Here is a 42026-nt window from a genome sequence, read left to right as displayed (position 1 = left end):
GATGAATTGACGGGGATTACCAACCGCCGTGGATTCATGCTCCTTGCCGACAAAAGTTTGAAATATGCATTTCGCGTAAAAAATCCAGTCACGCTGTTATTTTTAGATCTTAATCACTTCAAAGTGATCAATGATACATATGGGCATAATGTCGGTGATGATGCTTTATGCCAGATGGCTGAATTACTGTGTCGCGTATTTAGAGATGCCGATATTTCGGCTCGTTTAGGTGGCGATGAGTTTGTTGTTCTTTTACCTGGCACGGGTCATGAACATAGCTCACGGATAAAAGAGAGATTTTATAATGCACTAGAGAATTTTAACCACACCAGCGGCAAGCCTTATCAACTCTCTTGCTCACTAGGTATCGTTGTATACGATGCTCTCACCCCTCCTAATTTAGACAGTCTACTGTGCTTGGCCGATGAAGAAATGTATTCATGCAAGCTAAAAAAATAAACCGCTTAATTTTCAGGTGATAAGTACAAGGTGTAAATACTTCTTTATTTTTGTTCTGTATACAGTTCGACTGTGTGAGGAAAAATACCATCCTCCCTATTGTGAGTATGATGGACAGTAACCCAACCAGCAAATTCCTCTGCGGGCATTGGCTTGGCGACAACATAGCCCTGCACGGTATCGCAATGATTGGCCCTCAACCATGCAAGTTCTTCCTGGGTTTCGGCCCCCTCCGCGACAACTGACAATCCCAGTTCCTGACACAACAAAATGGTGGAGCGGACAATAGCTGCATTTCTAAAATGCTGGTCAACACCGCTCACGAAAATGCGGTCAATCTTCAATTCATGCACAGGTAAATTCTTCACATAAGCGAGAGAGGCTTGCCCTGAACCATAATCGTCAATGGATAGCTTCACCCCCAGGCTGGCAAGCTCTTTCAAATGCTGTAACGCAATATCAGGATCATCCATGAGTGCGCTCTCAGTGACTTCCAGACAAAGCAGCTGAGCAGGTAAGGTATTCTCTTGCAGTGACTTTATGACCTTTGGTACTAGGTCTGGGGATGTCAAGTCGAGCGTAGACAAGTTGACTGACGTGACGATATCGTGTCCCTCTCGGTGCCAGGAAGCCGCTTGACATATCACATGCGCTAATAACCATGGCGTGATCTCACGGATAAATCCCGTTTGCTCGGCAAACGGAATAAAGCGTCCAGGTGGCACCAACCCTTTGGTTGGGTGTTGCCATCTCAATAATGCTTCTGCTCCCTTGACGAGGCCACTCGCAAGCTCCAACTTGGGTTGAAAGAAGGCGACAAACTCCTCGTTGATCAAGGCATCTCGCATTTCACCAATCAAGGCTAATTGCTCATGGGGGGATTCATCTGCAATCTTGCACGCAAAGGCGAAACCGTCACGGCGGCGTTTGGCATGACGCATTGCCATACCTGCTCGCCTCATTAGCAAGCTGCTGTTATTACCATCTTCTGGAAATATCGCGATCCCCAGACTGCCCTCAACGTCAAGGCGTTGACCATCCAGTTCAATAGGCTTACGGAGTTGCCCCAGTAACTCTTGGGCATTATCAAGGATATTGAAGTAATCGACCTCTTTGATAAGTAGCGCAAACTCATCGCCTCCCAAACGCGCCACCAAGTGCTTGCCAGCAACCATGGCGAGTAAACGTTGAGCCATCTCCTGTAGGAGCCTGTCGCCCACCAGATGGCCCAGAGCATTATTAATTTGGGCAAATCTATCAATATCGATGAGCACTAAAGCGCCACTACCTTGTAAAGCCGCCTCTGTCAGCGCCTCCATAAAACAGGTGCGGTTTGGGAGCTCAGTAAGTGGATCCGCATACGCTAGCCGCAAAATATGCTGCTCGCGGGTCGAGATACTACGGCGCATGGTATCAAGAGCCCGCATAAGTGCTTTCGTTTCAACGCCTAGGCCTAAAGGCACCTTGCACTGGTAATCCCCTCCAGCTATAGCCTCAGCGACCATCACAGCTTTGTGTACAGGTTTGGCAATGCTTCTGGCAATCAACAGCGCCAAGACACTTCCAGTGACGAGCGCACTGAATGCAAGGATAATAACGGTCAAACGCGCTCGGTTTGCATCGTCTTTGAGTGCGATAACCCCACTTTGCATCAGTTCTTGCTGATGCTCTGCAATACGTAGTGTCTGAACAAGCAATGCTTTAAGAAGTACATCAGTTTGCTCTTCATAGTGTTGGCGAGCGGAAGACAAGCCATCAATTTCGATTCGTTCCACCGTTTGCTGAAAAGAGTCACCATAATGCTTTCGCAGGTTTATGAGTTGGTCAATATCACCCACATCTCCCCCCATTGATGCAGCCCGTTCTAATCCTTCAATAGCGGCATCGGATGCAGCCAGTGCAGAGTCCATCGCTGTATAGAGGGGTACACGCTTGTAACGTTCGTCTGTTTGCAGAAGAAGCAGCAAATGCAGTGCTGCGTTCTGAGAGTATTGATTAGCTCGTTGGGCAAGAAATTCAATCCGTGCTTGCTGCTCGACAAACTGATTGATTCCATCTGTTAACGTATTAAAACGATGCAGGGCAACGGACGAGACGGCAAGCAGAAGTAACAAAAGCAGGGAAAAGGCGATAAGGAGCAGTGTTCGTATCGAACTGTTGTCAACCAGCACCAAAAAAGGATTATTCATCATCTTTGTAGCCACCCAACTTTGTCATGTGTGGAATCTTGAGGCGGAATTCTGCAAGCCTTTGGAAGGCTCACCCAGTGTCAGTGTTATTTCAGCAACATCCGCTGCGGCGATCTGATTGGTGTTATCAACATCACTGGCATGACAGTGTTTGCGTGCGTAGCGCCGTGCATCTGCATGGCATACTGCCAGCAAGCGGGAGATAGCCGCATGATCTTCTGTCTGAGCAGACAGAATGAGGTTCTCTTTTTCCATCATGCAATGTGTCATGACTCAGTTCCTTTTGTCGAGTTTACGGCCAACCATGGCGCACATCGGGCAGAACCCCATCAGGCCCGTCATGGAAAGGATGGCACTCATTACTCCTGCTGCAACAGCAAGGTCAGATTTCCCCCAGCTCATCACTGGAAACACAAGCGCCATGATGCCCAGGATGATGCGTAACACTCGCTCCCAGTTTGGGACATTCTTTACATAGAACATGTCAGTCTCCTCCGATGGCAAGAGTGTTGAATCACTCTCTTGCTTGATAAGAGGGGCTAGGTGAGCAAAGCTGTTCGCAGAAAATGAAAAAATCTCAATTGAGCCCATTCAAGTATATCAGTCGATTATTGTCAATGATGTCACTAGAGATGCTCTTATAGCTGGTCAGCAAACTTTACCGAGTTGGTACTCTATGCTTGGGGTCAGAGAACATTTGGTTTGCTGTAAGTTGATGACGGGATCTAGCGCGTAGCAGTAGTTTTGAAAAGACCAAAATAAGTTATGGGATCTTGATATATGAACTATATTTTCGCCTTAAATCATCAATATCTTTTTTTGCTTTCCTTTCTTTTTCCTCAAGAGCTTTTATCTCATTTGCTTTTTCTTTCAGTAACTGCTCAAACATTACTTTAGCCTGCTCTCTTGATTTAATATCTACGATGTTTGCCAAGTCTTTGGATCTTTCTGTTAGAGCATATTCTCGTTCTTGTAATGAGATGAGGCTATCATTTAGATTTTTTTGTATAAGGTTTAACGAGGCTGACCGCCTGCGTATTTCGACTTCACTAGCTTCAAGCTGAGCCTCTTTGGCTTTAATGGTTCTATTTATATCATCAACCTGTGAATAAAACTCAGCCTTAAGTTCATCTAAATTAAGAAGGTCACGTAGTAAATCTTGCTTTTGATCAACTTCATCTTGTCTATGATATAGACGGTCTTTCAATTCCATTTCAAAGCTTCTGTATTGATCTTCCAATAGGATTATTTTTTCCTGTGCCTCTAAAATGGACGACTCTTTTTCTTTTAACACTCTCTCCCATCTTTTTAAAATGGCGTTAGCCTTGCCTTCTGCATGCCGAGACTGTTGAATCACTCTTTGCATATCGCTTAGTTCTGATTCGCGCGTATTTTTTATCGCTTCGAATTCTGCATTAAGTTTTTTAACCTCTGTCTGGTGCTTTGAACTCAAAGATGAATACTGATGCTGTAAAGACAATAATTGTTGTCTATTATGGGAGTAAATCATTTCGGAGAAGTTGCCTACAGGGGCTACAGACACCCATTTTTTGGGGCATTTTTTTAGATAATCTCTTATCTCTTCTTTTGATATTATCTCTCCTTTCACACGAAATCCACTCAGGTCAAGTTCAATGCAGGTTGCATTCACCCTCTTTAATTCTTTAACTTTCTCTCGATCACAAAAGTGCGTAACTGCAACTTCGATGAGAACCTTCTCTCCATCGATGAACCCAATTACATCCGGGATAACTCGGCCCTCATAAACCTCACATACCATCTCATCAAAAACTATGTTTTTATGGATTGGGTTTATAGTTCCAATCGGCAGTATCAACTGCCTATCCGTTGCTAAAACCTCTTTAGCCAAGATATGTATTTCGGTTTCTGGCCTCCAGGTACAGGAATTCTGCTCGATTGAATTAGGCTCATGAGCAAAATAATGGGCTTTAACTTGCCCTTTCATAGCCCAGACAGCGCCCTGACAACCGATGCATATGCAATTGCATGCTTTTCCACTCACAACGTCTTTGACATCAACTATATGGCCGTTGTCGTCAAGAGCACGAGTCATCAGGATTCTTGCCATATCTATTCAACCTATAAATGAATTATGTAATAGAACGCATCATTTTTTTTAGTTCATTTAGATGCTTTCACCACATGAGTAACTACAACATTTTTATGAAAAATCATATAGTTACAGTTAATTACTTTGAACTTCATCAAGTTCCAATTGGATTTTAGAGATATGACCACTCCCCAGGTGAGCTCATTGGGCTTTAGAGGATGCGTAGGAGCGGGCTGGTAATCAGGGAGGGGGGATGGATGCAGTACGGTGGAAGGCTCTGAAATTGATACCAAAGGAAAGGCGCACGAAAGTAGCGTAAACAAGACACCGGTCGAGGCCGGTGTCAGGTGATAACTAGATCTGTACACGCCTTTCTAGTCTCCTTATCTCTTGACTAAAAATGAACCCTGCAAGGCTATCACTAGGAGAGCCAGGTACTACGATAAATAAACCACAGTTTGGAGGGTATAACAGGCCATGTTTTTTACCTCGTTTGTATCTCCATTTTCGTTTGATATACTTCCGCACAATAACATCTATTTCTTTAGAAGTTGAATATCTCATGACTCCTCCGGCGAGGATGCATTAGTTAAATCTATAACTGTTTCTTCAAGTTTTGTTATATCACTGAAAGTGAAGAATTATCCGCTCATCATCAGAAGCAGAATCTTCTGATGCCCATACCCACTGTAATTGTCTTGCTATATTATTAGCTGCATCCTCTATGCCTTTTTTAGACCACGGTGCAGCTCGATAGCTACCATCAGGCATTAGTTCAACTAACGAAATAGTGTAACTTAGATTGTAAAAGCCAAGTTTTCTACGTTTTTCCGGAGATAATCTCCACGTGTCGTAGGTTAAATTAATTGTTCCATTATTCGGACTGACCTTCCATGAGACCCCAGGTAGTTGATGAAGATGAGTACGCAATCCCTCTGCTAGACCACTAGTAAGCTTATTAACTATCCAGGCGTGAGATCTACCACTAACTATAAACCTGTTAAATACCGAATCTTCTTGGTCAGTAAACCAACCTCCGGAATATGCAGTTCTGCTCTTAGCATTGTCCGTTATTTCAATTATTTTCAGTCTCAGATTTTTTATGTCTGATGGATACAGAACTTCATCATTTAAGGTGACGAAATTAGCCTCATCAAAAGCTATTCGGTCTAACTCAGACAACATCCATTTATCTGCTTCACTGGGTGATACCCATTTTAATCCATCAGGCTTAGGTAACGTTCTTGAAAAAATGAAAGTGGTTTTATGGAAGCCACTAATTCTGGGGTGGATAAGATCTACATGTATCCAAGGATATGTATGCTTAATGCTGATATGCATATCTTCAGTATAGTAATGACCCACCTTCTTGATGACATCCCGTACCTCCCACATAATCTCACTAAGGCCATACTCAAAACTTGTACTTATTGAATCCATTACAGTCTTACGGATAAACCAGTGACCATGTACATTTGCAGGATTTAGAATTTGCTCGCTACTCCAACCTGTAATATCTCGAAGTTTTATTAACTCGTCAGGTTGTCCAATCAATTGAGCCAGTTCTATTTGGATGCCAAGATCTCTTGCAAAGTCATAGATATCTTTGTTCATATCAGGACATTGACCATTATATTTGCTTTGCCACTCAGAAAACTCATTATTAAGTGCTTGGTTATTGCCAAGTTCCAGCTGTGATTTTAGTTGCTTGACTAATTTATCTATATAATGGTAAGACTCAGGGGTGTCTTTTCCTTGTAATACCTCTACAGTTGTTTCAAGTGCTTGAGCTAGAGCATCAGCCAAAGCCTTGCTGGTATGTCCGTTCTTTTCTACTCGTTGGTAATGACCAATGAGGGTTTTTGGTGCGGCCTCTGGAGAGCGTCCCAAAATCTTGTAAGCCTTACTCATCAACATTTCTTGGGTCAGGCCTGATTCAACGCGCAGACCCTTCAGCCTTTCAGGATTGATGACAAACGATGTTCTTCCCATATGAATGAGCTCCTAAGTGACGATGCACATATCATGGCGGAAAGAATAAATGTTGTATATACATCATAAATACCACATTTATTATTTAGCGTAAGCCGAATAACAGGGTTCGCTGAGTCATACGCTTGGTCTTGAGCTTCGAGTTGCGTAGGGGACGGGAGAAAGGAAGGTTCCAGCGATAGTGACATCAGTTGCTGGGTGATGGGCGGCAAGAGTTTTAAGGTCAAGCAACGCTTGGCGGTGTTGGTTGTTGGTTGTTGGTTGTTGGTTGTTGGTTGAAAAATGTGACCTGAGTTAACAAATATCCTTGCTGATTATTTTATCTTATCCTTTTGATAAAACTCATCATTGAAGGATTCTATGAGCTATAGTGCCGAAATCAGCCGTACCAGTCCTACAGCATTCTTGTTTTTGGTAGACCAATCTGGGTCGATGCAAGATTCCATGACTAATGGCAAGTCCAAAGCCCAATTTGTAGCCGATGTTCTTAATCGAACTTTAGCCACTCTTATTACTCGCTGCACTAAGTCAGAAGGGACTCGTGATTACTTCGAGGTTGGTGTTTTAGGCTATAGCGGTTCTACCGCAGAAAACGGGCTTGGTGGTGCCTTATCAGGGACAATTCTTCATCCAATCTCTCAAATTGAAGCTAATCCATTGCGTGTAGAAGATCGGATTAAGCGAGTAGATGATGGTGCGGGTGGTCTAGTCGACCAAGCTATCAAATTCCCTGTATGGTTTGAGCCCAAGGCTGCGGGCGGAACGCCTATGTGTAACGCCATCACCAGTGCTGCTGAACAGTTAGTGGCTTGGTGTGATGCACACCCAGACAGCTACCCACCGACTGTTCTGCATATCACTGATGGTGAGTCTACAGATGGCGAACCTGGGAGCCTAGCACAACAACTCCAACAGATTAGTACCAACGATGGCAACGTTCTGCTATTCAATCTTCATGTGAGTTCTAGTGGTGGTGACCCCGTAAAATTCCCTATATCTGACGCTGGTCTAAGTGACAGCTATGCAAGACTCCTTTTCAGTATGTCCAGCCCTTTACCTGTACACCTTCAAAAAGTTGCAGAAGAAAAAGGGATCAAAGCAACGATGGAATCTCGTGGCTTTGTTTTCAATGGCGAGATTACTGAGGTTGTGGACTTCTTTGATATTGGCACCCGCGCCGCCCAGCTACGTTAACTATGGAATTCCACATCCTGTTTGATGGAACCGTAGCCAAGCATATTGAGCAACCAAACGATAACGAAGATGCTTACCGCATAGACCAAGAACGAGGCCGCGTGGTGCTGTCAGATGGGGCTTCTGAGTCGTTTGATGCTAAAAGCTGGGCTAATTTGCTTGTGGATGAATGTATAGATACAGCGCCTTTGGATGAGGCGCTCTCTTCATGCATCACAAAATATAACCTTCTACATGATCCGAGCACTCTGTCTTGGTCAAAGGCAGCTGCTTACGAAAGAGGCAGCTTTGCTACGATGTTGATTGTCCAAGATGACCCCATTCACGAGAACATCAACGTGTGTGCCCTGGGAGATAGTCTTGCTGTTTGGAGCGATGGTCATACCCTGTTGGATACAATACCGTATTATTGTGCAGACCAATTCACTCAAAAACCGACTCTTCTATCAACGCGCAATGAGTTAAACCCATTATTAAGCGACACTAATAGTATTTTGTTGACTCAAAAGGACTGGAGTTACAAGGACGATCAGACGAAATTGCTTCTCTGTATGACTGATGCTCTCGGGGCATGGCTACTGCATCATCAGGAGCATGGTGATAGCTCGGCTTTTGAGAGGCTTATTAGTATCAGAAGCCAACAGGAACTTCAGAAGCTTGTTGAAACAGAACGCGCAATTGGAAAACTCCGTCGAGATGATACCACTTTAATTCTCATTAGCCTGACCAGTGAAGTTTAAGCCATGGCATATCCAACCCTTGAGCAATACAACGAGGCTCTACAATCCCCACAACTCGTATTACAAGACGCAGAGTTAAAGCATGGTACATTAAAGACTACTGGCTTAGGGCTTCCTCTGGCTTTATGTGGTGGATTTGCACTCACGTATACTGTACAGGCTGGAGGTAAGAAATTTGCACTGCGTTGTTTTCACAAGGAATCACGAGAGTTAGAGAGAAGATATCAAGCGATATCCTCTCGAATTAAGCAATTGGCGAGTCCTTATTTTCTACCATTTGAATTCATCCCAGCGGGTATTCGTATTCAGGGGGTTATGTATCCCATCGTAAAGATGGCTTGGGCACAAGGACAAACATTAGCTGAATTCCTGGAGAATGAATATCGTAACCCTCAGTCTCTTCAAAGACTACGGCAAGCATTGGCTAATTTAGCAGACTTTCTAGAGAAAAATCAGATTTCTCATGGTGATATTCAGCCAGAAAATATAATGGTGAGTGCAGGTGGTAGCACGATTCAACTCATTGATTATGATGGAATGTATGTTGAAGCACTGCAATCATCTAAAGCAACTGAATTGGGACAGGTTAACTTTCAACATCCCAAGCGTACTGCTAATGATTTCAATGAAAAGCTTGACCGTTTTTCATTTTTAACGCTGGATGTCGCACTCCAAGCATTGATTGCGTCTTCTTCGATTTGGACTATTTCTCGGTCTGAACCGAGTGCAGTTGTATTTAGGCGGAATGACTTTTTAGATCCTAGCTCTTCAGTGATATTTAAAGAGGTTTTAAAAATCACTGGCGTGGGGTTACATGTCAAAAACTTAGCTAGAGTGGCACTTGGGGACTTTAATAGAGTTCCTACCCTTGTAGATTTTCTTCAGAATAAGGGGATCTACCACGAGGAAATTATATTTGGCCAAGGGGCTACCTTGGCTAAGGCAGGCTATCAAGGTGCATATGTAGTTTGTGATGCGTTGAAATATGAAAAAGTATTTGAACAGGTTGGGAGCAGAATAGAGCTCATTGGTAAAATCCATTCTGTTCGCCGTGGGTGGGGAGCGAATAGAAAACCTTATGTATTCGTGAATTTCTCTGATTGGCGTGGCAAGGCTGTCAAGTTAGCTATCTGGTCTGATGGCATGAATGCGATTGGTGCTAATGTACCTGACCAGACTTGGGTTGGTCGTTGGCTGTCCGTTACAGGCCTCGTTGATGCGCCTTATCATGGACATGCAAAATCGACTACCTACACACATATCTCAATCACTATAACTGCACCAGGTCAGATACAGCAGATACCAGAACAGGAAGCCAGATACCGTCTTCTTGGGGGGATCGCAGCTCCGGCTAGGACTGTGCCGAGTCAAAATGCAGGCATTCTCTCAACAATGACAAAAGGTACTAGAGCTTCAAATTCGCCAATTCAAATAAGGCCAACCCCCACAGCTCCCCAGAAGAGCTCAAATCAGCAGCTTCTTGAGAAGATGCGGGCTCAGCAAGTACCTCAGGTAACATACACGAGTGCGTCCCCCGTACATCTATCTTCAAACATGGGCAATTCTGCAAGGAACAACCCAATCGGTACTAATAGGAAATCATCTGGCTTAGGTTGGGGAGGATGGCTTTTTATTATAGTTGTTGGCCTTGTTATGCTAAAAGGCTGCATTAATTAAAGACACAATCACTTGTGTGGTCATCTCACTTTTATATGGTTACAATAACCTAAGGATGTAATTTGGAAAAGATATTCATCCAAAATTATAATTGGGGGCCGGAGCTGGAAGTCATTAGAACACATGAGCTATTAATAGCCATCAATAATTATGTCAATGAAAATTGTGCAGAAAATGTTGACCCACGGTTCAATATATTAACGGATAAAAATAATAATTCGTTAGATGATTTACAGAAATTTTATGCAATATTAGCTTTTTCAAGGGGCGAATTGTTCGAAAATTGTAAAAGTCGAAACTATATCAGCTATAAAGCATCTACTATTTTTAATAATGACCGATTAACGATTCAATCTCTCAAACACGAATATCGCTCATATCTATCCGAGTGTGTTGTTTTGTACGATAGATTAGCTTACTTTATCTCCTTTCTAGAGTTGTGTTACAAGTCAAATGGGATCTCTTTTGAGAGCGAGAAGGTAATGCTCCACACATTTTTTAACCCTTTATTATTTGATATTAGGAATGAGAACGCACATCATCGTTATGTTGTTAGAACCGAATATTTAGAGGTGGAGTATCTTGAGAATTTAATTCATGACATGAACTATAATGGTGACACATCACAGAATACAATAGAACAATACGTGGAAAAGCTTGGGCGCTTGATAGAAAAAGATCTGGATTGGTTTGAGTACACGTCTAAAGAGTTTGCTGGTTTTTTTATAAGGTTTTTAAACTGTATATCTACAAAGATTCTGAATAATGGTTTATTACATGAGCCGAAGGAACTACCTAGTGACCTAGTGCTTAATAAAAAAATCACACCAAATTTCAGACGAAAAATACATCATAAAAAACTATTCAATGAGAGCAATGACACAGATTATTGATCGTTTAATAGGCTGTTGATAGCTATAAGTCTCCGAGCTTTTGATAGTTTAATGTTCCTAGATGGGCAAATAATGAAAAATTATTCAGATGTCATAAGTGAATTTAATAGCACGTTTTCTACTAATGCTAGCCTGTGTGAGGATTTAAAAGTAGGGGCGGATCTGGGAAATTGCAGGTCTTTTGCTTTATATCAGTTAGTGGAAGACCAACGCAGTGCCCCCTTTGGTACGGTTCTATACCACCATATCGGCAGCTACAACACTGGTGAGGTATACGAAGCAGAGGGGACAGCTGGCTTCAGGCTCAGCTCACGGCTCGATAGTATTGAAAAATTTTTCCCTTTGTCTTCAAACGAGGCGACTCGTAGATTAGATATTGGGTATCGGTCACCCTGGCTTGGCGGTAGTTGTGCATTTTCCTCTATTCCATTTAATCGGTGGTGGTGCATATTCCGGCCGATCATGAACACCGATTCCGGTTCAACGTGAACACCATTTCCGGACCAATGTGAACGCTCATTCCGGCTCAACCTGAACACTTTGCTCCTCCTTTCCGGAAACAGTGTTCAACATCCCGGAATCACTGTTCACATTCACCGGAATCATCCTTAACGCATTGATTTAACAACCTTTGATACGCTCTCCCTTTTGCCAGGGAAGAGCCTATGTCTGCCAAGAGGATTGCAATGCGTAAAATTCGTGAAGTGCTGCGACTGCGGCTGGAAGCTGACCTCTCTGTTCGCCAGATAAGTTGCTGCACCAAGGTCAGCGTTGGCTCCATCCAGAAACTCCTCAAAAGTGCCCAGACGCTCGGCCTGACCTGGCCCTTACCTAGCGAGCTTGATGATGGCCAACTGGCGGCCCTGTTCTATCCGCAGGCCGATACCACCATCTCGGCCCGCCATGTTGTACCGGATTGGCCCTCTGTCCATCAGGAGCTCAAGCGTAAGGGGGTCTCCAAACAACTGCTCTGGGAGGAGTACACCCAGCGCTATCCCAACAGCTGTTACAGCTACTCCCAGTTCTGCGACCGTTACAAATCCTGGTGTCAGTTGCAAAAGCGCTCCATGCGCCAGATCCACAAGGCGGGGGAAAAGCTCTTTATCGACTACTGCGGGCCCACGGTGCCCATCGCCTCGCCCTCCACGGGGGAGGTCCGTCAGGCCCAGATCTTTGTCGCCGTGCTTGGTGCGTCCAACTACACCTTTGCCGAGGCTACCTGGTCACAGTCACTGCCGGACTGGTTGCAAAGCCATGTCCGTGCCTTTGAGTTTTTCGGCGGTACACCGGCACTGCTGATCCCCGACAACCTCAAAAGCGGTGTCAGCAAGGCTTGCCGATACGATCCCGAGCTCAACCCCAGCTACCAGCAGTTGGCCGAGCACTATCAGGTGGCAGTGATGCCAGCTCGCCCTTACAAGCCCAAGGATAAAGCCAAGGCTGAGGTGGGTGTGCAGATCGTCGAGCGCTGGATCCTCGCCCGCTTGCGCCACCAGACCTTTTTCTCGCTGGCCGAGCTCAACCAGTGCATCCGGGCCTTGCTGGACGAACTCAACGAGCGCCCGTTCAAGCAACTGCCCGGTAACCGGCGCGAGGCGTTTGAGCAGTTGGACCGCCCGGCGCTGGGACCACTGCCGGTGCATCCCTATCGCTATGTCGCCATCAAAACGGTCAAGGTCAACATCGACTATCACGTCAGCTATGAGCAGCACCACTACTCGGTGCCACACCAGTATGTGGGCCAGCAACTGGAGCTCCATGCTGGCGACACTTTGCTTCAGGTCTATCACCAGCAACATCTGGTCGCGAGCCATCCGCGTAAAACCATCCCGGGGATGAGCACGCTCCCGGAACATATGCCGGAACGCCACAGCAAACAGCAACGCTGGACGCCAGGCCGTCTCAAGCAATGGGCTGCTGACATCGGACCGGGCACCTTGTGCTGGGTTAGCGAACGGCTGGAAGAGAAAGCCCATGCCGAGCAGGCATACCGACTCTGCCTGGGGCTACTGAGTCTTAGCCGGGAGTATCCGCCATCACGGGTCGAGGCCTGCTGCCAGTTGGCTAATCGGGAAGGACTGGTGCGACTCAAACAGCTCAAGTCGGTGCTGAGCAGTGGCCGCGACAAACTGCCCGCAAGCCCGCTGAGCTACCCAGAGTTATCGCAAGAGCACGAGAACATCCGTGGCCCCCAGAGCTTCCACTAAAGAGGATACGCCCCATGACCCAACAAACCCTGACCCGCCTGAGAAACCTGAAACTGACCGGCATGGCGGATGCAGTGCAACAACAACTGGAACAGGCCAGTACCTACGAAGGGCTGCCCTTCATCGAGCGTCTAAGCCTGCTGGTCGAACACGAACAACTGAGCCGGGAGCAACGTAAACAAGCTCGGCTAGTCAAGCAGGCGCGGCTCAAACTCCAAGCCACGGTGCAAGAGGTGGACTACCAGTCTGCACGCAACCTGGAGCGGTCACAGGTTGCAAACCTGGCCCAAGGAGAGTGGCTGCGCCGAGGCCAGAACCTGCTCATTACCGGCCCCTGTGGCTGTGGAAAAACCTACCTGGCTTGTGCGCTGGGCTACCAAGCCTGTCAGCAAGGACGGAGCACTCGCTACTACCGGTTGTCGCGTCTACTGCTTGAACTGAGCCAGGCCAAGGTAGATGGCAGTTACGCCAGACTGCTGGGTCAACTGGCCAGGATAGAGCTGCTGATCCTCGATGACTGGGGACTGGAAGCGGTGAATGCCGAGCAGCGCAACGCCCTGCTGGAGATAATGGATGATCGGTACGGGAAATACTCGACGGTGGTGGTGAGTCAGCTGCCAACGGAAGAGTGGTACGCGAGCCTGGGAGACAACACCCTGGCAGATGCGATCCTGGACCGGCTGATGCACAACGCTCACCGGCTGTCACTGAAGGGAGAATCGATGAGAAAGAGGAGAAGTGAGTTGACCCAATCTGAACAGTCGAGTTAGAAACGGGATGACGTGAGCGCGTTAAGGATCAGGGTGTTCACGTTGGCCGGAATGGCTGTTCAACTTCGCCGGAATACGCAGGTGGGTTGATTCATTTAAAACATTGTGTGCAAATGTTCCTACCCAGGCTGAGCTGGTTAACTCATTCTTGACGCGAGAGATAGAGGTTCTTGCAGAGGCAGCTAAGAATAAAGGCCATAGAAGTGGCTGGGTTTATAATAGGTTCATTGATAAACTTGAGTATCTCTCGATGCGAGTGAATCATGAGTTTCTTGATTCAACACAATATTTATTTAAGCCTGTGCTGTTTTTTAATGAGTTTTCTCATAACTTGGTTAGTTTGAACGAGCAGGAGAAGACAGAAATGAGAAGTGAAATTGCAAGAGCCATCTGCTTTGATGAACCCTTTAGAAAAAGGTTTTGATGATAGCCGCCATATCTCACATTAATTGGAATTTTTCACATCAAAAAGTTTTATAATCTGGTGCAGGATTTATTACTTCTACACCAGATTATAAGTAGTTTTAACACCCCAAAACTTAACTAATTAAATCTAGATACTCATCCTCTGTGATAACTTTAACGCCTTTCTCTTTTGCACTATTTATCTTTGTTTCACCGACCTTTGTTCCCGTAACAAGGTACGTAGTCTGACCTGTTACTGATTTTGCAACTTTAGCACCTAAAGCCTTTGCCTGTTTTTCCATGTCGGAGCGAGTGCCTTTAATCATAGTGCCAGTGAAAACGATAGTGGCCCCAGCAATAGGAGTGGAAATCTGGCTATCATCGGATGCTTTGGGAGTAATACTCAAGTTGAAACCGAGTGAGTAGACCTTAAAGAACTCATCTTTAATGCTAGCCAACCCTTCCAAAATCGCTTCTGAACTCTGTTGTGCAAAACCATCAAGCTTACCGATATCCTCGGCAGACAGATCAAATATTTCTGTCAGAGAATAATGACGAAGAAGTTTCTCACAATTACCACCACCCAGGCGACTTACACCAAAAGCCGATAGAAAGCGCCAATCCTCAATTTCTACATTACGACTGAGCTGGAGCTGTTCAAATAAATTTTTTGCTGTTTTTTCTGCAAAGCCATAGCCAGAAAAATGATGTGCTTTAAGCTCATATATTTCATGTATGTGCTTAATTCCTTTATTGGTAAACTTCTCTATAACCTTCGGCCCAAACCCATCATTGTTACCTAATGTTTTAAAGAAATGAATCAATGTATTCTCAGTCTGAGCAGGACAGTCACTTTTGTTTTGACAAATTAAGTGATCTGCTTCCCAAACTAGATGAGACTGGCAACTTGGACAGTTTGTTGGGATTTGTGGTTCAACCTGCTTAATTACTTTTTCAATTTTAGGGATAACCAAGCCACTCCGCACGACCTGAACAATAGCTCCTTTGCCAATACCATTCGTTTTGACCATATTGTAATGATGAACTGTCACTCTACTAATCGTGGCACCACTAATCTTAGTTGGCACCAACTCTGCAACTGGTGAAACTCTTCCAGTTCTTGACGTTTGAGGCGTAACCTCAAGAACCTCCACATCTGCGGACTCAGCATTTACTTTGAATGCAATCTGCCACCGATGAAATTTCCGCGTAGCGCCCATGTTTTCTTTAATTCTGGGATCTACTGCTTCCAGGATCACTCCGTCTACATCATAATCAACAGCATTCCAAATGCTATCAATAATCTCCTCGAAGTCAGTCATCAACTGCTCATAATGCCCAGTCCAATTTTTAAGTAGGACAAATGGGTAAAAAACACATGCCCCATCATTGATTGCCTGCTGAACCAATGGATCTACATTCTTTTCAGCAATTATTGCGGCTTGAATATTGCGTGAGTTTTCGAAGTGCTGGCTTAGATTCTCTTCAAAATATTTTTTATCGATAACGATTTCTCCAGCACCAAGCCCTCGTGCACCGCTCTGTGCAACTTGAAGCCCTCGCTCAAATGCTCTTGAGATATCCTGACCTTTAACGCCATCACCGCGAGTATACAAACGCTCACCATCATCGTAGGCTGCATAGCCATCTAACTTTGGTGTAACGCGTACACTTATACTTTTTGCATCTATATTTAATTCATTTGCAGAATTAATAATTCTCTCAAGCCATTTTTGAATCTCTTCTTTGGAATATGCTTTATCTGTTGATAACATTTTCTGAGGTAATGGTACAGTTTTCCCCAGATGAAGCACTTCTGGCTCTACAGAATTAACAAATGAACTAGCTGGTTCTTTTTTAGAAAACTGGTTATAGAAGACATCATATTCTGAGTCATCAATAACAGGGAAGCCTACTCGGTAGCAAGCATTAGCAACTTCTAGAAATATCTCTTGCTCATCATTATCAAGTTCATTGAAAGAGTTATTAAGAATTGCCTGTTCAATTTTTTTTCTCTTTATTTTTTTGCCTAATTTATTAATTGCAGAAAGCTGTTTTTCGTTAAATTTAAATTCATTCATATTTTGATACCAAAAATTTATTATGTGCCTCTAAATGCAACTCTTGCTCTCAAGAGTGGAGACTATGAAGACTAGACCAGTATAGCGTGGTGCTGTCTATGTGAAACATCAGCTACTAAGGTGACACCCACATCCCCTGCCCGGCGCACGATCACGGTATCGCCAATCATCACGCCGAGGCGCTCAATCTCGTCAGCATTGTGCAAGGTGGCGTTGGAGACAGTCACGCCGCCGACAAACACCGGTTTAAGCTTGGCCACCGGCGTCACGGCGCCGGTACGGCCAACCTGAAACTCGACGTTCTCGAGCTCTGTCATCTCCTCCTGCGCCGGGAACTTGTGGGCGGTCGCCCAGCGCGGGGCGCGGGCCACAAAGCCGAGCTCCTCTTGCAGAGCGATAGCATCCACCTTGTAGACCACGCCGTCGATCTCATAAGGGAGCTCGCCACGGCGGGCCAGAATGTCGTCGTGGAACGCCTGACAACCGGCAGCCCCCTCTTTGAGTTTCACCTCTGGACTGAGCGGCAGCCCCCACTCTTTGAGCTGATTGAGACGACCGAAGTGAGAGCCACCGAGTTGCTCGCCGCCGACACCGACGCCGTAGGCGTAAAAGCTCAGGGGACGGCTGGCAGTGATACGTGAATCGAGCTGACGCAGGCTGCCGGCGGCGGCGTTACGAGGGTTGACGAACACCTTCTCGCCTGCTGCCAGTGCCTTGGCATTCATGGCCTCGAAACCGGCCTTGGGCATAAAGACTTCGCCACGCACCTCAAGCCGCTCGGGCCAACCAGAGCCCCGCAATGCGAGCGGAATGGCCTTGATGGTACGCACGTTCTCGGTGATCTCCTCACCGGTAGCGCCATCGCCCCGGGTCGCAGCCTGCACCAGCTGACCATTTACATAGAGCAGGCTCACCGCCAGGCCATCAAGCTTGGGCTCGCAGCAGAACTCGAAACGCACTTCACGCTTGAGGCGATCGCTCATGCGCTGTTCAAAGGCCAGCAGCTCTTCGCTGCTAAAGACGTTATCCAGACTCAGCATGGGGATCTCGTGGCGCACCTGACTGAACGCCGTCAGCGGCTGGCCTCCGACCCGCACGCTCGGGGAAGCCGGGGTTTTCAGCTCGGGATGCTCGGCTTCCAGCGCAATCAGTTCGCGCATCAGGCGATCGTATTCGGCATCCGGCACTGTGGGGTTATCCAGCACATAGTACTGGTGACCATATTCGGTAAGCAGTTCACACAATTGACGGTGGCGGGAGAGGATATCGCTCATGAAAAAGTCTCGAAGTGTGATTGAACATACGGCCGGGGTAGAAACAAAAATGCGGTACCAGGGTACCGCACTTTTTCTTCACTCGACCCGTATGGCGTATTAGTCGCGACTGGCCTCGTAGGCAGCCAGCTCGTGACGGTAACGGGCAATGGTCTCGTCGCTCAGCGGGCTGCGATCCATATCGGTCAGCATGGCATCGAGATCGCTGGCCAGCTGATCGGCAGCCTGCAGCATGTCCTCGAAGGCAAACGCGGCATTGCTGCGCAGCGGCAACTGCATGAACAGGGAGACACCCGGCGTGGTGAACTGCTCCATCCGGTACGGGTTAAAGGTACCCGGCTTGACCATGTTGATCATGGAGAAGAGCACTTCACCCTTGCCGTTGGGATCTTCGTGACGGTGGAAAATATCCATCTCGCCAAACTTGAAGCCCAGCGCCATCAGGGATGAGAGCAGGGTTGCACCTTGCAAGTCGTGACCCGGACGGCCCATCAGGTTGATGACATAGACATCCTGCCAGATCTTCTCGACCGGCTGGGGCGCCATGCGCGGCTCTTCCACCACAGGTGCAGGTGCCACATAGGCCGGCTCTTCATAAACAGGCTCGGGAGCCACATGGCGGGGCTGCGGCTGATATTCCGGCTCGGGAGCACGCACCGGTTCGGCACGAACGGTGTCGGCGGTACGGACTGTCTCTGCACGGGCACCAAAAGTCGGGGCGGTCGCGTAAGCGGGCTCGACCAGCGGCTCGTCATCCAGCGACTGCATCATGGGCTCGCGCTGGGGACGGGAACGGTAGACCGGGGTACGACGATTGACCTGAGCAGGTTTGCGCACCGGCGCGGCGGGCGCCTCGTCGATCTCCTCGGGCAGCGGCTCATCGAACGCTTCCTCCTCTTCATAGACAGGAGGGGGCGGAACCGGGCGGGCAGCAGGCTTGCGCACTACGGGCGGCGGCAGATCGTCCTCGTCATCTTCATCATCAAAGGCGGGGACGGCAGGGCGACGACCGAGTTCCGGCTGGCGGCTCTCTTCACTGCGCAGCTTGGGCTCGGCACGACGGCCACCACTGACCACACGTACCTGGCCGATGCCATCGCTGTCGAAGGCGTCGTTATCACGATCCCGCGACTTGGAGTCCATCCGTCCAATCGGTTTCTCTTTGATCGGTGCCTGACGATTCTTTTTGTTGCTCCACAACCCGTGAATGAGCAATGCCGCAATAGCAATACCGCCCAGGGCAACCAAGATGTAACGCAATTCCTGCATTAGCTGCTTCTCTTTCTAGTTTTGCTCAGCCAAAGCGACGGCTTCACCGATATCGACCGACACAATGCGAGAAACCCCGGGCTCTTGCATCGTGACGCCAACCAGCTGCTCAGCCATCTCCATGGAGACCTTATTATGACTGATGTAAACGAACTGTACTGTGCTCGACATCTCTTTGACAAGAGAACAGAAGCGACCGACGTTCACTTCATCGAGCGGTGCATCCACCTCATCCAGCAGACAAAAAGGTGCTGGGTTGAGTCTGAAGATGGCAAAAACCAGCGCAAGCGCGGTTAACGCCTTCTCCCCCCCGGAAAGCAGGGCAATGGTAGCATTCTTCTTACCCGGAGGTCTCGCCATGATGCTCACTCCGGCCTCCAAAAGATCATCGGAGGTGAGCTCAAGCCAGGCACTGCCCCCACCGAACACTTTTGGAAACAGGGATTTTAAATCTTCGTTGACCTTATCGAAAGTGTCCCGGAACCGTATTTGTGTCTCTTTATCAATTCTTTTAATGGCTTGGCTCAAGGTTTCCAGCGCTTGCTCGAGATCCTGACACTGATTTTCAAGATAGGTTGCCCGGGTTTTCGCCTCTTCGTACTCCTCCAGCGCCGCCAGGTTGATGGCGCCGAGCGCCTCCACTTGCGCCTCCAGGGTCTGGATCTCCTGCCGCAGCTTGCTGCGATCAGCGGCGATCAGCACCGCCTGATCGAGATCCACCAGTCGAACCCCCAACTCTTCGAACTGCTCATGCAACCCCTGTCGACGGGTGAGGTTGCGTTCGCGCTCAAGGCGCAGGGTTGCCAGCTTCTCTTGCAACGTCACCAGCTGCTTGTGATCGGCACTTCTGGCCTGTTCCAGCTCACCGAGCTGGCGCTCCAGCTCCGCAAGCCGTTGATGGCAGGCGAGCTGCTGCGCCTCCAGATTGCGCTGCTCAGCCAGCAGGGGCGCCAGATCCGGCACGGCCTCGCTATCCGGCCCTTTCAGCCCGGCCAGCTCCAGGCCGAGCCTCGCCAACTCCTCTTCGCCCAGGGTAATGAGTTGGCGCAGATTGCCCAACTCCAGTTGCAAACGCTGGCAGGTCGCTTGTTGCTGCTCGCGGCGCGCACGGGCCTCGTCGACCGTCCGCTCGCTGCGGGTCAGCAGCTCCTGAGCGAGCTGCAACCCTTGTGTCAGCGGCTCCCCCTGCTCCTGCAACTCGGCAAGGCGTGCCTCATCGAGTTCCAGTTGTTCACGGGCGCTGGCCAGTCGCTCTGCCTCTTCGGCCTGCTCCTGATCGAGCCGGATCAGCTCTTCGCCGAGCTGACCGAGCCGCTGCAACCGCTCCTGCCGCTGACCCTGTTGCAGACTCCAGGCTTCGCGCAGTTGTTGCCATTTCTGCTCTTGCTCGCGCAAGGTTCGCTGCGACAACTCCTGCGCACTGGCAAGCTGGGAACGCCAGGCATCGGCAGCCACAAGTTGCTCGCTCAGCTGTGCCAGCCCCGCGGCAACCTTATCCTGCTCGGTATGCAACCGCTCACGCTCACCGAGCAGCGCCATGGTGCCGAGCGCCGCGCCCTGCCCCAGATCTGCCCAGTTTGGCCCCAGCCAGTCGCCAGCAGGAGTCAGTACCGATTCACCGGCCGCAAGGCTTGGCTGACGGGCCAATGCGGCTTCCCGGCTCTCCACCAGCCAGATGGCGTTGAGGAAGGCAGGAGTATGCTCACCACCCAGTTGCGCCGCCAGCGTACCGGCAACCGCCGGTTGCGCCGGGCCAATCCAGAGCCCCTCTTGCGCCAGATCGCACTCGTCCGCCGGCGTTGCGGTGAGCCAGCGACCCAGCACTTTATCGAGTGCCTGTGCCCACTCGGGGGCCACCTGCAACTGGTCGGCCAGAGTCGCCCCCTCCATCTGTTCGCCGAGGATCTGATCTAGGGTCGCCAGCCGCGCCTCCAACTCCCGCTGCAGGCTCAACTGCTGGCCATGCTGCTGCTTGAGTTGTTCATGGGCGTCGACCGCCTGCGCCAGCTGCTCGGTCAGCTCGCCATTGGCCGCCCGCGTCAGCTCCAGCTCACCACTCAGGGCATCGAGGGCCGGTTGTAGGTCATCGGCCTCTGTACCGAGAGGGCCCGCGCGTTCATCTTCCAGTTTGAGGCGGGCCAGCCGGGTCTTGGCTTGCAGCTCCTGCAGGCCACCCAACCGGGTGCGAGTCTGGTTGAGCTGTCCCTGCAACCCGGCCAATTGTTGTTGCCACTGCTGCTGGCGCAGGCGGGCCTGCTCCAGCTGCTCGCTGGCCTGCTGGCGGGCCTCCTGCTGCTCGGTGAGCAACTGCTCACACTGCTCCAGCCGCGCACTCTCCTGCTCGGCGCGCAATACCCCTTCGGTCAGTTGATCCTGCTGGCTGGCAAGCTGCGCCTTGCGGGTATCGAGCCGCTCACCGAGCGCCTCTGCACGGGCCTGCCAGTCGCGCCCCAGTTCACTCTGGTGCAGTTGCTGTTGTTCGAGGCGGGCGATGGCTTGCCCGCCGAGAAAAATCTGTTGCTGACGGCTCGCCTGCTCGGCTTGCGCCTCTTGTCTGGCGACCGACAGGGTGACATGGCGCCCCTCATCTGCGGTGCGCTTGGCATCGAGCGCCGCCAGCGCCTGCTCGGCCTGCGCCAACTCGGTTTTGGCCTCGCCCAGGCGCGTCTCCAGCGCCCACAACTCGGAACCAATCAGCTCGGCGCGAGCTGCGCGCGAACGACTCTTGAGCTGTTTGTAGCGCTCGGCCGTTTCGGCCTGGGCTTTGAGGTGGTCAAGGCGCGAACCCAGCTCGCCGCGAATATCGCCGAGGCGCTCCAGGTTCTCCTGGGTGTGGCGAATGCGCTGCTCGGTCTCGCGGCGCCGCTCCTTGTAGCGGGAAACCCCGGCGGCTTCTTCCATAAAGAGCTTGAGATCGGCCGGACGTGACTCCACCAGTCGGCTGACGGTGCCCTGCTCGATGATGGCGTAGCTTCGAGGGCCAAGACCGGTGCCGAGGAAGAGGTCGGTCACATCCTTACGGCGGCACTTCTGGCCGTTGATCTGATAGTGGTTGGAGCCGTCACGCAACACTTCGCGGCGCACCGAGATCTCGGTAAAGCGGCCGAACTCGCCGGGCACCCGGTTGTGGGGATTGTCGAACACCAGCTCCACCGAGGCGCGCCCGTGCGCACTGCGATTGATAGAGCCGTTGAAGATGACATCGGTCATGTTCTCGCCGCGCAGATGGCGAGCGGAGCTCTCCCCCAACACCCAGCGCACCGCGTCGATGACGTTGGATTTGCCACAGCCATTGGGGCCCACCACGGCGGTCATGTCTGCCGACAGTTCGATGCGGGTCGGCTCGACGAACGACTTGAAGCCGGCGAGTTTGATCAGTTTCAGACGCATGGCGACCTGTATCAGTGGCTAAATAAAGAGGATGCGGGCAGGTGACTTTACCAAATCCAGACCCGGCTTTGTTTGTAATATGCAGGCATCATCCCCATTCATGCCCGATTTTTGGTCGCCACGGCACGAAATAAGGAATAGTCGGCGACTTTACCAAATCAAAGGCTTGTTTGTAATATGCTGGCAGTTCTCCCATGCATAGATGGAGCTCACATGAGCCAATCACCCCATATGGTCAAAGATTCAATCAGCGGTGCTGACTACTTTCTGCGCGGTTTTTCCCTCATTCGCCAACCGGGCATCCGCACCTTTGTGCTGATCCCCCTGCTGGTCAACTTCGTGCTGTTTGCCGGGGCCTTCTATGCCCTGTTGCTGCAACTGGACGGCCTGTTCGCCTGGCTCCATCAGCAGATCCCCGCCTGGCTCGACTGGCTGGACTACCTGCTGTGGCCCATCGCCCTCATCACCATCCTGGTGGTCTTCTCCTTTATCTTCAGCTCGGTTGCCAACTGGGTAGCAGCTCCCTTCAACGGCCTGCTGGCGGAGAAGGTGGAGCAGATCCTCACCGGCCAGCCAGCCAATGACAGCGGCATGCTGGATATCGTCAAGGATGTGCCACGCACCTTTGGCCGCGAATGGACCAAGCTGAAGTATTACCTGCCCAAGGCCATCGGCTGCCTAATCCTGTTCCTAATCCCTGTGGTAGGCCAGACCCTGGCGCCTGTGCTCTGGTTCCTGTTCAGCGCCTGGATGATGGCGATCCAGTATGTGGATTATCCGTTCGACAACCACAAGATCGACTTCATCACCATGCGCGATGCCTTGAAGCAGCGCCGCGGCAAGTGCCTCAGCTTCGGCGCTTTGGTGACCCTCTTCTCCGCCATTCCGGTGGTGAACCTCTTCGTGATGCCAGTCGCCATCTGTGGTGCCACCGCCATGTGGGTCGATCACTACCGGCAGGAGCAGTTGGGGCGCTAACCCTTGAACATTGATTAGAAAAAGGCACCCGAAACGGTGCCTTTTTCGCATTTAACATGAATTAAATTAATGCATGCATTCGATAGCTTGTCCCATATGACACGAGTTGGTAGGATTCTGGCCTTTCTCGTTCCCTGGGATATCTCATGTTACATGCACTCTTCTTGGTGGGCCTGGTGGCCGAAGGGATGACCGGCGCGCTGGCCGCGGGTCGGCGACGGATGGACCTGTTTGGTGTGGTGATCATCGCCTCGGCGACGGCCATCGGTGGTGGCACCATCCGCGATGTGCTGCTCGGCCACTATCCGCTGCTCTGGATTGAGCATCCGGAATACGTGCTACTGGTTGCCGCAGCCGCGATGGCAGGTGTGGTCTCCGCCCCCCTGATGCGCTATCTCGGCAAGCTGTTCATGGCCCTTGATGCCCTGGGACTGGTGGTCTTCTCCATCTTCGGTGCGGCCCGAGCGCTGGATATGGGCCACGGCGCCGGTATTGCCTGCATCATGGCGGTAGTGACCGGGGTCTTTGGCGGGGTGCTGCGGGATCTGCTCTGCCAGCGGATTCCACTGGTATTTCGTCGCGAGCTCTATGCAGCCATTTCGCTGATCACCGCAGCCCTCTACTGTCTGGCGCTGGATCAGGGCTTGCCGACCAACTGGGCCGCGTTCGGTTCCATCGGGATCGGCTTTGTGCTCCGGCTGCTGGCGGTACGCTTCAAGTGGGGTCTGCCTACCTTCAACTACCAGTACGCGACCCACTGAGTACGCCAGCTTCTGGCGAAGCGGGTTGGATTGCGAGCAACAAAAAAGCGCCCGAGTGGCGCTTTTTTCATGGACGTTCTGCGACTCAGTTAATCCCTTCCGAGCTGAAGAAGGTCGCCTTGTCGGCGATAAAGCGGATCTTGATGTTCTTCCCTTCCCCGCCCCAGAGGCAGCTGGTGGTGCCCAGCGCATCGTCACAGCGCTCCGCCTTGCCCAGAATGGTGCTGGCCTCGGCGTAACTCATCCCCATCTTCAACTGGTCGTAATTTTCACGGTTGAGCTTGCTGCAACCGGTCAACAACAGGGCGATCAGGCCGCCAATCACTATCTTTTTCATCGCTATCTCCTCTCTGGTGGGAAGAGCTTGGCAGCTTGCCAACCCCTTTACCAGCTGCGCACCGGGCCGGTATCGAGGTGAACGAAGTTATCACGGGGATAGTAACCAACCCCACCCACCTTGAGCTGGAGCGCCGCCTTGCGCAGATGGGCCAGCTGTACGCCGGGGATCCGCACATCCACTGCCTGCCCCAGGGTGTGGTAGCTGTGCTTGGCCACGCCGCGGCTCTTGTGGCGCTTCTGACGATTGGTTGCCGGGGCGCGATAGCCGGAGATCAGCTGAATTTCACTGCGCCGACCCAGCTTGTGCTGCAACAGAAACAGTTGATCAAAAAGCTTCTTGTCGATGTTGAACACTTCATTGCGCCGGTAATCGCGGAAGATGTGGTTGAGCTCGGCCAACCCGTCGCTCAGATAGTGGCCGTTCTCCCAATAGCTCGCGCGCACCCGCTCGCCAGTATTGAGATTGAAGAAACTGAGTTCACGCCCGGTGGTACTGCGGCTGGCCAGTGCAGGGAAGGAGATCAGCGAGCTGCCCAGCAGGCAACCGGCTCCCAGCAACAGGCGACGTCGACTTATCTCTTGTTCCAGCATAAGGGGTTCGTCCATCGCAGATTCAAGCGAAAATAGTTGAATAAGATCACTGATTGAATGTGATACAGGCGCTTGAAACTACCCTCCGGCGGGGGGCCCTGTCAAACCTCAATCGCCCATAGAAAAGCCCGACACAGGCCGGGCTTTTCACTCTGTGGCAGGGATCACAGCAGGCGGCTCTGGAAGCTGACCCGATCAAATCCGTAGATGTCATTGCGCAGTTGCTGGCGACCATATTCGTCGATCCAGCTGCTCCAGTAGACGGTAAAGACCGGGATCGGCGTGGTGAGCGGCAACCATTTGGTCTGGCTCTCCTTGAGGATATTGGCCACCTTGTCCGGCTGATAGCGGGAATCTGCCAGCAACAGCTCGGCCAGATCGTCCGCATGTTCCACCCGGATGCAGCCCGAACTGAAGGCGCGCGCCCCCTGCTCGAACAGCGCCTTGCGCGGGGTGGAGTGCAGATAGATGGCGTCATTGTTGGGCAGGTAGAACTTGTAGCGCCCCAGAGCATTGTGATCCCCCGGCTTTTGCCGCAGGCGATAGGGGAAACCGGCGGCCAGCGCCTGATGCCACCCCTCTTCGGTGAACTGGACCGGATTGCCCTCGCTGTCGATCACCTCGAACTGCTCGCGACTCAGATAGGCAGGATCGCGACCCAGCTTGGGCAGGATGTCCTTGCTCAGGATGGAGCGCGGCACATGCCAGGAGGGATTGAGCACGATGGAGCGAATTTCGCTGGCCAGAATGGGCGTGGCCCGCTGCTCCTTGCCGACGATGACCCGGCTGGTAAACACCTCGTTGCCGGACTCCACCACGCTCAGGCGGTAGTCGGGAATATTGACCAGCACGTAGCGGCCACCGGCGAGCTGATCCACCAGATCGCGACGCCACAGGTTACGCAGCAGCAGGCTGGCGCGCACTTGCGGGCCGGTATTGAGCCAGGAGCGGGTCTGACGGCCGATGATGCCGTCCGCGGTGAGACCATGACGACGTTGGAACTGCTTGATGGCCTGCTCGGTATCACCATCGTAAATCTGATCACCATGGCTCGGGGCGCTGTCGCCCAGCTCGTTGAGCATGGCGCGGATTTGGCCGAGCTCGGCGGCGCTCTCTCCGGCACGCAGGGTCGGCATATCGAGGGTCGGCCACTTGCTGGCCATCGGCATTGCCAGCAGTTTGTGCACTTTGGCCCGCACCGCCTCGTATTCCGCCACCTGAGGGCGCAGGGATTTCACCTGGGTGAGCAGGTCATCATCGCTGGGCTGGGTCACCACAGGGCGGTTCAAATCGAGCTTGAGGGTCTTCATCTGCTCGCGCGAGACCAGATCCATCCCCCGCCAGGCGTGCTGGAAACGACTCAGCTTGGTAAAAATGTCGTCATAGATGGCGCCACGCTTGTCTGCAGGAGTGGCCTGCAGGCGCTTCCACAGCGTGAAAAAATCGGGGTGCAGCTGGGCCAGCACAGCCTCTTGCAACTGCTGCTCCAGCTCGACACGGGCCTGTTCGGCCTGACTGCCCTGATACCAGTCGTGTCCGGTTTCACTGGCCGCCACCACGACTTGTGCTTCGGTCGCATGTACCGCGCCAGCGGGCAAACATCCCAGCCACACCAGATTGGCAAGGGCCAGCCAATACTTCATCCCCATGGATACCTCAAAACGGTTTGTTCACTCTGTCGGGCCTGACAAGCAGACCCGATGCTCAGGCCGCTCATGATGCGTGAACGGCCAATACTTTACTAGCGCCCGGGGGAATAACGCTGCCAGATAATGTCATACGCATCTGTCTCCTTGAACCGCGCCAACGCCTGATTGAATTGTTGCAAGAACTGCGGCGAAAAGCTGCGCTTGCCCAACATAAAGAAGCTCGGCGATTCGGATACCACCATGGGGTGACTGGTGAACAGACCGCTCATCCCCTCCTTGTTAAGGGCGCTGGGGGTAGCCAGCATGTCACCGAGGAAACCGTCGATCCGGCCGCGGGCCAGCTTCTCAAAATTTTGCTGGTCGCTCACCGCACTCACCTGTTTGGCATAGCGAGCGAGCAGCGACATCACTTCCTCACCATAGAAGTACTCTTTGGTAACGCCGAGGGAGTAACCACTGGCCAGCCAGCTCGTCAGATCCTGTTCGGGATAGTGGCTGCCCTTGCGGATCCACAGCAAGGTGCGCCCCGGGTTGTAGGAGTCGGAAAACCAGGCATAACGGGCGCGCTCATCATTGATATTCGCCTCCATCGCCATGTCTATCTCGCCATGCTCCATTTCGTGCAGTACCCGCTTCCAGGGCAGCTCCACATAGTTGACCTTGCAGTGCATGGAAGTGAGCACAGCCGTCAGCACCTCGGCGGCATAACCGCGCACCTCTTGCGGTGAATCGGCTTCGTAATAATGGTAAGGGGGCCAGTTATCGTAACCGACCTGAATAGGCTCGGGACACAGGGCCCTGGCCAATGCCATTGGCGCCCATAATCCAAGCAACAGACAGCAAGAGATCCACTTCATATGTCATCCTTGACGAATAAGTGAGCCATCATAAATCGCCCCCTGCAAAATGGCGATAGAGGCCAGATGACTATCGCATCCGCTAGAAAATGACGCAGCAAAGCACGTCTATTTGCCAATTGCCCTGCCGGAGCACCATTGGCAACCGGCGCCCCGCCAGACCTGTTTAACCGGGAAACAGCAACGTTTGGAACAGGGGTAAAAAGGGGTTAATATGTGACCAAATATTTTTTTGTGATCCACTATGCTTTTTTTGCAATTGGATTAGCATATGCGCGACATCGGCCTACCCCTTCTGTCAGGCATAGAGAGTGATATGACGTACAAAAAGTTCGGTTTTTTGACTGCCATTCTGGCGTTAAGCGGTTTTTATCTTTACACCCTCTATCTGGCTGCTCACCCCAACGTGAGCCTGGCCTACAAACTCTATTATCTGGAAGGCAAGACCCGCTTCTGGGAACACAACTCCAGCATGACCTACCAACCGGGTAACGAGCTCAATCTGACCAAACCGAGCCGCTTCCTCTCCAGCGAAGGCTGGGCCAAGAAGCCGAGCGACGAAGGTACCTTGCTTAGCGGTCAGGGCGGTCTCTACTTTGTGCTGCCCAAGCAGGCGGCCAATCCGGATCAGCTTACCGTACAGGCCCGCATCAACAGCCCGGAAGCCGGTGCCCTGTTGAAAGTGGCGCTGGGTCACGACTTCACCACCACGGTGAAACTGGCCAAAGCGGGCATAAACGAAATCCGCCTCAGTCTGCCCGGCGACTCGCTCACGGCAGATCCCAAGCGCCCCAATTTTCTGGCGCTCTCGGCACCTACTCCCATCAATGTGCAGTCGGTACGTTTGACCGTAGCCCAGTGATCCTTGCCCCGAATACCATTTTATAAAAACAACTATCCCAAATAAGGACGTTCTTATGTCGCATCCAGATTTTCGACTCTCTCTGGTCGTTCCCGTTTACAACGAGGAAGAGAGCATCGATGCCTTCATCAACGCGATAGACAACGAACTGGCCCCGCTGAAAGACCAGCTTGAAATTGTATTCGTCAACGATGGCAGCCGTGACCGCACCCGTGAAGTGGTCGAGCAGGCCATCGCCCGCGATCCGCGCGTGACCCTGGTCAACCTGGCACGCAACTTCGGTAAAGAGGCGGCCCTGACCGCCGGTCTGCATCAGGCCAAAGGGGATGCCATCGTGCCGATGGACGTGGATCTGCAAGACCCGCCCGCCCTGATCCTGGAGTTCGTCAAACTGTGGCAGACCGGTGACTATGACACCGTCTACGGTATCCGCGTCGATCGCAGCGCCGATACCCCGATGAAGCGCCTGACTGCCGGTGGCTTCTACCGCTTCTTCAACGCCCTCTCCACCAGCACCAAGCTGCCGGAGAACGCCGGTGACTTCCGCCTGATCGACCGTCGCGTGGTCGAGGCGATCAAGCTGCTGCCGGAGCGCAACCGCTTCATGAAAGGTCTGTTTGCCTGGGCCGGTTTCCGTGCCGTTGGCGTCCCATACGAGCGCCCGGCCCGTCACGCCGGTGAAACCAAGTTCAACTACTGGAAACTGTGGAACTTCGCCCTCGACGGTCTGCTCAGCTTCTCCAGCTGGCCGCTGCGGGTCTGGAGCTATGTGGGGGTCAGCGTCTCGCTGGTTGCCTTCCTCTATATCCTGAAAATCATCACCCAGGTGATCTTCTTCGGCATCGACGTGCCCGGTTACGCCTCCCTGATGTCTGTAGTGCTGTTCCTCGGCGGTATCCAGCTGCTGTCGCTCGGCATCATCGGCGAGTACATCGGCCGCATGTTCGTGGAAGTGAAACAGCGCCCGGTCTACCTCATTGAAGGGGTCTATGGCCAGTATGCCAAGCAGGATGCGGGCAAACCGCAGAGCGCTGACAGCAACCCGCAAGAGCAGCAGGAGCAAGCGCCTCAATGATCTCCCGCGAGGAATTCTGGCGGCTGGTACGTTTCGGTTTTGTCGGCGGGGGGGCTACCCTCGTCGACCTTGGCACCTCCATCGCACTGTTTCATACCTGGCCCACCATCTCGGAGCACCTGGTTACCACGCTGGCTTTTGCCATCGCATTCTGGTTCTCCTTCTTTGGTCACCGCTACATCACCTTCCAGAAGCAGGGAGCCGCCAGCAAGTTTCTGCTGGTCGCCCTCTTCTCGCTGGCGGTGCGTAACCTGATCCTGAGCGGCCTGCTGTTTGCGGGGCTCTCCGGTCTGCTGCCGGTGGTCATCGCCACCCTGACCGTTACCGTCCTCACTTACGTTCTCTCTCGCGTCTGGGTTTTTGCCTGATGAATGATATGACCAATACTGCCCCACTAACCGGGGCTGCACTCCCCTATCGCCCGTCACTGCGCATCAGCGGTCGTGACTGGCTGATGATCATCGCTGCCTTCATGCTGAGCCGGGTGGCGCTGTATGGCATGGGCTACTTCGGTGTCCAGCTCTATGGCTCCCCCGACATCGGCCCGCTGCAGGCCTATTGCCAGTTCGACTGCGTCTGGTTCCAGCGCATTATCGAAAACGGCTACGATCTCTACCCGCGCTGGCTGAGCAAGGGCAATGCGGCCAACTGGGCCTTTATGCCGCTCTATCCGATGGTCTCCGGTGCCATCTCCAACCTGTTCAATGTCGAGAGCCTGATCGGCCTCATCATTGTTACCAATATCTCCTTCTTCGCCAGCCTGCCGCTGATGCTGCTGGTGTTGCGTCAGCTCAAGCTGGGGGACGATACCGCCCGCTTCGGCGTCTGGCTGCTCGCCTTCTCCCCCTTCTCAGCCTACTTCGTCTCCGGTTATACCGAGTCGACCTTTATGGCACTGATGCTTGGGATGTTCCTGTTCGCCTATCGGGAGCAGTGGCTGATGGTGGCCGTGCTGGGGGTCTGTATCTCCGCCACCCGCAACCTGGGGGTGATGATGGTCTTCCCGGTACTGATCCTGGCGCTACAGGCTTACGGCTGGCGGGAATTTTTCCGCTTTACCGAGCGCGCTTTCAAGGTGGTGTTCACCCTCTGGATGATCCCGTTTGGCCTGTTTGCCTACATGGTCTACCTCTATCACCTGACCGGCGATGCCTTCGCCTTCAAGCACATTCAGGTGGCCTGGGGTCGCTACATGGACAGCCCGCTGGACTGGTGGCTGAGCGGTTTCGAGCTGGGCGGCCGCAAGGCTTACCTCTCCATCATGGTGATCTTCGGCTGGTGCCTGAACGGTTACCTGTTCAGCCAGAAGCGCTGGGCCGAAGCGACCCTGATGTTCATCTGCTGCACCATCCCGCTGATGACCGGCCTCAACGCCATGCCACGCTATATGTTCGGGCTCTACCCGACCCTGCTGGCCATCATTCTGCTGACCCATCGCTGGCCAGCAATCCGCCCGGCGGTGCTCTGCATCAGCGGCATGGTGGCCTCCTTCATCGCGGTGGCCTTCGTCAACTTCAAGTTCTTCACCGTCTGATGTGACGACGATGCCTGATACACCAAATGCCGGTCACCTGACCGGCATTTTTTATGGCCGCTATTTTTATCGACAGAGCGTCCCTCTCCTCTCCGTCACACTTTCCTCGGCTTGAAAACGTAACCATTTGAACTGATGTCACAAATCGGCATTTTGCCGATCCAAGGCGCGCTTTGCTGCTCCTAGAATGGGCCCTTGTCCGAACTGCCCTGCTCAAGGAATGGCTTATGCGTCGTGCTCATCACTTATCCCCTCTCTGGCTCGCCCTGCTGGCCGCCCCTCTGTTCACCCAACAGGCGATGGCTGCCCCCGAGGTTCATCTCTATGTGGATGGTCAGCCGGTCGCGACCCCGATCGCGCTGGACAAGGGTACGGTGGAGCTGACCCATCCCCTTGCCAAGGGGAGCCACCAGATCCGCATCAGCGACGCAGGCAACAGTTGCGGCACCAGCTTTGGCCCGAGCGAGAGCAAGCCGCTCCCCTTCGGCACCGCCCAGCCCATGGACAAATGCAGCAAGGATCAGAGCTTTACCCTGCGGGTGATGCTGGCCGGGGAGTATCAGTTCACCTTCAACCCGGATACCCCCAGCCTCAAGGTGCTACGGGCGACCAAGAAGAGCGAGTTCAAGCGCCAGCCACCAGAAGAGCCCTGCATCAGCTGGGATGGCGGCCCTGTCACTGTATCCCTGAAAGGGGTCTGGCCAGACGGTACCCGACTGAGGGATGCCTACTCAAAACAAGAGGCGGTGGTCAAACAGGGCAAACTGACCCTTACCCCGAGTAAAGAGAGCGGCGGCCTGCTGCTGCTCGAACCGGTCAAGGCAGCCAAGCCAGCACCGTTCAACTGGGATCAGGCGAGCGTCTATTTCCTGCTGACCGACCGCTTCAACAACGGCGACCCCGCCAACGACAACAGCTTCGGCCGCCAGAAGGATGGTCAGGATGAGGTAGCCACTTGGCATGGCGGTGACTTCAAGGGGCTGACCGAGAAGCTCGACTACATCAAGAGCCTCGGCATGAACGCCATCTGGATCACCCCCATGGTGGAGCAGGTTCACGGCTTCATTGGCGGTGGCGAGCAGGGCAACTTCCCTTTCTACGCCTACCACGGATATTGGGCGCTCGACTTCACCAAGATTGACCCCAACTACGGCGATGAAGAGAGCCTGAAAACCCTGGTGGACGAGGCCCACAAGCGCGGCATGCGGATCATCCTCGACGTGGTGATGAACCACGCTGGTTACGCCACCCTCGCCGATCTGCAAGATCTGGGGCTCACCGAGCTGACTCAGAACAGCAGCAAACTGCCGACCGTCTGGAACCAGTGGCGCCCGAGCGGTGGCCTCAACTGGCATGGTTACAACCAGTTCATCGACTATCAATCACCCGCGTGGAACAAGTGGTGGAGTGGTGACTGGGTGCGCGCCGGTCTGCCCGGCTACCCGCAGCCAGGCACCGACGATGTCACCGGCTCGGTGGCGGGGCTGCCCGACTTTCTGACCGAATCGACCAAACCGGTAGGGCTGCCGCCGTTGCTGGCCGCGAAAAAGGATACCCTCGCCAAGGCGCTGCCCGACGCTACCGTGAGCGACTACCTGATCGCCTGGCACACCGACTGGGTGCGCCGCTTTGGCATCGACGGCTTCCGCGCCGACACCGTCAAGCATCTGGAGCCCGAAGTGTGGGCCAAGCTCAAGCAGGCGGGCACCGCTGCGCTCAAGGAGTGGAAGACTGCGAACCCGGGCAAGGCCCTCGACGATCTGCCCTTCTATATGGTGGGAGAGGTGTGGGATCACGGGGTCGCCAAGGATTTCTGGTATCAGAACGGTTTCGATTCCCTGATCAACTTCGACTATCAGCGCGAGTTCGCACTGTCACAGGCCCAGTGCATGGCCAGCGCCGAGCCCACCTATGCCAGCTACGCCAGCCGCATCAATCAGGATCCCGAGTTCAACGTGTTGAGCTACATCAGCTCCCACGACACCAAGCTGTTCTTTGGCGACTATCAGGATGTGCCGCTACAGCGCCGGGTCGCCAACAGCTTTATGCTGCTGCCGGGCGGCATCCAGCTCTACTACGGCGACGAGTCCGGCCGCGGGCTGGCCAAAGATGGCGGGGTGTTCGATCAGGCGCTGCGCTCGGACATGAACTGGCAGGAGCTTGCCAGCGGCGACAAGGCCGAGTTGGTCAAGCACTGGCAGCAACTGGGCCAGTTCCGCGCCGCCCATCCGGCCATTGCGGCAGGCAGCCACCAGAAACTCTCGGATGCTCCCTACGCCTTCGTGCGGGAGAAGGGGGATGACAAGGTGGTGGTGGTCTTTGCCGGTCGGCAGAAGTAGCTCTTGAGCCACATTCACCAGCAACAGAGAGGGGAGCCACTGGCTCCCCTCTTTCGTTTATCTATCTGCCACGGTTCACTGTGACTGGCGCGCTGCCACCGGCCACTGCAGGCGAGCTTTGACCAACATCTCTTGCCACAGGGGCCAGGCCAGCAGCGCCTGCTGATAGGCTCCGGCCTGACCGGGCAACAGGATGCCGTAGCTGGCCAGTCGATAGGCCATCACGGCATAGAAGGCATCGACAATGCCCGCCTCGCCAAAGTAGAAGGGGCCCCGCGCCTGCGACCAGATCTCCTGCAAACGGGCCAGCTCACCGACCGTCTCCACCGGGGGATCGATACGGGTTGGCGCCCCAAGAAAGAAGGGGAGCAGAGAACGGACCTGCCGAAATCCCGCGTGCAACTCGGCGCAGAGACTGCGAGCCAGTGCCCGCTCGGCCAGCGAAACCGGATAGAGCTGGCGGTCAGGACAGAGCTCGTGAACATATTCGGCGATGGCCAGCGAGTCGTGAACCCGCACGCCATCGTGTTCGAGCCAGGGCACCAGACCGGCCGGTGCCAGCCGCTTGAGCCGGGCCAGCGACTTGGCATCCTCCAGATCAAACACCTGCTCCTGCCACGTCAGCCCGCTCATGGCGAGCACCAGTGCCGCCCGCATCGCCCAGGTGGAGCCGGTGCCCACCGCCAATACCAAGGATCCCATCTGTTGCCTCCTGCATGAGTTGCCTGCGACCGGCCGATCTGCCCTGATGACAAAACATCCGATGGTCGCTTCACATTTGCGCACCGGCGGGTTTGACCCTCTTGGTGAGCGATGCTAGTTTGATTTTTCAAAACAATCAGTTAGCAACAATGTGAGCCATTAACCGAAATATGGACAGCCAATTTACCATCGTCATCGCAGATGACCACCCCCTGTTTCGGGGCGCCCTTTACCAAGCGGTGCACATGGCCATCAACGACGCTCAATTGCTGGAAGCGGACTCCATCGACAGCCTGACCAACCTGCTCGGCGAGCACCCCGAAGTTGACCTGTTGCTGCTCGATCTCAAGATGCCGGGCGCCAACGGCTTCGAGGGGCTGGCCCACCTGCGCGGCCAGTATCCCGACCTTCCCATCGTGGTGGTCTCCGCCTCGGAAGATGCGGCCATCATCCAGCAGGTGCTGCGGCTCGGAGCGCTCGGCTTTATTCCCAAGTCGGTGCCGATGAAGGAGCTGGTCAACGCCCTCAATACGGTGATCGGGGGGGATAACTGGGTGCCGGAAGGCATCTCGCTCCATCCCGAATCGGAAGATGGCCCTGATTTCGCCAGCAAGCTGGCCAGCCTCACCCCCCAGCAGTACAAGGTGCTGATCATGCTGCGCGACGGCAGCCTCAACAAACAGATCGCCTGGGAGCTCAACGTCTCCGAGGCCACCATCAAGGCCCATATCACCGCCATCTTCAGAAAACTGGGCGTCAAGAACCGCACTCAGGCGGTTATCGCTCTGCAACAGCTCGATATCAAGGAGAGCTGAACCCCGCGCGCAGTGACACGCGGGAGACGACATAGCCAGCCATGCTGGCTATTTGTTGCTCGACAATTAGCACGATCGTACTTTATGCTGCCAGCGCCAACGAGGAGAGAGTGATGAGCAAAGGGCGCCTGACCCGGGAAACCATTTTGCAGACTGCCTTTGAGCAGGCGAGCCATCAAGGGCTGGAGAGCCTGACCATCGGCTCGCTGGCCAGCGCCTGCGAGATGTCGAAAAGCGGCCTGTTTGCCCACTTTCAATCCCGCGACAATCTGCAGATCGCCGTGCTGGAGTACGCCGCCGAGGTGTTCCGGCTGCGGGTGATCCAGCCGGTACGCCAGCAGGAGCACCAGAGCCAGCATGACAAGCTGATCGCCCTGCTGCGGGCCTGGCAGGCGTGGAACCACTGCTTCGCCGGACGCTGCATGTTCCTCGACGCCTGGACCTCGGCGCAGGATGGCCATGAGCAAAAGAGCCTGGTGCAGCAAGCTGCCCGGCAACTGGTGCGCTTCTGGCTCGACTATCTGGCCCGTCAGGTAGTGCAGGGTCAGGCCGCAGGCGAGTGGCGACAGGAGATGGATCCCTGGCGCGCCGTTTACCGTCTCTATGGCCTCTATCTGGCGGATCAGGTGTTCAACGATCTCGAACTGTGTCAGGATCCGGCCCGCCACTTCTGGCCCGAGGTGGACGCTCTGCTGAGCAGCTGGCGCTGATGTTTTGGCATCCGTTCAACACGAATTTTTAAAAACCAACAAAAAGCACGACCGTTCGCACATAAAAACCACAGGATGACCATGAGCAGCAAGATCTACTTCAACACCCGCCGCTTCAGCCCGAGCAAATGGCTGCTGGGGATCGGCACCCGGTTGCACCACAGACTCGCCCCTACCCATGCCAAGCGTACCGCCAGCAAGTTGTTGCTCACCCCCCAGCGCAACCAGCGGGATGACCACGAGCCTGCCGGTCTGGTGAAGCAGGCCGTCCATACCAGCGAAGGGGTATTGATGAGCTATCGGCTCGGTCAGGGGCCGCTGTGGCTGCTGATGCACGGCTGGTCCGGCAGCGCCAGCCAGTTCTATCCGCTGATGAGCCATATCGCCGCGCAGGGTTTCACCGCCATTGCCTACGATCATCCGGCCCACGGCCAGAGCGCGGGCAACACTGGTCACCTGCCACGTTTCGTGCGCGCCTTCGACGAGCTGGCGACCAAGCTGGCCAGCGAAGCAGGCCCGCTGCACGGGGTCATCGCCCACAGCATGGGAGGCGCCGTCACTCTCTCCAGCCGTCAGCCGGGTATCGATACCCTGCCGCTGCTGTTGATTTCGCCGGTGCTCGACTATGTGCCCCAGCTCTACGGCATGGTGGCACGCTCCGGCTACTCCATCCGGCTGTTCGATGCGGTGGTCAAGGAGATTGAGCAGGAGTACCAGCACCCCTTGAGCACGGTCGATCCGCTGGGTCGCCTCGCCAGTCGCAGCGGCGCGGCGATGATAGTGCACGACGAGGAGGACAGGTTTGCCCCGCACGGCGATTCCTTGCGGGCCAGTCAGGATGGTCATACCCGGCTGGTGAGCACCCGGGGTCTGGGCCACGGTCGTATCCTCGCCAGCGCCCCGGTATTCGCCGCCTTCGATCAGCTGGCTCGGCCGGAAAATCCTCACCGCGCCCTTTGACATGGGGCCATGAAAAAAACGGGCGAGCGCCCGTTTTTATATTTGATACAGCGCCTTATAGTTAACTTGTCAGTGGGAACATTCTTGTCAGCACACAATAAGGCGCCAGCATATGGCCAGACCCAATACAGCGTTGTTGCTCACCGGTGGCGGTGCTCGCGCCGCCTATCAGGTCGGCGCCCTCAAGGCGATTGCGGAGCTCTACCCGCGCAATCTCGGCATCCCTTTTCCCATCCTGTGTGGCACCTCGGCGGGGGCCATCAATGTCACTGCGCTCGCCTGCTACGCCTCCTGCTTCCATCTGGGGGTGCGCAAGCTGGAGTGGGTCTGGCGCCGTTTCGAAACTCACCACATCTTCGATTTTCACCCCGGCCGACTGCTGTGGCGGCTGATGTACGAAGGGTCGGCGGGGCTGATCAATCCCCACACCAACCACGCCTTTCACCTCTTTGACAACGCGCCGCTGCACCGCCTGCTGGATCAACTCATCGACTATCACCGCATCGATGACAACATCCTCTACGGCAGTCTGGAGGCGCTGGCCATCACGGCATCGGATTACGATGACGGCCTCTCCACCACCTTCTTTCAGGGGCGGGCCGACCACCATCCTTGGGAGCGGGCCAGACGGCGCGGGGTACGCACCGTGCTTACATCTGAGCATCTGCTCGCCTCCTCGGCGCTCCCCTTCGTCTTTCCAGCCACCCGGATCGGCGAGAAGTTCTACGGCGACGGTTCCATCCACCAGCTGAGCCCGCTCAGCCCCGCCATCCATCTGGGTGCGGAGCGGATCCTGCTGATCACCCTGGATCCGCCTGCCCACTCGGCGCCAACCCATCATCACGGCCATCTCACCAGCTCCAATATCGCCAGCCATCTGCTCGATACCGTCTTTACCGACACCCTCAACTCCGATCTGGAGCGGCTGTGGCGCATCAACCAGACTCTGGATCTGATCCCAGAGCGGGAACGCAACCGCCTCAAGCTGAAACGGGTGGAGACCTGCGTGCTAAAACCGAGTCAAGATCTCGACACCATCGCACTGGCCTACCTGCGCAAACTGCCGCTAAAATTGCGCCGCCTGTTGCGGGTGCTGGGCGTGAAGGGGGATGAGACCAGCAGTCTGGCCAGCTTTTTGATGTTCTATCCGGGTTATTGCCAGCAGCTGATCAAGCTGGGCTATCAGGACACCCTGAGGGAGCGGGAGCGGGTCGTCGCCTTCCTCGATATCGAAGGGCTACCAAAAGAGCGGGAGTAAAGGGGGCGGCCGATGAGTGCAAGGGGACTCAGCGCCCCTCCAGCAAACGCTGCTCCGCCTGCTCCATCGCCACCACGGTACCAAACAGGATCAGTCGATCGCCAGCCGCCAGCACCAGCTCGGGTCTGGGTTCCAGGCTCTGAGCCCCGCGATGCACCTCCTTGATCCGCACCTCATCAAGCGGCAACTCGCGCACTTCACGGCCTACCGCCCACGCCTGATCGTGCAGCAAAAGCGGATGGAGGCGTTCGAGCAGCTGATCCGCTTCCAGATTGCTGGCGCTCTGATCCCCCCAGTAGAAGCCGTGCAGGAAGCGATATTGGCTGCTGCGCTCGAGCTCCATCCGGCGGATCACCCGGCCAATGGGAATATCGCAGTTGAGCAGCAGGTGGGAGACCAGCATCAGAGCCCCCTCCTGGGATTCGGGGATCACCTCAAACGCCCCCGCCTGCTTGTACTGCTCCAGAAAACTGTCATCCCGGGTACGCACCAGCACCTTGAGATCCCCCGCCAATTCGCGGATCAGTGCCAGCATAGCCTCCACCCGCTTGCGATCATCGAAGGTGATGATCACCAGCCGCGCCCGCAACAACCCGGCGGCCAGCAGAATATCGCGGCGGCTGGCATCGCCGAAGGCCACCTGCTCCCCCGCCAGCTTGGCCTCGCTCACCCGCTCCGGGTCGAGATCGAGGGCCAGGAAGGGGATCTCCTCGATCTTGAGAAAGCGGGCACAGGTCTGCCCCGCCCGGCCAAACCCGGCAATGATGACGTGCTGGTTTTTGCTCAGGCCCGACTGGGCGACTTCGGAGCGGGTCAGCAGCGCCGGATCGGTCAGACTGCGAGCCAGCGAATGGGCCTGGGTCACCAGCCAGGGGGTCATGGCGATGGAGATGATGCCGATGCCGATCAGCAGGGAGACCAGTTGCTGATCCAGCAGGCCGTGGTGCAGTGCCAGTGCCAGCAACACGAAGCCGAACTCCCCCACCTGACTGAGCATGATGCCGGCGGCCATGCTGTCGCGCTTTCGCTCCCCCATCAGCCGCCCGGCCAGCAGCACCAGCAGGGATTTACACAGCACCAGCAGCACCACGCAGATCAGTACCTGCCACCATGCCCGCGCCACCAGCTCCCACTCCATGGCCATGCCGATGGTGATAAAGAAGAGCCCCATCAGCACATCGCGAAAGGGCTTGATGTCTACCTCCAGCTGATGACGGTAGTGGGACTCCCCCAGCATCATCCCCGCCAGAAACGCCCCCAGCGCCATCGACAGCCCGAGTGAATGGGTCATGTAGGCAGCCAGCAGCGCCACCAGCAGGGCACTCAGCACGAACAACTCGTCGGAGCGGGCTCGCGCCACCTCGTGAAACAGCAGCGGCAGCAACCACTTGCCCACCGCCAACAGGGTGAATAGAGCAAACAGCCCCTTGAGGGTGGCCCAGGCGATCTCGGCGGCCAGCGCACTCCCCTGCACTTCCGGCTGGGCGAGAATAGGGATCATCACCAGCAGGGGCACCACCGCCAGATCCTGAAACAGCAGCACGCTCACCCCCAGCTGGGCGCGACGGGTATGGAGCTGCTTCTGCTCGCCGAGCTGCTTGATCACCACAGCCGTCGAGGAGAGTGCCAACGTTCCCGCCACTACCAGCGACTGGGCCAGACCCAGCCCCCACCACCAGCCGATGGCGAAGAAGAGCAGTGACGTGAACAGCACCTGCAACATCCCCACCCCCAGCACCAACCGGCGCATCGCCAGCAATTTCGGCAGGGAGAACTCCAGCCCCAGCGAGAACATCAGAAAGACGATCCCCAGCTCGGCAATGGTCTGCATGATCGACTGGCCGGTGATCACCGCCAGCCCGTGGGGGCCGAGCGACACACCGGCAATCAGGTAGGCGAGGATGACCGGCAAGCCGAGGCGCCGGAAAGTTGCCACCAGCAGGACGGCGGCGAACAGCAGGATCAACAGGTCGGTGTACAAATTTTCCTCTCCTTTTATCGACTTAAGCTTAGTCAGCCGATCTGGCGGGCAGGAAAGATATATTGGGCATGCCAATTGCAGGGAGGAGACAGTAGTCAGGTGTTACAGGTGGAAGACCATGGAAAATACGTCGTCACTTAATGGCTTTAGCCATGGCATCGAGCAGTGGGTTCGCCAGATGGAGCGGCTCACGCCGTTGCCCAGCGTTGAACGCAACCAGTTGCTCGAGCAGTTGTTGGGGCAGAGCGATCTCGGCGGTCTGCTGACAACTTTTGCCGATCGTGCGGCAAGAATTGTCAGGATCCACAGTCTCTACCTCGATTGTGGCCAGCCCCATGTGCTGATCCAGCACCCGCCGCTGGCCACCCTCAATCTGCACAACTATCCGTTCGAGCTGCGCGGTCAGCATGGCCAGCTGCTCGGCCAGCTTCACTACGAGCTGGAACATCCGCTGAGCGGCAGCCAGCAACGGGTACTGATGCAATACCATCAGCTGCTCTGCCTGCTGCTGCCCCTCTATCTGCGGCTGGAAAAACTGGATCAGCTGGTCAGGCTCGATCACCTGACCGGCCTTGGCAACCGCTCCTACTTTGACGAAGCCATTGGCCGCGCCATCGAGCAGCACAGCCGCGAGCCTCACGGTCTGGTGCTGGTGCTGCTGGATCTCGATCGCTTCAAGCAGATCAATGACACCTGGGGCCATCCGGTGGGGGATCTGGTGCTGAGTCGCTTCGCCCAGCTGCTCAAGGGGTGTATCCGCAGCACGGATCAAGCCTTCCGGCTTGGGGGAGATGAATTTGCCCTGCTGCTGCAACCGGCCGAACCCGAGGCGTGGCGCCCGGTCTGGCTGCGACTGCAGCACATGCTGATGACCAACAAGGAGCTCAGCACCTTCTCGGTCGGATGCAGCCTTGGCGCCGCCAGCTGGCAATCCGGGGTCGATGTGCCAAGCCTCTACGAGGCGGCCGACAGCCACCTCTACGCCCGCAAGAAAGCCGGTAAGGCCAGTCCTAACGAATAATCCCGAACTCTTCTTTGCTCCGGCACATGCGAGCCATGTGACCGGAGCTTCTTTTTTTGGGGCTAATCCCCCCTCACACCGAGATCACCCTCAGGCAAGATCCTGCTCGGGCAGAACCGGGGCTGCACCGCTCCCCTGCCAGCGACAGACCAGCCCGGCCCCCTGCGCCATAAAACCGTCGCAGACAAAGAGCCCCACCACCGCCGCCACCTGCTCGCCATAGTAGAGGATGGGGATGCGCCCCCGCTGCCACGAAGGCACGCCATACTCCTGCAGCAGCTTCTTCATCCGCCGACTACCGCTTCGCCCCACCGGTTTGAGGGGGATCCCGGGCGCTACCTGAAAACGCACCGAGAGCGGCTCGTCCGCTCGGGGGGAACGCAGCAGATCCTCGCCGTGCTCCGCCATACGCACCACCAGCTCGCCCAACCCGTCCGGCAGGGTCAGCGGCTCACCCACGGTCAGCGGCAACACCTGATGGCAAGGTTGCAGGTCAGGGCTCACCAGATAGAGCCGCTCCTGAAAACGGCGGCAGCTCTGGCGACCCCAGTTGAGCTGGGGATTGGCATCGCCGCGCGCCAACGCCACCTCCTGCCAGAGCCGGGCAAGCTGCTCGCGGGATGGCATCTCCCCCCCCTGACGGCGGATCCAGTAGCGCAGCAGGTTATTGCGCCGGGTGGGTGAAAGGGCGTGCAGCGGGCCGATATGGAGCGCCTCCCCCTCGCCCGCCAGCTGCCAGTCACTCTCTGCCAGTTCGTCCAGCAGCGCCTCCTGCTCGGCGCACAGGGCCATGCTGCGCGCCGCAGTCTGGGCCATGGCGGGCCAGCGCGCCTTGAGCTGGGGGATAAGCGTCTGGCGCAAAAAGTTGCGGTCATAGCTCACATCCTGATTGCTCTCATCCTCCACCCAGCCAAAGGGGAGACTCGCCGCCGCCTCGGCCAGCTCGGCGCGACTCATATCGAGCAGCGGCCGCAGCAACAGGC

35 protein-coding genes are annotated in these 42026 nt (G+C 54.4%); 19 read left to right on the top strand and 16 right to left on the bottom strand.

The window, feature by feature from the left end; translation table 11 throughout:
- On the top strand, positions 1-459 hold a 459-nt coding region (locus AB5Y92_RS00905), incomplete at its 5' end, for a GGDEF domain-containing protein (protein ID WP_368225177.1).
- A 44-nt stretch (positions 460-503) separates the two neighbouring features.
- On the opposite strand, the gene AB5Y92_RS00900 is transcribed toward AB5Y92_RS00905, so the two are convergent.
- From AB5Y92_RS00900 to AB5Y92_RS00880, 5 genes are all read right to left on the bottom strand, one after another.
- Positions 504-2651 (bottom strand): bifunctional diguanylate cyclase/phosphodiesterase, encoded by a 2148-nt coding sequence (locus tag AB5Y92_RS00900; RefSeq protein WP_139411150.1) that lies wholly within the window; start codon positions 2649-2651, stop codon positions 504-506.
- A gap of 21 nt (positions 2652-2672) precedes the next feature.
- A complete protein-coding gene (locus AB5Y92_RS00895; protein ID WP_052447230.1) occupies positions 2673-2918 on the bottom strand; it encodes a hypothetical protein in 246 nt (81 codons plus the stop codon).
- A 3-nt stretch (positions 2919-2921) separates the two neighbouring features.
- Positions 2922-3131, bottom strand: a complete 210-nt coding sequence (locus AB5Y92_RS00890; protein ID WP_042024869.1) for a DUF2892 domain-containing protein — start codon at positions 3129-3131, stop codon at positions 2922-2924.
- 280 nt (positions 3132-3411) lie between these two features.
- The gene (locus AB5Y92_RS00885) at positions 3412-4737 is read right to left on the bottom strand and encodes a hypothetical protein (RefSeq protein WP_368225175.1); all 1326 of its coding nucleotides are present in this window, start codon (positions 4735-4737) and stop codon (positions 3412-3414) included.
- Between the two features lie 606 nt (positions 4738-5343).
- Positions 5344-6711 carry a hypothetical protein gene (locus AB5Y92_RS00880; protein ID WP_368225173.1) on the bottom strand — a complete coding sequence of 456 codons (1368 nt, stop codon included), beginning with the start codon at positions 6709-6711 and terminating at the stop codon, positions 5344-5346.
- A gap of 360 nt (positions 6712-7071) precedes the next feature.
- Between AB5Y92_RS00880 and AB5Y92_RS00875 the strand changes: the two genes are divergently transcribed.
- The 6 genes from AB5Y92_RS00875 to istB all read left to right on the top strand — a co-directional run bounded on the left by AB5Y92_RS00875 (position 7072) and on the right by istB (position 14192).
- On the top strand, positions 7072-7905 hold the full coding sequence (locus AB5Y92_RS00875) for a vWA domain-containing protein (RefSeq protein WP_123172656.1): 834 nt from the start codon (positions 7072-7074) through the stop codon (positions 7903-7905).
- Between the two features lie 2 nt (positions 7906-7907).
- Positions 7908-8645 carry a hypothetical protein gene (locus AB5Y92_RS00870; protein WP_123172657.1) on the top strand — a complete coding sequence of 246 codons (738 nt, stop codon included), beginning with the start codon at positions 7908-7910 and terminating at the stop codon, positions 8643-8645.
- A gap of 3 nt (positions 8646-8648) precedes the next feature.
- Complete coding sequence (locus AB5Y92_RS00865) at positions 8649-10322, top strand: protein kinase family protein (protein WP_368225171.1); 1674 nt, start codon at positions 8649-8651, stop codon at positions 10320-10322.
- A 62-nt stretch (positions 10323-10384) separates the two neighbouring features.
- A complete protein-coding gene (locus AB5Y92_RS00860) occupies positions 10385-11215 on the top strand; it encodes a hypothetical protein (RefSeq protein ID WP_368225170.1) in 831 nt (276 codons plus the stop codon).
- A 665-nt stretch (positions 11216-11880) separates the two neighbouring features.
- Positions 11881-13422: an IS21 family transposase gene (gene istA, locus AB5Y92_RS00855; RefSeq protein WP_270660629.1), complete on the top strand. Its 1542-nt coding sequence runs from the start codon at positions 11881-11883 to the stop codon at positions 13420-13422.
- 14 nt (positions 13423-13436) lie between these two features.
- Positions 13437-14192 (top strand): IS21-like element ISAs29 family helper ATPase IstB, encoded by a 756-nt coding sequence (gene istB / locus AB5Y92_RS00850; protein ID WP_270660627.1) that lies wholly within the window; start codon positions 13437-13439, stop codon positions 14190-14192.
- Between the two features lie 539 nt (positions 14193-14731).
- Here istB and AB5Y92_RS00845 read toward each other — a convergent pair.
- From AB5Y92_RS00845 to AB5Y92_RS00830, 4 genes are all read right to left on the bottom strand, one after another.
- Positions 14732-16678, bottom strand: a complete 1947-nt coding sequence (locus tag AB5Y92_RS00845; protein WP_368225167.1) for a BRCT domain-containing protein — start codon at positions 16676-16678, stop codon at positions 14732-14734.
- Positions 16679-16749: 71 nt separating this feature from the next.
- Complete coding sequence (gene ligA, locus AB5Y92_RS00840) at positions 16750-17952, bottom strand: NAD-dependent DNA ligase LigA (RefSeq protein ID WP_368225165.1); 1203 nt, start codon at positions 17950-17952, stop codon at positions 16750-16752.
- Between the two features lie 99 nt (positions 17953-18051).
- Positions 18052-19221 carry a cell division protein ZipA gene (gene zipA / locus AB5Y92_RS00835; protein ID WP_040066671.1) on the bottom strand — a complete coding sequence of 390 codons (1170 nt, stop codon included), beginning with the start codon at positions 19219-19221 and terminating at the stop codon, positions 18052-18054.
- Positions 19222-19236: 15 nt separating this feature from the next.
- A complete protein-coding gene (locus AB5Y92_RS00830) occupies positions 19237-22611 on the bottom strand; it encodes an AAA family ATPase (RefSeq protein ID WP_368225163.1) in 3375 nt (1124 codons plus the stop codon).
- Between the two features lie 213 nt (positions 22612-22824).
- Between AB5Y92_RS00830 and cysZ the strand changes: the two genes are divergently transcribed.
- Both cysZ and AB5Y92_RS00820 read left to right on the top strand, forming a co-directional pair.
- Entirely contained in the window at positions 22825-23589 is a 765-nt protein-coding gene (gene cysZ, locus AB5Y92_RS00825) for a sulfate transporter CysZ (protein ID WP_005338455.1), read from the top strand.
- A 146-nt stretch (positions 23590-23735) separates the two neighbouring features.
- Complete coding sequence (locus AB5Y92_RS00820) at positions 23736-24350, top strand: trimeric intracellular cation channel family protein (protein WP_005338456.1); 615 nt, start codon at positions 23736-23738, stop codon at positions 24348-24350.
- 85 nt (positions 24351-24435) lie between these two features.
- Here the strand turns inward: AB5Y92_RS00820 and AB5Y92_RS00815 are convergent, their stop codons facing one another.
- The 4 genes from AB5Y92_RS00815 to AB5Y92_RS00800 all read right to left on the bottom strand — a co-directional run bounded on the left by AB5Y92_RS00815 (position 24436) and on the right by AB5Y92_RS00800 (position 27786).
- Positions 24436-24687, bottom strand: coding sequence for a hypothetical protein (locus AB5Y92_RS00815; RefSeq protein ID WP_005338457.1), 252 nt, complete (start codon positions 24685-24687; stop codon positions 24436-24438).
- Between the two features lie 47 nt (positions 24688-24734).
- Complete coding sequence (locus AB5Y92_RS00810; RefSeq protein ID WP_005338458.1) at positions 24735-25280, bottom strand: DUF882 domain-containing protein; 546 nt, start codon at positions 25278-25280, stop codon at positions 24735-24737.
- A 164-nt stretch (positions 25281-25444) separates the two neighbouring features.
- Entirely contained in the window at positions 25445-26929 is a 1485-nt protein-coding gene (locus AB5Y92_RS00805) for a murein L,D-transpeptidase (RefSeq protein ID WP_201986950.1), read from the bottom strand.
- Positions 26930-27021: 92 nt separating this feature from the next.
- Complete coding sequence (locus AB5Y92_RS00800; protein WP_201986952.1) at positions 27022-27786, bottom strand: ABC transporter substrate-binding protein; 765 nt, start codon at positions 27784-27786, stop codon at positions 27022-27024.
- 316 nt (positions 27787-28102) lie between these two features.
- Here AB5Y92_RS00800 and AB5Y92_RS00795 point away from each other — a divergent pair, with 316 nt between their 5' ends.
- The 5 genes from AB5Y92_RS00795 to AB5Y92_RS00775 all read left to right on the top strand — a co-directional run bounded on the left by AB5Y92_RS00795 (position 28103) and on the right by AB5Y92_RS00775 (position 33596).
- The gene (locus AB5Y92_RS00795) at positions 28103-28648 is read left to right on the top strand and encodes a hypothetical protein (protein ID WP_041202288.1); all 546 of its coding nucleotides are present in this window, start codon (positions 28103-28105) and stop codon (positions 28646-28648) included.
- 55 nt (positions 28649-28703) lie between these two features.
- Positions 28704-29723: a glycosyltransferase family 2 protein gene (locus tag AB5Y92_RS00790; protein ID WP_139410023.1), complete on the top strand. Its 1020-nt coding sequence runs from the start codon at positions 28704-28706 to the stop codon at positions 29721-29723.
- Positions 29720-30091: a GtrA family protein gene (locus tag AB5Y92_RS00785; protein ID WP_005338463.1), complete on the top strand. Its 372-nt coding sequence runs from the start codon at positions 29720-29722 to the stop codon at positions 30089-30091. Before AB5Y92_RS00790 ends, AB5Y92_RS00785 begins: the two co-directional genes overlap by 4 nt.
- Complete coding sequence (locus AB5Y92_RS00780; RefSeq protein WP_005338464.1) at positions 30091-31257, top strand: hypothetical protein; 1167 nt, start codon at positions 30091-30093, stop codon at positions 31255-31257. Before AB5Y92_RS00785 ends, AB5Y92_RS00780 begins: the two co-directional genes overlap by 1 nt.
- A gap of 227 nt (positions 31258-31484) precedes the next feature.
- Positions 31485-33596: an alpha-amylase gene (locus AB5Y92_RS00775; protein ID WP_164537493.1), complete on the top strand. Its 2112-nt coding sequence runs from the start codon at positions 31485-31487 to the stop codon at positions 33594-33596.
- Between the two features lie 75 nt (positions 33597-33671).
- Here AB5Y92_RS00775 and AB5Y92_RS00770 read toward each other — a convergent pair whose 3' ends face one another.
- Positions 33672-34298, bottom strand: a complete 627-nt coding sequence (locus AB5Y92_RS00770) for a glutathione S-transferase (protein ID WP_201986954.1) — start codon at positions 34296-34298, stop codon at positions 33672-33674.
- A 170-nt stretch (positions 34299-34468) separates the two neighbouring features.
- On the opposite strand from AB5Y92_RS00770, the gene AB5Y92_RS00765 reads away from it, so the two are divergent.
- From AB5Y92_RS00765 to AB5Y92_RS00750, 4 genes are all read left to right on the top strand, one after another.
- Positions 34469-35113 carry a response regulator transcription factor gene (locus AB5Y92_RS00765; RefSeq protein ID WP_076492859.1) on the top strand — a complete coding sequence of 215 codons (645 nt, stop codon included), beginning with the start codon at positions 34469-34471 and terminating at the stop codon, positions 35111-35113.
- Between the two features lie 113 nt (positions 35114-35226).
- Complete coding sequence (locus AB5Y92_RS00760) at positions 35227-35823, top strand: TetR/AcrR family transcriptional regulator (RefSeq protein WP_368225160.1); 597 nt, start codon at positions 35227-35229, stop codon at positions 35821-35823.
- A gap of 81 nt (positions 35824-35904) precedes the next feature.
- Positions 35905-36783 (top strand): alpha/beta hydrolase, encoded by an 879-nt coding sequence (locus AB5Y92_RS00755; protein WP_201986958.1) that lies wholly within the window; start codon positions 35905-35907, stop codon positions 36781-36783.
- Between the two features lie 112 nt (positions 36784-36895).
- Entirely contained in the window at positions 36896-38041 is a 1146-nt protein-coding gene (locus AB5Y92_RS00750) for a patatin-like phospholipase family protein (protein ID WP_005347843.1), read from the top strand.
- Between the two features lie 28 nt (positions 38042-38069).
- Here the strand turns inward: AB5Y92_RS00750 and AB5Y92_RS00745 are convergent, their stop codons facing one another.
- Complete coding sequence (locus AB5Y92_RS00745; RefSeq protein ID WP_368225159.1) at positions 38070-40022, bottom strand: cation:proton antiporter; 1953 nt, start codon at positions 40020-40022, stop codon at positions 38070-38072.
- A gap of 118 nt (positions 40023-40140) precedes the next feature.
- Between AB5Y92_RS00745 and AB5Y92_RS00740 the strand changes: the two genes are divergently transcribed.
- A complete protein-coding gene (locus AB5Y92_RS00740; RefSeq protein ID WP_064337057.1) occupies positions 40141-41043 on the top strand; it encodes a GGDEF domain-containing protein in 903 nt (300 codons plus the stop codon).
- Positions 41044-41133: 90 nt separating this feature from the next.
- Here the strand turns inward: AB5Y92_RS00740 and tilS are convergent.
- Positions 41134-42026, bottom strand: an 893-nt coding sequence (gene tilS, locus AB5Y92_RS00735) for a tRNA lysidine(34) synthetase TilS (protein ID WP_368225157.1), incomplete at its 5' end; no start/stop codon positions are given.

Origin of the sequence: Aeromonas sp. R1-1 (assembly GCF_040908495.1) — a bacterium.
In the GTDB taxonomy this organism is placed as follows: Bacteria; Pseudomonadota; Gammaproteobacteria; order Enterobacterales; family Aeromonadaceae; genus Aeromonas; species Aeromonas veronii.
Note: the sequence above shows the minus strand (reverse complement) of the source record. Positions and strands in the feature narration are given on the sequence as shown.

What these genes read in the sequence shown, in the direction of transcription:
- AB5Y92_RS00780 (WP_005338464.1), top strand. Translation starts at nt 30,091, where the DNA reads ATGAATGATATGACCAATACTGCCCCACTAACCGGGGCTGCACTCCCC.
- AB5Y92_RS00885 (WP_368225175.1), bottom strand. Translation starts at nt 4,737, where the DNA reads ATGGCAAGAATCCTGATGACTCGTGCTCTTGACGACAACGGCCATATA.
- AB5Y92_RS00880 (WP_368225173.1), bottom strand. Translation starts at nt 6,711, where the DNA reads ATGGGAAGAACATCGTTTGTCATCAATCCTGAAAGGCTGAAGGGTCTG.
- AB5Y92_RS00815 (WP_005338457.1), bottom strand. Translation starts at nt 24,687, where the DNA reads ATGAAAAAGATAGTGATTGGCGGCCTGATCGCCCTGTTGTTGACCGGT.
- AB5Y92_RS00845 (WP_368225167.1), bottom strand. Translation starts at nt 16,678, where the DNA reads ATGAATGAATTTAAATTTAACGAAAAACAGCTTTCTGCAATTAATAAA.
- AB5Y92_RS00795 (WP_041202288.1), top strand. Translation starts at nt 28,103, where the DNA reads ATGACGTACAAAAAGTTCGGTTTTTTGACTGCCATTCTGGCGTTAAGC.
- istA (WP_270660629.1), top strand. Translation starts at nt 11,881, where the DNA reads ATGTCTGCCAAGAGGATTGCAATGCGTAAAATTCGTGAAGTGCTGCGA.
- AB5Y92_RS00875 (WP_123172656.1), top strand. Translation starts at nt 7,072, where the DNA reads ATGAGCTATAGTGCCGAAATCAGCCGTACCAGTCCTACAGCATTCTTG.
- AB5Y92_RS00755 (WP_201986958.1), top strand. Translation starts at nt 35,905, where the DNA reads ATGAGCAGCAAGATCTACTTCAACACCCGCCGCTTCAGCCCGAGCAAA.
- AB5Y92_RS00775 (WP_164537493.1), top strand. Translation starts at nt 31,485, where the DNA reads ATGCGTCGTGCTCATCACTTATCCCCTCTCTGGCTCGCCCTGCTGGCC.
- AB5Y92_RS00800 (WP_201986952.1), bottom strand. Translation starts at nt 27,786, where the DNA reads ATGAAGTGGATCTCTTGCTGTCTGTTGCTTGGATTATGGGCGCCAATG.
- AB5Y92_RS00820 (WP_005338456.1), top strand. Translation starts at nt 23,736, where the DNA reads ATGTTACATGCACTCTTCTTGGTGGGCCTGGTGGCCGAAGGGATGACC.
- AB5Y92_RS00740 (WP_064337057.1), top strand. Translation starts at nt 40,141, where the DNA reads ATGGAAAATACGTCGTCACTTAATGGCTTTAGCCATGGCATCGAGCAG.
- AB5Y92_RS00805 (WP_201986950.1), bottom strand. Translation starts at nt 26,929, where the DNA reads ATGGGGATGAAGTATTGGCTGGCCCTTGCCAATCTGGTGTGGCTGGGA.
- zipA (WP_040066671.1), bottom strand. Translation starts at nt 19,221, where the DNA reads ATGCAGGAATTGCGTTACATCTTGGTTGCCCTGGGCGGTATTGCTATT.
- AB5Y92_RS00750 (WP_005347843.1), top strand. Translation starts at nt 36,896, where the DNA reads ATGGCCAGACCCAATACAGCGTTGTTGCTCACCGGTGGCGGTGCTCGC.
- istB (WP_270660627.1), top strand. Translation starts at nt 13,437, where the DNA reads ATGACCCAACAAACCCTGACCCGCCTGAGAAACCTGAAACTGACCGGC.
- AB5Y92_RS00790 (WP_139410023.1), top strand. Translation starts at nt 28,704, where the DNA reads ATGTCGCATCCAGATTTTCGACTCTCTCTGGTCGTTCCCGTTTACAAC.
- AB5Y92_RS00770 (WP_201986954.1), bottom strand. Translation starts at nt 34,298, where the DNA reads ATGGGATCCTTGGTATTGGCGGTGGGCACCGGCTCCACCTGGGCGATG.
- AB5Y92_RS00830 (WP_368225163.1), bottom strand. Translation starts at nt 22,611, where the DNA reads ATGCGTCTGAAACTGATCAAACTCGCCGGCTTCAAGTCGTTCGTCGAG.
- AB5Y92_RS00890 (WP_042024869.1), bottom strand. Translation starts at nt 3,131, where the DNA reads ATGTTCTATGTAAAGAATGTCCCAAACTGGGAGCGAGTGTTACGCATC.
- AB5Y92_RS00760 (WP_368225160.1), top strand. Translation starts at nt 35,227, where the DNA reads ATGAGCAAAGGGCGCCTGACCCGGGAAACCATTTTGCAGACTGCCTTT.
- AB5Y92_RS00870 (WP_123172657.1), top strand. Translation starts at nt 7,908, where the DNA reads ATGGAATTCCACATCCTGTTTGATGGAACCGTAGCCAAGCATATTGAG.
- cysZ (WP_005338455.1), top strand. Translation starts at nt 22,825, where the DNA reads ATGAGCCAATCACCCCATATGGTCAAAGATTCAATCAGCGGTGCTGAC.
- AB5Y92_RS00785 (WP_005338463.1), top strand. Translation starts at nt 29,720, where the DNA reads ATGATCTCCCGCGAGGAATTCTGGCGGCTGGTACGTTTCGGTTTTGTC.
- AB5Y92_RS00765 (WP_076492859.1), top strand. Translation starts at nt 34,469, where the DNA reads ATGGACAGCCAATTTACCATCGTCATCGCAGATGACCACCCCCTGTTT.
- AB5Y92_RS00865 (WP_368225171.1), top strand. Translation starts at nt 8,649, where the DNA reads ATGGCATATCCAACCCTTGAGCAATACAACGAGGCTCTACAATCCCCA.
- AB5Y92_RS00900 (WP_139411150.1), bottom strand. Translation starts at nt 2,651, where the DNA reads ATGATGAATAATCCTTTTTTGGTGCTGGTTGACAACAGTTCGATACGA.
- ligA (WP_368225165.1), bottom strand. Translation starts at nt 17,952, where the DNA reads ATGAGCGATATCCTCTCCCGCCACCGTCAATTGTGTGAACTGCTTACC.
- AB5Y92_RS00895 (WP_052447230.1), bottom strand. Translation starts at nt 2,918, where the DNA reads ATGACACATTGCATGATGGAAAAAGAGAACCTCATTCTGTCTGCTCAG.
- AB5Y92_RS00810 (WP_005338458.1), bottom strand. Translation starts at nt 25,280, where the DNA reads ATGCTGGAACAAGAGATAAGTCGACGTCGCCTGTTGCTGGGAGCCGGT.